The organism is Parasphingorhabdus sp. (assembly GCF_039977335.1).
Classification (GTDB): Bacteria; Pseudomonadota; Alphaproteobacteria; order Sphingomonadales; family Sphingomonadaceae; genus Parasphingorhabdus.
In genome coordinates, this window is the sequence record NZ_JBDWDI010000002.1 from 114,171 (window position 1) to 169,831 (window position 55,661).

61 protein-coding genes and 1 pseudogene (2 of these 62 cut by a window edge) are annotated in these 55,661 nt (G+C 54.8%); 37 read left to right on the top strand and 25 right to left on the bottom strand.

What is annotated here, in order from left to right:
- Nucleotides 1–736, bottom strand: partial view of a M23 family metallopeptidase gene (locus tag ABJM21_RS05400; protein ID WP_348300248.1) — the 5' portion only. It extends 461 nt beyond the left edge of the window; only the first 736 of its 1,197 coding nucleotides appear in the window; the start codon lies at nt 734–736; its stop codon lies beyond the left edge, outside the window.
- A 254-nt stretch (nt 737–990) separates the two neighbouring features.
- Here ABJM21_RS05400 and ABJM21_RS05405 point away from each other — a divergent pair, with 254 nt between their 5' ends.
- From ABJM21_RS05405 to ABJM21_RS05430, 6 genes are all read left to right on the top strand, one after another.
- On the top strand, nt 991–2,244 hold the full coding sequence (locus ABJM21_RS05405; protein ID WP_348300247.1) for a glutamate-5-semialdehyde dehydrogenase: 1,254 nt from the start codon (nt 991–993) through the stop codon (nt 2,242–2,244).
- Nucleotides 2,208–2,687: a hypothetical protein gene (locus ABJM21_RS05410; protein ID WP_348419618.1), complete on the top strand. Its 480-nt coding sequence runs from the start codon at nt 2,208–2,210 to the stop codon at nt 2,685–2,687. Before ABJM21_RS05405 ends, ABJM21_RS05410 begins: the two co-directional genes overlap by 37 nt.
- Nucleotides 2,684–3,325 (top strand): nicotinate-nucleotide adenylyltransferase, encoded by a 642-nt coding sequence (locus tag ABJM21_RS05415; protein WP_348300245.1) that lies wholly within the window; start codon nt 2,684–2,686, stop codon nt 3,323–3,325. Before ABJM21_RS05410 ends, ABJM21_RS05415 begins: the two co-directional genes overlap by 4 nt.
- A 95-nt stretch (nt 3,326–3,420) precedes the next feature.
- Entirely contained in the window at nt 3,421–3,747 is a 327-nt protein-coding gene (rsfS, locus tag ABJM21_RS05420; protein ID WP_348300365.1) for a ribosome silencing factor, read from the top strand.
- Nucleotides 3,748–3,766: 19 nt separating this feature from the next.
- Complete coding sequence (locus tag ABJM21_RS05425) at nt 3,767–4,189, top strand: 23S rRNA (pseudouridine(1915)-N(3))-methyltransferase RlmH (RefSeq protein ID WP_348300244.1); 423 nt, start codon at nt 3,767–3,769, stop codon at nt 4,187–4,189.
- Between the two features lie 3 nt (nt 4,190–4,192).
- Complete coding sequence (locus ABJM21_RS05430) at nt 4,193–5,389, top strand: peptidoglycan DD-metalloendopeptidase family protein (protein ID WP_348300243.1); 1,197 nt, start codon at nt 4,193–4,195, stop codon at nt 5,387–5,389.
- A gap of 75 nt (nt 5,390–5,464) precedes the next feature.
- Here the strand turns inward: ABJM21_RS05430 and ABJM21_RS05435 are convergent, their stop codons facing one another.
- Entirely contained in the window at nt 5,465–6,973 is a 1,509-nt protein-coding gene (locus ABJM21_RS05435) for a YifB family Mg chelatase-like AAA ATPase (protein ID WP_348300242.1), read from the bottom strand.
- A 194-nt stretch (nt 6,974–7,167) separates the two neighbouring features.
- Between ABJM21_RS05435 and ABJM21_RS05440 the strand changes: the two genes are divergently transcribed.
- The 9 genes from ABJM21_RS05440 (at nt 7,168) to dapE (ending at nt 13,942) form a co-directional block, all read left to right on the top strand.
- On the top strand, nt 7,168–7,932 hold the full coding sequence (locus ABJM21_RS05440) for an alpha/beta hydrolase (RefSeq protein ID WP_348300241.1): 765 nt from the start codon (nt 7,168–7,170) through the stop codon (nt 7,930–7,932).
- Between the two features lie 166 nt (nt 7,933–8,098).
- Nucleotides 8,099–8,425 carry a hypothetical protein gene (locus tag ABJM21_RS05445; protein WP_348300240.1) on the top strand — a complete coding sequence of 109 codons (327 nt, stop codon included), beginning with the start codon at nt 8,099–8,101 and terminating at the stop codon, nt 8,423–8,425.
- Nucleotides 8,426–8,579: 154 nt separating this feature from the next.
- Nucleotides 8,580–8,714, top strand: coding sequence for a 50S ribosomal protein L34 (gene rpmH / locus ABJM21_RS05450; RefSeq protein WP_348018606.1), 135 nt, complete (start codon nt 8,580–8,582; stop codon nt 8,712–8,714).
- 32 nt (nt 8,715–8,746) lie between these two features.
- Nucleotides 8,747–9,154, top strand: a complete 408-nt coding sequence (gene rnpA, locus ABJM21_RS05455; protein ID WP_348300239.1) for a ribonuclease P protein component — start codon at nt 8,747–8,749, stop codon at nt 9,152–9,154.
- 5 nt (nt 9,155–9,159) lie between these two features.
- Complete coding sequence (yidD, locus tag ABJM21_RS05460; RefSeq protein ID WP_348300238.1) at nt 9,160–9,372, top strand: membrane protein insertion efficiency factor YidD; 213 nt, start codon at nt 9,160–9,162, stop codon at nt 9,370–9,372.
- A 77-nt stretch (nt 9,373–9,449) separates the two neighbouring features.
- Nucleotides 9,450–11,285 carry a membrane protein insertase YidC gene (gene yidC, locus ABJM21_RS05465; protein WP_348300237.1) on the top strand — a complete coding sequence of 612 codons (1,836 nt, stop codon included), beginning with the start codon at nt 9,450–9,452 and terminating at the stop codon, nt 11,283–11,285.
- 111 nt (nt 11,286–11,396) lie between these two features.
- Complete coding sequence (gene yihA, locus ABJM21_RS05470; protein ID WP_348300236.1) at nt 11,397–12,029, top strand: ribosome biogenesis GTP-binding protein YihA/YsxC; 633 nt, start codon at nt 11,397–11,399, stop codon at nt 12,027–12,029.
- Nucleotides 12,030–12,119: 90 nt separating this feature from the next.
- Nucleotides 12,120–12,791 (top strand): glutathione S-transferase family protein, encoded by a 672-nt coding sequence (locus ABJM21_RS05475; protein ID WP_348300235.1) that lies wholly within the window; start codon nt 12,120–12,122, stop codon nt 12,789–12,791.
- A gap of 8 nt (nt 12,792–12,799) precedes the next feature.
- Entirely contained in the window at nt 12,800–13,942 is a 1,143-nt protein-coding gene (dapE, locus tag ABJM21_RS05480) for a succinyl-diaminopimelate desuccinylase (RefSeq protein WP_348300234.1), read from the top strand.
- Nucleotides 13,943–13,963: 21 nt separating this feature from the next.
- Here the strand turns inward: dapE and ABJM21_RS05485 are convergent, their stop codons facing one another.
- Genes ABJM21_RS05485 through ABJM21_RS05495 form a run of 3 tightly spaced genes read right to left on the bottom strand, consistent with a single transcriptional unit; the run spans nt 13,964 to nt 16,552 of the window.
- Nucleotides 13,964–14,524 carry a Smr/MutS family protein gene (locus tag ABJM21_RS05485; RefSeq protein WP_348300233.1) on the bottom strand — a complete coding sequence of 187 codons (561 nt, stop codon included), beginning with the start codon at nt 14,522–14,524 and terminating at the stop codon, nt 13,964–13,966.
- 5 nt (nt 14,525–14,529) lie between these two features.
- Entirely contained in the window at nt 14,530–15,834 is a 1,305-nt protein-coding gene (locus tag ABJM21_RS05490) for a murein transglycosylase A (protein WP_348300232.1), read from the bottom strand.
- A 28-nt stretch (nt 15,835–15,862) separates the two neighbouring features.
- Nucleotides 15,863–16,552 (bottom strand): Tim44/TimA family putative adaptor protein, encoded by a 690-nt coding sequence (locus ABJM21_RS05495; RefSeq protein WP_348300231.1) that lies wholly within the window; start codon nt 16,550–16,552, stop codon nt 15,863–15,865.
- Between the two features lie 325 nt (nt 16,553–16,877).
- On the opposite strand from ABJM21_RS05495, the gene secB reads away from it, so the two are divergent.
- The 3 genes from secB to trpS are packed head-to-tail and all read left to right on the top strand — an operon-like array spanning nt 16,878 to nt 20,033.
- Nucleotides 16,878–17,390 carry a protein-export chaperone SecB gene (gene secB / locus ABJM21_RS05500; RefSeq protein ID WP_348300230.1) on the top strand — a complete coding sequence of 171 codons (513 nt, stop codon included), beginning with the start codon at nt 16,878–16,880 and terminating at the stop codon, nt 17,388–17,390.
- Between the two features lie 54 nt (nt 17,391–17,444).
- A complete protein-coding gene (murJ, locus tag ABJM21_RS05505) occupies nt 17,445–19,034 on the top strand; it encodes a murein biosynthesis integral membrane protein MurJ (protein WP_348300229.1) in 1,590 nt (529 codons plus the stop codon).
- A 3-nt stretch (nt 19,035–19,037) separates the two neighbouring features.
- Nucleotides 19,038–20,033 carry a tryptophan--tRNA ligase gene (gene trpS / locus ABJM21_RS05510; RefSeq protein ID WP_348300228.1) on the top strand — a complete coding sequence of 332 codons (996 nt, stop codon included), beginning with the start codon at nt 19,038–19,040 and terminating at the stop codon, nt 20,031–20,033.
- A gap of 35 nt (nt 20,034–20,068) precedes the next feature.
- Here the strand turns inward: trpS and ABJM21_RS05515 are convergent, their stop codons facing one another.
- Nucleotides 20,069–20,548, bottom strand: a complete 480-nt coding sequence (locus tag ABJM21_RS05515) for an Lrp/AsnC family transcriptional regulator (RefSeq protein ID WP_348300227.1) — start codon at nt 20,546–20,548, stop codon at nt 20,069–20,071.
- A gap of 149 nt (nt 20,549–20,697) precedes the next feature.
- On the opposite strand from ABJM21_RS05515, the gene ABJM21_RS05520 reads away from it, so the two are divergent.
- Nucleotides 20,698–22,812 (top strand): prolyl oligopeptidase family serine peptidase, encoded by a 2,115-nt coding sequence (locus tag ABJM21_RS05520; RefSeq protein ID WP_348300226.1) that lies wholly within the window; start codon nt 20,698–20,700, stop codon nt 22,810–22,812.
- Here ABJM21_RS05520 and ABJM21_RS05525 read toward each other — a convergent pair.
- Both ABJM21_RS05525 and ABJM21_RS05530 read right to left on the bottom strand, forming a co-directional pair.
- A complete protein-coding gene (locus ABJM21_RS05525; RefSeq protein ID WP_348300225.1) occupies nt 22,798–24,402 on the bottom strand; it encodes an AbgT family transporter in 1,605 nt (534 codons plus the stop codon). The genes ABJM21_RS05520 and ABJM21_RS05525 overlap by 15 nt on opposite strands.
- A gap of 115 nt (nt 24,403–24,517) precedes the next feature.
- Complete coding sequence (locus ABJM21_RS05530; protein ID WP_348300224.1) at nt 24,518–25,132, bottom strand: GNAT family N-acetyltransferase; 615 nt, start codon at nt 25,130–25,132, stop codon at nt 24,518–24,520.
- A 175-nt stretch (nt 25,133–25,307) separates the two neighbouring features.
- Between ABJM21_RS05530 and ABJM21_RS05535 the strand changes: the two genes are divergently transcribed.
- From ABJM21_RS05535 to ABJM21_RS05560, 6 genes are all read left to right on the top strand, one after another.
- A complete protein-coding gene (locus ABJM21_RS05535) occupies nt 25,308–26,150 on the top strand; it encodes a class II aldolase/adducin family protein (RefSeq protein WP_348300223.1) in 843 nt (280 codons plus the stop codon).
- Nucleotides 26,151–26,230: 80 nt separating this feature from the next.
- Nucleotides 26,231–27,514 (top strand): UDP-N-acetylglucosamine 1-carboxyvinyltransferase, encoded by a 1,284-nt coding sequence (murA, locus tag ABJM21_RS05540; protein WP_348300222.1) that lies wholly within the window; start codon nt 26,231–26,233, stop codon nt 27,512–27,514.
- 86 nt (nt 27,515–27,600) lie between these two features.
- Nucleotides 27,601–28,011 carry a nuclear transport factor 2 family protein gene (locus ABJM21_RS05545; protein ID WP_348300221.1) on the top strand — a complete coding sequence of 137 codons (411 nt, stop codon included), beginning with the start codon at nt 27,601–27,603 and terminating at the stop codon, nt 28,009–28,011.
- Between the two features lie 14 nt (nt 28,012–28,025).
- Nucleotides 28,026–28,367 (top strand): antibiotic biosynthesis monooxygenase, encoded by a 342-nt coding sequence (locus ABJM21_RS05550; protein WP_348300220.1) that lies wholly within the window; start codon nt 28,026–28,028, stop codon nt 28,365–28,367.
- Between the two features lie 21 nt (nt 28,368–28,388).
- Entirely contained in the window at nt 28,389–29,636 is a 1,248-nt protein-coding gene (locus ABJM21_RS05555) for a cytochrome P450 (RefSeq protein ID WP_348300219.1), read from the top strand.
- Nucleotides 29,637–29,658: 22 nt separating this feature from the next.
- Nucleotides 29,659–30,429: an SDR family oxidoreductase gene (locus ABJM21_RS05560; protein ID WP_348300218.1), complete on the top strand. Its 771-nt coding sequence runs from the start codon at nt 29,659–29,661 to the stop codon at nt 30,427–30,429.
- 94 nt (nt 30,430–30,523) lie between these two features.
- On the opposite strand, the gene ABJM21_RS05565 is transcribed toward ABJM21_RS05560, so the two are convergent.
- The 3 genes from ABJM21_RS05565 to ABJM21_RS05575 all read right to left on the bottom strand — a co-directional run bounded on the left by ABJM21_RS05565 (nt 30,524) and on the right by ABJM21_RS05575 (nt 32,402).
- Complete coding sequence (locus tag ABJM21_RS05565) at nt 30,524–31,273, bottom strand: hypothetical protein (protein WP_348300217.1); 750 nt, start codon at nt 31,271–31,273, stop codon at nt 30,524–30,526.
- A gap of 114 nt (nt 31,274–31,387) precedes the next feature.
- Entirely contained in the window at nt 31,388–31,825 is a 438-nt protein-coding gene (locus tag ABJM21_RS05570; protein WP_348300216.1) for a DUF1330 domain-containing protein, read from the bottom strand.
- Nucleotides 31,826–31,850: 25 nt separating this feature from the next.
- Nucleotides 31,851–32,402 (bottom strand): GNAT family N-acetyltransferase, encoded by a 552-nt coding sequence (locus tag ABJM21_RS05575; RefSeq protein WP_348300215.1) that lies wholly within the window; start codon nt 32,400–32,402, stop codon nt 31,851–31,853.
- An 89-nt stretch (nt 32,403–32,491) separates the two neighbouring features.
- Between ABJM21_RS05575 and ABJM21_RS05580 the strand changes: the two genes are divergently transcribed.
- Nucleotides 32,492–32,713 carry a hypothetical protein gene (locus ABJM21_RS05580; protein WP_348300214.1) on the top strand — a complete coding sequence of 74 codons (222 nt, stop codon included), beginning with the start codon at nt 32,492–32,494 and terminating at the stop codon, nt 32,711–32,713.
- Between the two features lie 229 nt (nt 32,714–32,942).
- Nucleotides 32,943–33,860: an EamA family transporter RarD gene (rarD, locus tag ABJM21_RS05585; protein ID WP_348300213.1), complete on the top strand. Its 918-nt coding sequence runs from the start codon at nt 32,943–32,945 to the stop codon at nt 33,858–33,860.
- 6 nt (nt 33,861–33,866) lie between these two features.
- Here the strand turns inward: rarD and pyrC are convergent, their stop codons facing one another.
- Nucleotides 33,867–34,913 (bottom strand): dihydroorotase, encoded by a 1,047-nt coding sequence (gene pyrC, locus ABJM21_RS05590; protein ID WP_348300212.1) that lies wholly within the window; start codon nt 34,911–34,913, stop codon nt 33,867–33,869.
- A gap of 44 nt (nt 34,914–34,957) precedes the next feature.
- On the opposite strand from pyrC, the gene ABJM21_RS05595 reads away from it, so the two are divergent.
- A complete protein-coding gene (locus tag ABJM21_RS05595) occupies nt 34,958–35,707 on the top strand; it encodes a folate-binding protein (protein WP_348300211.1) in 750 nt (249 codons plus the stop codon).
- Between the two features lies 1 nt (nt 35,708).
- Here ABJM21_RS05595 and ABJM21_RS05600 read toward each other — a convergent pair whose 3' ends face one another.
- From ABJM21_RS05600 to hisS, 4 genes are all read right to left on the bottom strand, one after another.
- The gene (locus tag ABJM21_RS05600) at nt 35,709–36,416 is read right to left on the bottom strand and encodes a DUF4167 domain-containing protein (protein WP_348300210.1); all 708 of its coding nucleotides are present in this window, start codon (nt 36,414–36,416) and stop codon (nt 35,709–35,711) included.
- Between the two features lie 236 nt (nt 36,417–36,652).
- Nucleotides 36,653–37,492: a peptide chain release factor N(5)-glutamine methyltransferase gene (gene prmC / locus ABJM21_RS05605; RefSeq protein ID WP_348300364.1), complete on the bottom strand. Its 840-nt coding sequence runs from the start codon at nt 37,490–37,492 to the stop codon at nt 36,653–36,655.
- Between the two features lies 1 nt (nt 37,493).
- The gene (gene prfA, locus ABJM21_RS05610; protein ID WP_229954830.1) at nt 37,494–38,570 is read right to left on the bottom strand and encodes a peptide chain release factor 1; all 1,077 of its coding nucleotides are present in this window, start codon (nt 38,568–38,570) and stop codon (nt 37,494–37,496) included.
- A complete protein-coding gene (gene hisS / locus ABJM21_RS05615) occupies nt 38,567–39,898 on the bottom strand; it encodes a histidine--tRNA ligase (protein ID WP_348300209.1) in 1,332 nt (443 codons plus the stop codon). The genes prfA and hisS overlap by 4 nt, the downstream gene beginning before the upstream one ends.
- 175 nt (nt 39,899–40,073) lie before the next feature.
- On the opposite strand from hisS, the gene ABJM21_RS05620 reads away from it, so the two are divergent.
- Genes ABJM21_RS05620 through ABJM21_RS05630 form a run of 3 tightly spaced genes read left to right on the top strand, consistent with a single transcriptional unit; the run spans nt 40,074 to nt 42,915 of the window.
- Nucleotides 40,074–42,056, top strand: a complete 1,983-nt coding sequence (locus ABJM21_RS05620) for a peptidase M61 (protein ID WP_348300208.1) — start codon at nt 40,074–40,076, stop codon at nt 42,054–42,056.
- Between the two features lie 14 nt (nt 42,057–42,070).
- On the top strand, nt 42,071–42,604 hold the full coding sequence (ppa, locus tag ABJM21_RS05625) for an inorganic diphosphatase (protein WP_348300207.1): 534 nt from the start codon (nt 42,071–42,073) through the stop codon (nt 42,602–42,604).
- A complete protein-coding gene (locus ABJM21_RS05630; protein ID WP_348300206.1) occupies nt 42,601–42,915 on the top strand; it encodes a hypothetical protein in 315 nt (104 codons plus the stop codon). Before ppa ends, ABJM21_RS05630 begins: the two co-directional genes overlap by 4 nt.
- A 15-nt stretch (nt 42,916–42,930) precedes the next feature.
- Here the strand turns inward: ABJM21_RS05630 and ABJM21_RS05635 are convergent, their stop codons facing one another.
- On the bottom strand, nt 42,931–44,055 hold the full coding sequence (locus ABJM21_RS05635; RefSeq protein WP_348300205.1) for a serine hydrolase domain-containing protein: 1,125 nt from the start codon (nt 44,053–44,055) through the stop codon (nt 42,931–42,933).
- A 174-nt stretch (nt 44,056–44,229) separates the two neighbouring features.
- Between ABJM21_RS05635 and sucC the strand changes: the two genes are divergently transcribed.
- From sucC to ABJM21_RS05665, 6 genes and pseudogenes are all read left to right on the top strand, one after another.
- A complete protein-coding gene (gene sucC / locus ABJM21_RS05640) occupies nt 44,230–45,429 on the top strand; it encodes an ADP-forming succinate--CoA ligase subunit beta (protein WP_348300204.1) in 1,200 nt (399 codons plus the stop codon).
- 132 nt (nt 45,430–45,561) lie between these two features.
- Complete coding sequence (locus ABJM21_RS05645; protein WP_348300203.1) at nt 45,562–46,308, top strand: electron transfer flavoprotein subunit beta/FixA family protein; 747 nt, start codon at nt 45,562–45,564, stop codon at nt 46,306–46,308.
- Nucleotides 46,308–47,237 (top strand): electron transfer flavoprotein subunit alpha/FixB family protein, encoded by a 930-nt coding sequence (locus ABJM21_RS05650; protein WP_348300202.1) that lies wholly within the window; start codon nt 46,308–46,310, stop codon nt 47,235–47,237. The genes ABJM21_RS05645 and ABJM21_RS05650 overlap by 1 nt, the downstream gene beginning before the upstream one ends.
- A gap of 88 nt (nt 47,238–47,325) precedes the next feature.
- A complete protein-coding gene (locus ABJM21_RS05655; protein WP_348300201.1) occupies nt 47,326–48,150 on the top strand; it encodes an energy transducer TonB in 825 nt (274 codons plus the stop codon).
- Nucleotides 48,151–48,370: 220 nt separating this feature from the next.
- Nucleotides 48,371–49,231 (top strand): annotated as a pseudogene (locus ABJM21_RS05660) (cupin-like domain-containing protein).
- Between the two features lie 813 nt (nt 49,232–50,044).
- On the top strand, nt 50,045–51,199 hold the full coding sequence (locus ABJM21_RS05665; RefSeq protein WP_348382212.1) for a slipin family protein: 1,155 nt from the start codon (nt 50,045–50,047) through the stop codon (nt 51,197–51,199).
- A 47-nt stretch (nt 51,200–51,246) separates the two neighbouring features.
- Here ABJM21_RS05665 and ABJM21_RS05670 read toward each other — a convergent pair whose 3' ends face one another.
- The 8 genes in view from ABJM21_RS05670 to sufC are tightly spaced (at most 9 nt apart) and all read right to left on the bottom strand, a layout consistent with a single transcriptional unit that may run on beyond the window.
- Nucleotides 51,247–51,609, bottom strand: a complete 363-nt coding sequence (locus ABJM21_RS05670; RefSeq protein WP_207986518.1) for an iron-sulfur cluster assembly accessory protein — start codon at nt 51,607–51,609, stop codon at nt 51,247–51,249.
- Nucleotides 51,606–52,124 carry a GNAT family N-acetyltransferase gene (locus tag ABJM21_RS05675; RefSeq protein WP_348300200.1) on the bottom strand — a complete coding sequence of 173 codons (519 nt, stop codon included), beginning with the start codon at nt 52,122–52,124 and terminating at the stop codon, nt 51,606–51,608. Before ABJM21_RS05675 ends, ABJM21_RS05670 begins: the two co-directional genes overlap by 4 nt.
- Complete coding sequence (locus tag ABJM21_RS05680) at nt 52,121–52,642, bottom strand: SUF system Fe-S cluster assembly protein (protein ID WP_348300199.1); 522 nt, start codon at nt 52,640–52,642, stop codon at nt 52,121–52,123. Before ABJM21_RS05680 ends, ABJM21_RS05675 begins: the two co-directional genes overlap by 4 nt.
- Nucleotides 52,643–52,651: 9 nt before the next feature.
- Nucleotides 52,652–53,875 carry a SufS family cysteine desulfurase gene (locus tag ABJM21_RS05685; protein ID WP_348382213.1) on the bottom strand — a complete coding sequence of 408 codons (1,224 nt, stop codon included), beginning with the start codon at nt 53,873–53,875 and terminating at the stop codon, nt 52,652–52,654.
- The gene (locus tag ABJM21_RS05690) at nt 53,866–54,345 is read right to left on the bottom strand and encodes a hypothetical protein (protein WP_348300197.1); all 480 of its coding nucleotides are present in this window, start codon (nt 54,343–54,345) and stop codon (nt 53,866–53,868) included. The genes ABJM21_RS05685 and ABJM21_RS05690 overlap by 10 nt, the downstream gene beginning before the upstream one ends.
- The gene (locus ABJM21_RS05695; RefSeq protein WP_348300196.1) at nt 54,342–55,100 is read right to left on the bottom strand and encodes a SufD family Fe-S cluster assembly protein; all 759 of its coding nucleotides are present in this window, start codon (nt 55,098–55,100) and stop codon (nt 54,342–54,344) included. The genes ABJM21_RS05690 and ABJM21_RS05695 overlap by 4 nt, the downstream gene beginning before the upstream one ends.
- Complete coding sequence (locus ABJM21_RS05700; RefSeq protein WP_348300195.1) at nt 55,097–55,408, bottom strand: hypothetical protein; 312 nt, start codon at nt 55,406–55,408, stop codon at nt 55,097–55,099. Before ABJM21_RS05700 ends, ABJM21_RS05695 begins: the two co-directional genes overlap by 4 nt.
- On the bottom strand, nt 55,405–55,661 hold the 3' portion of the coding sequence (sufC, locus tag ABJM21_RS05705; RefSeq protein WP_348300194.1) for a Fe-S cluster assembly ATPase SufC. The gene runs 487 nt beyond the window's last position; the window shows 257 of its 744 coding nt (coding positions 488–744); the start codon falls outside the window, past its right edge; its stop codon occupies nt 55,405–55,407. Before sufC ends, ABJM21_RS05700 begins: the two co-directional genes overlap by 4 nt.

Sequence of the window (55,661 nt, forward strand, 5' to 3'; positions counted from 1 at the left end):
CTGGCATGGCCGAAGGAATGGTGAGCAATGTGCGCTCTAGCTGGTCCATCCGCAGCAAGGCATTGTTCAAACGCTCCAGCGTGGGATGAAGCTCTTTCTCGCCATCGGCAAAAAACGGGATATAAGGACCACCGACAGCTTCATTCGATAATGCTGCAAGTTTTTCAGGGTTGAGCCCGAATCCGCGGATCGCGGCCTCGGCGCGTGCAGTACGTTTCATTGCCGCACTCGTCAGCCGGTGCGCAAAAGCAATCTGACGCGCTTCGAGCCGGGCAAGTTCCGCCGCCTCCGGAAAGGCAGCGCTGATTTTTTTGGTATTTTCCGAAAGCTTATTCTCTGATTCGATCAGGCTCTCTGCTTCCGCGCCCGTTTCTTCGCCAATAAATTGCTGTGTTATCTGCTCTATCGCTTCCTGACGCTGGATCAGGTCTTTTGCGACACCGTCAATTGAATTCTTATATTCAGCAACCCGGCTTTCACTGCTGTTTACTGCGGCTTCTTTCTCCGCCAGCGCCATCCGCTCGCTAGTTACCGTCAGTTGATTCACGGTCATGGCCAATGTGATCATCAGCCAAAGGCCAATAATCGCGCTGACACCGATCGCGACTCGTTTTTGTAATTTTCCAGAAATGGTAAGGAACCGGACCTGTCCGTTAGCGCGCATGAAAAATTCGCGATCTGTGAACATATGATCCAAACGGGCGAACAGCCCTTCCTTGGTTTTGTGATTTTGCATGACCCGATTACTCTTACTAATCCCCGAAGCCGAGCTAGCAGAGGGTCGTTAACGGGGCGAATCCTGTTGACGCGAGTCGTGACGAGTCGAAACAGGTCTGCGGTGAGTTGCAAAATTAATGTAAAATTAACCGACAGTAATGGTTTTTTTCGATTCGTTTGTGCGGTTTGTCACTTTCTCGGCAGTTTATTTTGACGTCAGATCGACTCCGATTTTCGCTTATATGAAAGCAGCAGTCATGCTAGCAGATGCGGATGAGTGATCATCAGCAACTTATGACCGATATGGGCGAGCGCGCACGCGCAGCTTTTGCCATCATGTCCGGAACGACAAATGCGCAGAAAGCCGAGGCTTTGATGGCAGCGGCGGCGCAGCTGCGCGCCAACCAGACCGCGATTCTGGCGGCGAATATTCAGGATATGGACAAAGGCCGGGAGCACGGCCTCAGTGACGCCATGCTCGACCGGTTGATGATCGATGAAGAACGACTTGACGCCATTGCGTCGGCGGTTGAGCAGGTGGCAACCCTACCTGATCCGGTTGGAGCGGTAATCGACCGGAATGAGCGGCCCAATGGCCTGATCATGGAGCGCGTGCGAGTCCCACTTGGCGTCATCGGCATCATCTATGAAAGCCGCCCCAATGTGACGGCAGATGCAGCGGCCTTGGGCCTTCGATCTGGCAATACCGTCATCCTGCGCGGCGGGTCAGAGGCTATTGAGAGCAATCGGGCGATTCACAAGGCGATGGTCGCCGGTGTGATTGAAGCGGGCTTGCCGGAAGATGCCATACAGCTGGTCCAGACCACAGATCGCGGGGCCGTCGGAGCGATGCTGAAAGCCTCTGGCCTGATCGACATCATCATTCCGCGGGGCGGCAAATCCCTGGTCGCACGTGTGCAGGAAGAAGCCCGCGTGCCGGTCCTCGCGCATCTTGATGGCATTTGTCATACTTATATCGGAAGAGCGGCAGACCAGGACAAAGCCATTGCCATTGCGGTCAACGCCAAGATGCGGCGCACAGGCGTTTGCGGAGCGATGGAAACTTTGCTGATCGATCAGGACTATCCCGCCCCCGGACCGTTGCTTCGCGCTCTGCTCGACGAAGGATGTGAAGTACGCGGCGACGATGCGATTATGGAACTCGATCCCCGGACGGTATCCGCTGAAACAGAGGATTGGGACACCGAATATCTCGCTCCTATCGTGTCTGTGCGCATGGTCGGAGGTGTGGACGAAGCACTGGCCCATATTGCCCAACATGGCTCCCATCATACGGATGCGGTGGTGACGGAAGACGAAGCGATGGCGAACAAGTTCATTCAGCGCGCCGATAGCGCGATCGTGATGTGGAATGCGTCCAGCCAATTTGCCGATGGTGGCGAATTTGGGCTCGGCGCGGAAATTGGAATTTCCACTGGCCGCTTGCACGCCCGCGGCCCTGTCGCACTGGAAGGACTGACGACCTATAAATGGGTCGTACGCGGAACCGGGCAGATACGGCCTTGATGTTTGCAACGTTGGATTTCGGACAAAAGCTACTTGTTGTCGGCGGGATATTAAGTCTGATTGCCAGTCTTCTTCATATTGGCGTGATTATTGGTGGCCCGGATTGGTATCGGTTTTTTGGAGCGGGCGAAGACATGGCTCGAATGGCCGAAAAAGGGTCGCTTTATCCAACCCTCATAACCATCGGCATTGCATCGATTCTCGCGATTTGGGGCTGGTTTGCATTTGCAGGGGCCGGGCTCATTTGGCAGCCACCTCTATTGCGAACCGGTTTGGTCGTCATAAGTGCGGTCTACCTAGCACGCGGGTTAGTATTATTGCCGATGGCTCTATTCGTCCCGGAGAAGATCAATAGTTTCGCTATTTGGAGTTCGGTAATTGTCCTAATCTACGGACTTTTCTATGCGGTGGGCACCTGGAAAAGCTGGTCATCCCTATCATGAAAACCACAGGTCTTCTTGGCGGCTCCTTTAACCCTGCCCATGGTGCGCATCGCTCGATCAGCCTTTTCGCGATGGAGGAATTGGCGCTCGACGAACTATGGTGGCTGGTGTCGCCCGGCAACCCTTTGAAAGAGGGTTCCAAGGATATGGCACCGCTTGGCGCGCGTTTGGCATCAGCGCAAAAAATGGCGCGGCGCAGTGCCATAAGACCGACCGCCATCGAGCAAACACTGGGAACGCGGTACACTTATGACACCCTGCGCGCGCTGGTCCGGCGCTATCCGAAACGGCAATTTGTCTGGATCATGGGGGCGGACAATCTGGCGCAATTTCACCGCTGGAAAGACTGGCGAAAAATCGCTCGATTATTGCCGATTGCAGTTATTGCCCGGCCCGGCTATGATGATGATGCTCTTGCGGCTCCCGCAATGGCATGGCTCCGGCGCTCCGTCCGGCCCGCGAGCCAGCGGATGAACTGGACTAACTGGAGTACGCCAGCGCTGACATTTTTGCGCTATCGTCCCGACCCACGCTCGGCCACCGCGATCCGGATGGCCCGGCCCCATTGGCACAAACAATATGCTGATCGCTGCGTTCGCGACGCCGTGACACGTAAGTTGGTTTGCCAGACAGATTGATAGGATTTGAATTGACGAAATCGAAAAGCAAAGCACTGACATCCGCCGATTCCAAGGAAGGAAAGGCCGAATCAGATGCCCTTTATGCTCTCGTAATGAAATCGCTCGACGATGATCAGGCGCAGGATATTGTCACGATCGGACTGGAGGGCAAAAGCAATATAGCCGACCATATGGTGATCGCCGAAGGGCGTTCGACTCGCCAAGTCGCGTCCATGGCCCAAAAACTGGCCGAGCGCGTCAAACAAGCAGGCGGTGAGGCACGGATTGAAGGTCTGGCCAATGCCGACTGGGTTTTGATCGACGCAGGCGATGTGATCATCCATCTCTTCCGCCCCGAAGTCCGCAGCTTCTATAATCTGGAACGCATGTGGGCCGTCGGTGAAGAAGATACATCCGAAACTGAGGCCGCTGAAGCCTAAGTCCGGCGGCTCTTCACTCATGAGGCTTCATATCGTCGCTCGCGGGAAGATTGGCCGCAGTCCTGAGCAGGAACTGGTCGAGCGCTATGTCAAGCGGATCAAATGGGATGTGAAGCTCAGCGAATTACCGGAACAGGGCGGAAAAAACCCCAAAGTCAGCGATCAGACGAAGATCATCGCGCTGGACGAAACCGGAGAAAACTGGACGTCCAAAGCCTTTGCGAAAGTCCTGAGCGGCTGGCGCGACAATGGCGTGCGGGAGGCGCGTTTCCTGATTGGTGCGGCGGATGGTCTCACCAAGGAAGAGCGCAGCAGCGCAGATCATTTCTTCTCATTCGGCAAAGCCACCTGGCCGCATCTTATGGCGCGCGCCATGTTGGCCGAGCAACTATTCCGCGCGACCGCCATCATCGCCAATCACCCCTACCATAGAGAGGGTTAAGGGATGCTGCGCTGGCTTTTCATTCTATCGGGCCTGGCTTTTATCGGTGCCTTTTTTGCGGCAGCTCTGCCGGCGCAAACTCGCGGACCATCGCTGGAAGACGAACAGCGCGCTCTGGTATCGGCGCGAGAACAGTCCGACAAAGCCCGGCAGCGCGGCGATGCCCTGCGCCGCCAGGCGGAAGCCGCCAATAATGAAGCCGACCGGATCAGCAGCGAAGCCGCCGCTCTGGCCGCACGCATACAAGCAGCGGAAGCGGACATCCGGGCAGCACGATCGCGGATCGCAATTGTCGAGCGGCTGCAGGAGCGCCAGCGTGCCCGTCTAGCTGAAAAGCAGGGGCCGGTTGTCCGGCTCACCGCGGCGCTGCAGATGATGACTCGCAAGCCGACAGCCCTCGCTTTGGTAGAACCTCACTCGCTGAACGAACTTATCTATATCCGTTCGATCATGTCGGCTGTGGTGCCTGAAATTGAGCAACGCACGGCCAATCTGCGCCGCGAGGTAGAACAGGGCGAAAAACTGCGGACCCAGTCTTCGCGCGCCATTGCATCCCTGAATGAAAGTCAGCAGCGCTTGGCGCAGCGGCGCACACAGCTCGCTAGCCTCGAAGCCAATGAGCGCGTTGAGGCCCAGCAATTTTCCGATGATGCTGGTCTGGAACAAGACCGCGCACTGGCCTTGGGCGAAGAGGCCCGTGATATTTTGGATCTGATGGATCAGATTCGGGAAAGCGGCACCGTGCGCGAATCCCTGTCTCAGCTCGATGGTCCGCTCTTGCGACCCAATCAAGAAGGCGATGGCCCGATCGCCAATCCAGGACGCCAGGTCAATGTCGCCAGCGCTTATCGGCTGCCCGTTGTCGGCGATATCGTCACGGGATTGGGAGAGATATCGGATAGCGGCTATCGCTCTCGTGGATTGACCATCGCCGTCGAACCCGGTGCCCAGATTGTCGCCCCCGCAGCGGGCCGAGTTGCCTTCTCCGGGCGCTATCGGGGCTATGGCAATATAATGATTATCGAACATGACAAGAGCTGGACCAGCTTGATCACCAATATGGCAAGCACTAGCGCAGAAGTGGGTGACACAATCGTGCAAGGCGCACCCGTTGGTCGGTCAGGGCAGGATGAGCCCAATGTAACGGTGGAGTTGCGCCGCAATGGCCGCCCGATTGATATCGCTGCGTTGGTGGGTTGAACTACACCTTATAAGAAGCGCAGACTCTATCGCGCAAAGATACCAAGATGCTTGCTTCAAAATTTACAGGCCACACTAATTGCGCGGTGCCTGGCGTCGGTAGCTCAATGCTTCCGCCACATGCACGCGCCCGATCTGCTCCACCCCGGCCAGATCAGCAATCGTCCGGGATACGCGCAATGTACGGGTATAGCCGCGCGCAGATAGCCGCATCGCCTCAGCAGCTTGCGCCAATAACTGCCGCCCCGCTTCATCCGGCGTCGCATATTTTTCAAGTCCCTCGCCATCAATCTCACTATTGGTTCGCGCCGCAAGATCTGAATATCGCTCGCTCTGCAAAGCGCGCGCTTTGGACACACGCGCAGCGACTGCGTCAGACCCTTCGGCGGGCTTCGGCATAGTGAGGTCGGCGGCGGATAGCGCCTCTACCTCAATATGCAGATCAATCCGGTCGAGCAGCGGCCCGGATACTTTCGCCTGATAGTCGGCCGCGCATTTGGGTGCCCGCGAACAGGCGAGCGCCGCATCGCCGAGATGGCCGCAACGACACGGATTCATCGCCGCCACCATCTGGACACGCGCCGGAAAGGTCACATGGGCATTGGCGCGGGCGACACTGACTTCGCCCGTTTCCAGCGGCTGGCGCAAAGAATCCAGTACCGCGCGCTGAAATTCCGGCAGTTCGTCGAGAAACAGGACCCCGAGATGAGCGAGGCTGACTTCGCCGGGCCGTACCTTTAATCCACCTCCCACCAACGCGGCCATTGAGGCGCTGTGATGCGGATGCCGATAGGGACGAGTCCGACTCATCTGCCCGCCCTCTAATGTGCCCGCCACACTGGCGACCATCGAAACCTCCAATGCTTCCGCCGGTGACAGGGGTGGCAAAATGCCTGGCAGACAAGAGGCCAATAATGATTTGCCTGAGCCCGGAGGGCCATTCATCAAGAGATTATGGCCACCTGCTGCTGCTATTTCCAAGGCACGTTTGGCGGTTTCCTGTCCTTTCACGTCCTTCAAATCCGGCCCATGGTTAGGCTCCGGTGCGGAGCCGGGGTCTGGAGAATTTAACACAGATTGGCCTTTGAAATGATTGAGCAAGGCAAGCAGATCATGCGGCGCCAATATTTCCACATCGCCTGCCCAAGCGGCTTCCGGTCCCTGCAAGGCGGGGCATATCAGTCCGAGATTCTCGCCGGATGCATGTAGCGCCGCGAGCAAAACTCCTGGTGTGGCAGCCAACCGCCCATCGAGCGACAATTCCCCGACGACGACATAGCTTGCCAATGTCTCCGCATCGATAATGCCCATTGCCCCGAGCAGCGCCAGCGCTATCGGCAGATCATAATGCGACCCTTCTTTTGGTAGGTCTGCAGGAGACAGGTTGATCGTGATACGCTTGGGCGGCAGCGACAATCCCAGCGCAGCTATCGCCGCGCGGACGCGTTCCCGGCTCTCTGCGACAGCTTTATCGGGCAGGCCAACAACATTGAAAGCCGGTACGCCGGGCGCAACCTGACATTGCACTTCCACGCCGCGCGCTTCCAACCCCAAATAGGCCACGGTGGAAACCAGTGCTACCATCTCATGCCGCCTATTTGCCCTGTCATCCAGGGAAGTGTGACAAGGCGCACCAAAAGAGTCGAGCGCGAACAAGGACTTGGCCGGAACCGTCAAGATGGTGATGCACTGCCACTTATCTGGGCCATTTCTTGGTTAACACACTGCAAACCAACCGCTTCTACTATTTATCAAGCGCCGTCTGACAAAAGCGGCCAATGGAAACTGTTGCAAATCAAGCAGCTGGCGGAAACCAAGGCGCCAGTGAAGGTGGTAGCGATCATGGTTTGGGCGGAAATTTCGGCCTCGGCCTTTGGGTGACGCTATTCGCCTTTCTCACCCTCTTTCTGCTTCCAGCCGAGCAGGCGCAGGCTTCCGATTCCAGCTACACTGTCACCGAGACCATCGAGACGTTCGAATATGATATTATCGAACCCGAGCATGAGACCGATTGGTCCACCGCTCCGGCACAGGCGAGCTACGGGCCGTTTCGCGTAATCTCTGCGGATACCGTTGAGATGTCGGGTACCGTCGACAGCTATTCGCCAGCTCTGTTTCAAAAAATGCTGCAACAATATCCCGGTATCAAGCGGATTGAGATGATCGACTGTGATGGCTCTGTCGACGAAGAAGCAAATCTGAACCTTGCCCGGCAAATCCGGCGTGCAGGGATAAGTACCCATGTACCTTCGCGCGGTTCCGTGCGCTCTGGTGCGGTTGAGCTTTTCCTCGCTGGCTTGCGGCATACCGCAGACAAGGGCGCCGAATTTGTTGTGCATAGCTGGATGGATGAAGACGGGCGTGAAGCCAAAGACTATCCGGCCAATGATCCGGTCCATGCCGAATATCTCGACTATTATGCGGAAATGGGCATTCCTGCGGACAAGGCCCGGGCCTTTTACACATTGACAAACAGCGTGCCCTTTGCCGAGCAACTTAAACTGTCTCGCGGCGATCTCGCGCGCTTCCAGCTGCTGCACTAGCACCAATATCCACCACTATATTTGCAGGATCGGCGATCCTGCTCCGTCTCCCATTCATGCTATATGCATAAAATGGAATGATAATCGACGAGCAGCGTGATTTCTTCGACGGCGCGGCTTGCGGGCTATGCGGAGATGCATCACATTATAGCGTATGAAAGTGGATATGGACGAGAAACTCAGGAAAAAACGGTGGAAATATACATCAGGATCGCGATTCGCGCTTTCGGTGCTCGGTTTTGTGCTGATGATCCTGTCCCCCATTGTTGGCGCTATTCCGGGACCCGGCTTTATCATCATGTTCCCGATCGGATTAGCGCTGGTGCTACAAAATTCACGCTGGGCAAAGAAGCGCTATGCCGATTTTAAACGGCGTTTCCCGAAATATGGCCAATGGACTGACTGGGCGATGCGCCGCAAACGACACAAGAAGCTGCCCGACGATTTTGAACTGCCGATATTTGGCAAGGTGAAGACCAAGTCCGAAAGTTGAGTCATTTCTACCAGTTTTTTTGCCAAATTTTTTACAGGGTGCCGCTGGCTAGTGCTTGACTTTCCGCGGCTGCACACTTATCCGCAGCGACAACGAGGTGGCCGCAGCTTATAGCGGCCTTTTTTATCGAAATTTTAGACGTAGGATAAACGCGATGAAGCGCACATTTCAACCGAGCCGCCTGGTCCGCAAACGGCGCCATGGTTTTCGCGCCCGCAAAGCGACCGTCGGAGGCCGTAAAGTACTGGCTGCCCGCCGTAACCGTGGCCGCAAGAAGCTCTCTGCCTAAGGCATCTGCTCCGGCAGAAACCGGGTGATGCGGTGACCGATCCGCAGCCTCAATTTATCGACAATCAAAAAGCCGTTCGCGACATTCAGGTGATTCGCAAACGACCGGATTTTCTTGCGGCGAATCGCGGCAAGCGATTCGTGACGCCTGGCTTTGTCCTGCTCGCCCATAAACGCCGCGCAGAGCACCCTGTTTCCCCTGACACTATCCGCTATGGGATCACCGTGACCAAAAAAATCGGGAATGCAGTCGCCCGCAACCGGATGAAGCGCCGGTTTCGCGGGCTGCTTGCTGAATTGCTCCCTCAATATGGTATAGTCGGCGCAGATCATATCATGATTGGCCGCAAGGCAGGCGGCAAACAAGATGGGGAACGGGAATCTGCCGCTATGAAAGCAGACCTTGAAAAAGCGCTGAAACATCTCGCGAAAAAACTCTGAAAGTCATGCTCAAAGCCATTTTCATCTTCTTCGTACGGTGCTGGCAATGGGGTCCATCGCGTATTTTGCCGCCGACCTGCCGCTACAGTCCAACTTGTTCGGCCTATGCCATTGAAGCGATCGAAAAACATGGTGCAATTAAAGGTAGCTGGCTGGGCGCGAAACGGCTATTGCGCTGTCATCCATGGGGGGGCTCTGGTTATGACCCGGTTCCCTGAACCCGATATTGAATAGGACAGGCACCAGTCTTACTTGGTGTAAAACCGATCTTTAAGACCAGAGTTTAGGAAAAATAGTGGACGACAAGCGTAATATCATCATGGCGGTCTTGCTAACCGGCATCATCCTGTTTGGCTGGCCGGTCCTGATGGAAACATTTTTCCCAGACATGGTGAACAAAAATGAAGCGGTGGAGCAATCCGAACAGGCTGCCGCCGATTCACAAGACGTCGCGCAAGCTGATGGATCTGCTCCCGCTGTTTCAACCAAGCCCGGTTCCGCAACAATCGGCGCGGGTGCAGCCGTCGGCACGATCCGCGCGCTACCCGTCGTTTTGGCAGAGAGTCCGCGGGTTGCGATTGATACACCGCGCCTCAAAGGCTCAATTAACCTGCAAGGCGCCCGATTTGATGACTTGACGCTAACCGATCACACGACGGAGCTGGCTAAAGACAGCCCGCCTGTGCGCCTATTCTCGCCATCCGGAACCAAGGATGCCTATTTTAGCCGCTTTGGCTGGGCCGGAGATGGCGTGGCCGTGCCGGATGACAAAACCGTCTGGACCGCCGACAAAGCCAAGCTGACTCCCGAAACGCCGGTCACGTTAAGTTGGGCCAATGAAACCGGACAGACTTATGCAATCACGCTGTCCGTTGACGAAAATTACCTGATCACCGCCGAACAGAACGTCACCAATCGTGGCGAAAACGCGATTGCGCTGAACCCCTTTGGTATACTCAGCCGGGTGCGCGATCTTGACAATGTTGCGGCGGGCGAAGCCGATAGCTGGACCATCCATATTGGCCCGATGGGTGTGTTTGACGGTGCTGCCAATTTCGATACCGACTATGAAGATGTCGATGAAGCAGGCACCAATGGCATAGCAGCCAATGCGACCAAGGGCTGGGTTGGCTTCACTGACAAATATTGGCTCGGTGCCCTGATCCCCGTCAGCAAAGCGAAGGTCGAAGCAAAATTCCGCGCGGGTAGCGGCGAAATTTATCAAGCGCAAATTGCTCGCGAAAATGCACAGGTTATTGCGCCCGGCAAAGTGTTGAAGACAACCACACGCTTGTTCGCTGGCGCGAAGGAAACTGCGCTGCTCGACACCTATAAAGAGCAATATAACATCACCTTGCTCGACCGCGCCGTTGATTGGGGCTGGTTCTACTGGTTTGAAAAGCCACTTTTCTATCTGCTCGACTGGCTGTTTAAATTTTCCGGCAATTTTGGTGTCGCGATCATCCTGATGACCTTTGTCGTCCGCGGAATCATGTTCCCGATTGCGCAGAAGCAATTCGCCTCCATGGCTCAAATGCGTGCCGTGCAGCCGAAGATGAAGAAGATTCAGGAAAAATATAAGGAAGATAAGCAGAAGCAGCAGCAGGAAATTATGAAGCTGTATAAGGACGAGAAGGTCAATCCGCTTGCGGGTTGCCTGCCGATCTTCCTGCAGATCCCTATTTTCTTTGCGCTCTATAAAGTGCTGATGCTGTCGATCGAAATGCGCCATCAGCCGTTTGCACTGTGGATCAAGGATTTGTCTGCACCCGACCCATTAACGCCGGTCAACCTGTTCGGTCTGATCCCGTTTGATCCGCCCAGCTTCCTCGCGGTTGGTATCTTGCCGATCTTGATGGGCATCACCATGCACTATCAGTTCAAGCTGAACCCGCAGCAAATGGACCCGATGCAGCAGCAGATTTTCGGCATCATGCCGTGGATCCTGGTGTTCATCATGGCCCCGTTTGCCGCTGGCCTTCAACTCTATTGGACCGTGTCCAACGTCCTCACCATTGCGCAGCAGAAATGGCTCTATTCCCGCCATCCACAGCTGAAAGAGCAAATGGCCAAGGATGCTGAGGAAAAAGCGAAAAAGGCCGCGGAAGAAAAGGCGGCTGAAACAAACTAGGCGAGACAATCCCTCTGGGTTCGTCATCCTGCACTTGATGCAGGATCCAGAGTGGACGTCACGACCGACAAGCTAGATCCTGCATCAAGTGCAGGATGACGGATTGATATTATGAAACCACTACATCCCAAAATCTTTTCCGGGCCGATTTCTTTCCTGAAATCGGCGCCGCAGCTACAGTTTTTACCGGACCCAACGGCTCCGGAAATTGCCTTTGCGGGACGATCCAATGTTGGTAAATCATCGCTGATCAATGCACTGACTGGCCGCAATGGGCTTGCACGGACGTCCAACACGCCGGGCCGGACGCAGGAATTGAATTTCTTCGATATTGGTGAAACAGATAACGGGCCGCCGATCTTCCGGATTTGCGATATGCCAGGCTATGGCTTTGCCAAAGCGCCGCCAAAGGTCGTTCAAAAATGGCGCTACCTGATCAACGATTATCTGCGCGGGCGGCAAGTGCTTAAGCGCACATTTGTGCTGATCGATTCACGCCACGGCATCAAGAATACTGATGAAGATGTGCTGGAGATGTTGGACAAAGCGGCCGTCAGCTATCGGATCGTCATGACCAAGGCGGACAAGGTAAAATCCGCCGAACTGGAAGCAACGAAAGAAAAGGTCATGGCGGAGGCGAAAAAACATCCCGCTGCCCATCCTGATCTGATCGTCACATCGTCGGAGAAAAAGCAGGGCATTGACGAACTGCGCATGGCGGTACTCGAAGCCGTTCAGATATAGTATCACGTAACCTTCCACATCGGCATCGCGTATATCAGGATATAAGATTCCCGCTTTCGCTTGAATGATGAGTGAGTTAGGTATGTGTCTATGAAACTGATAATCGGAAACAAAGCCTATTCCAGCTGGTCCATGCGTGGATGGCTCGCCTGCAAACAATCCGGCCTTTCTTTCGAAGAGCTGACCGTGCCGCTTTATGGCGAAGATTGGGACGAGATGCGGGTCAGCGAGAATTTTGCCCCGTCGGGCGGCAAGGTGCCGATCCTGTGGGACGGCGAAAGCGTGATCTGGGACAGTCTGGCGATTATCGACTGGCTTGCCGACAAAACCCATCGCGACCGCTTTTGGCCCAAGGATGAAACCGCACGCGGCATGGCCCGTTCCATGGCGGCCGAGATGCACAGTGGCTTTATGGCGCTGCGCAAACAGTGCCCGATGAACACGCGCAAACGCTATGAAGGACTGCAATTCGCACCAGAGGTTGTTCAAGATGCCGCCCGGATCATGCAGCTATGGGCGCAGGCACGAGCTCGCTTTGGTGGTGGAGGGCCGTTTTTATTCGGCACTTTTGGTGCAGTTGATATCATGTACGCCCCGATTATTTCGCGGTTCCAGACCTATGGAATTCAGGTTCCGGGCTTTGCCGAATCTTACATGGAAACCATGCTAGGCCATGACTGGATGGTCCAGTGGATGGAGGCCGCCGAAGAAGAACCTTGGGTGATCGAACATTTTGATGCACCAGAAGCAGCACAGGGCTGAACTACAATATGAGCGACAATAGCGCCCTCGATCTGGCCAAACGCCTGATCGCTTGCCCGAGTATCACGCCTGCTACCGGTGTCGTGTTTGACGAAATGGAAGCGATGCTCAAACCGCTGGGTTTTGAGGTATCGCGCTTTATCGCTGGCGACCGGCCGGAAGACGAAGGTCTGGGTGGAGCGGTGGAAAATCTCTTCGCGATCCGCAAGGGATCGGAAGGATCACGGCATTTTTCTTTTGCCGGACATCTCGATGTTGTGCCTCCCGGTGAAGGCTGGGGCAGCGATCCTTTTGGTCCTGAAGTCAAAGGCAACCTGCTCCACGGACGCGGCGCGGTTGATATGAAGGGCAGTATCGCTTCCTTTGTCAGCGCCTTGCACAATCTGCCCAGCCAACTCGGTACGATCAGCCTGATTATCACGGGTGACGAAGAAGGCCCGGCACGCTTCGGCACGGTTGCCTTGATGGACTTGATGGCAGAGCGCGGCATTACACCTAACCTCTGTCTGGTCGGCGAACCAACGTCCGTTAACCGGCTGGGCGATATGATGAAAATCGGGCGGCGCGGGTCGGTCAATATGTGGATCACTGTCAACGGGATGCAGGGCCATGTTGCCTATCCGCATCTTGCCGACAATCCGATCACCAAGCTAGGTAAAATCCTCAGCGAGATTGACGCGGTTCGGCTGGATGAAGGCACGGACTGGTTTCAACCCAGCAATATCGAATTTACCGATATTCATGTCGGCAATCCGGCACACAATGTCATTCCCGCCAAGGCCGAAGGGCGCTTATCGATCCGGTTCAATGATCAGCATAGCGGCGATAGCCTGAGCGGCTTGGTTCGCGAAATTGTCGAGCGCAATGGTGGCGAGCTGAACCCGATTATCTCCGGTGAACCGTTTCTGACGCCGCCAGGAGAGTTGTCCGGGCTGATTGCCGATGCGATTACCGAAGTGACGGGCGTGGAGCCGGAATTGTCGACAACGGGCGGAACATCCGATGCGCGATTCCTATCGAAAATTGTCCCCGTTGTGGAATTTGGCCTGTGCAATGCAACGATGCACAAGCTGGATGAAGCGGTCGCGGTTGATGATCTGGAGCAGTTGGCGAAAATATACGCGTTGGTCGTGGAAAGGGCGCTGGCTTAGAGGATTTTGTGCTCCGTAAAACTACCGCCGTCGCCGCAAAATAATATACAGCGCTCCCGCCCCGCCATGGCGAGGATGCGCGCGCCGGACCGCCGCGATATGCGACGCGTGCCGCGATGCCGCCAGCCAATCGGAAATCGCTGCCCGTATCGCCCCGCGACCGCCTTCGCGCCGCCGCTGATCCTCGCTGCGCGCTTTGCCAGTGATCAGCAATATCGCCCGATGACCAGCTGCAATGCTCAATTCCAAGCCACTATCGAGCCGACCATGGGCCGACGACAAAGTATATCCGTGTAGATCAATGGTAACATCGGGCTGAACCACACCCTTGTTCAACCGGCGGTCCCAATGGCCGTCCAGTCCCGCTTTTTCCGGAACCGCGACCTGCTCTCTTAGCGGAATCGCCTTGGCTGGTGTGCCACCGAATGTCGCCGCCGTAATGGGTCCGCGCACCTCCGGCAGCTTCTTCGCCACTGGCATGGCTTTGACCCGGCTGACGCGCGCCTGGTCCAGTGGCTCTACAGTCTCGATGACTTTCTGCCACAGTGCCTTTTCACCGGCGGTAAGGGGCCGGTCAGACATCCGGCTTAATTGCCTTGCTGGCTTTGAAGCAGCTTGGCAACGCTGCCTTTGGGTAGAAAGATCAACGCCTGTCCGCGTGAAGACATGCCGCCGGCAATTTGCGCGGCTTCTTCACCCGCGCCCCAGAAGGTGTCAAACCGGTTCGATCCCTTGATCGCGCCGCCCGTATCCTGCGCAACCCACAGGCCATCGGCGATATTATGTTCCATATCGAGGAAAACCGGTGCGCCCAGCGGCACAAATTTACGATCTGTTGCCACCGAGGTGCGGCCAACAACCGGATGACCCATCGCGCCCAGAGGGCCGGGACCGGTCAGTTCGCGAAAGAAAATATAGCTCTTATTCTCCCGCATGATCTTGCGCCCCTCTTCGGGGTTGGCGCGCAACCATTCGACAATACCTTGCATATTGGTCTTGCCATCGGCGAGTAGTCCGCGTTCGCGCATCACCCGGCCGATGCCGGTATAGTCGCGGCCATTTTGCCCGTCATAACCGATCCGCATAACGGACCCATCCGGCATGGCGACGCGGCCAGAGCCCTGAATCTGCAGGAAGAAAAATTCGATATAATCGGATGCCCAAGCGATTTCGAGGCCCTTGCCCTGCAGCGCGCCATCGTCAATTTGGGCGCGCTCCTCAAACGGGATTAGCTTGGTGCCATTCACCTTGCCTCTGATACGCTTGTCCTTAAGCTCCTCAGAAAACTGACCTAGATCGACATCAAGCAGGTTGGAGGGGCGCTTGTAAATCGGCACCTGACTACCATTGCTGCGCACGCGTGACCCTTGAATCTGTGGTTCAAAATAACCGGTGGCAAAGGCCTTGCCATCGCCAACCTGTACCGCTTCGAAATAGCTTTCGAAGAAACGGCGGGCGTCATTGTCTTGCCAGTTTTTAGCGGCATCGCAGGATTGCCGCCAGTCTTCGCCCTGGGTCAGGCCGCTATTGTCAGTGCGGCGAACCAGCGAGCTGCAGCTGGTACGAAAAGACCGCAGTGCTGCGCTTGCTCTATCCGATTGCAGATTGAGTGATGCAATGTCTGGACCCCGCGCAATACCGGCTCCAGTTGCTCTAGTGTCGTCGCCAGAAATAGGCGTGACCCGATCAGAGGCGATGGCCTCGAAAGTTCCGGCCGTCTGTTTAACCGGTGCTTGCCGGACCGGATCACGCGTTGGCTGAGCCACTGGTGGTGGGCCCGCAACCCATTCCCCATCTTCGGCAGGCGCACCGCGCGCTGCTCCTTCAGGAATGATCGATAGCGAACATGCGCTCAATAGCGCCGCTGCGCCTAAAATCCCCCCGAATTTCATGATCTTGATGCTTTGGCCCACGCAGGACTTACGCTTCATCAGTCTCGTCGAGTATCCAATTTGGATCAGCGCTGGAAAGGTCGCGCATGAAGGTCCAGACATCATGCGTATCCACTGCATCGGTCAGCGAACCGCCAATCAACTTGCCATCCTTGTCTTTCACAACAGCCGCAATATCGGCATCAAAGCGTACGGTGATCCGGGCCATCCGGCGATCATAGTCGGCATCAACAATCCGTGCCTCTTCGAACCGCACGAGGCGATTTTCCAAAACTTCGCCATTTTTCTCGCGCGCATCAATCGCTGAGACAAAGCTTTCATAGACATCATCGTCGCAAAGCTCTTTGAGCTGTTCGCGGTCGCCGGTCCAAAATGCTTCCAAAATCATGCCATAGGCTGCTTTTGCGCCTTCGACAAAACGTCCGGCATCAAAATTACGGTCAGCATTGATAATCGCGCGCATGCCCGATTCGGCTGCGGTGTCATAAATCATCGTTGGCTCCGGCGGCGGAGCGGAGGATGCAGGAACGATATCAGGAATAGGACCATCCCGATTATCATCACGCACAGTCCGATCTTGCGGACGCTTATCCAAGCTATTCTCTACGTTTCGAGGGGTATGCTCCTGCTCATGGCCGGTGCGTTTTCCCAAAACGGAATAGAGGCGCAGGCCCAGAAAGGCAGCTACCATCGCTAAAAGAACAATCTCGATAGTCACGATATCTCCAATATCTTATTCCCCCCTTACATAGGCGGGAAGTGCGCCAGTTTCAAATGGCTTTCATGTCTTTGGCGCTTCTCGACGCGTCTTTAACCCGCCATTCACAGGTTGGCTAATCGAATATCGCATAGTTTAGCCGTAACTTTGTGAACCTGCACTTACGAAATTTTACTTATGTCAGCCAGTTATCGGTAGAGACAAGCCAGCGAACCCGGCGTGAGAGGCATTGCTCTGTCCCCGATCCCCTGCTAGGCGCGCTGCAAACGGGGCGTAATGATGCTCCCTGGCCTATCATATGTAATTTCCCGAAAGGATGAGCCACATGGCTGATGAAAATGACAATATCACAACAGCGGATCCAGCAGCCAATGGCGCAGATAACCAGCCGCAAATTGGCGTTATCTCACAATATGTGAAGGATCTGTCGGTCGAAAACCCCAATGCACCTGATGTGTACCAGTGGGAAACCCAGCCCCAGATTGACGTACAGTTTAACATTGGCTCCAAGCCGGTGTCTGACGAAGTGAATGAAGTAGAGCTGAAAATCGACGTTGTCGCCAAGGCCGATCAGGGCGTCGCGTTTCAAGTGGAATTGCTTTATTGTGGTCTTTTCGGCCTGCGCAATGTCACAGATGAACAGGCTCATCCGTTCCTGTTTGCCGAAGCACCGCGCCTACTCTTCCCGTTTGCTCGCGCAATTATTTCAGATGCTGTCCGCGATGCGGGTTTCCAGCCGCTGATGTTGGAGCCGATTGATTTCACCGCGCTCTACATGCAGCAGCGTGAACAGCAGGCCGCAATGGAATCCGGAGAACAACCGGTTGGTAACGCCTAAGCATAACGCCTTCGGGGGCATGACTAAGCTGCAGACCTGCCATAGGGCGCGTCTGTGAACCTGCTAAAATCCACTGGAACCATTGCGGGCCTGACTATGGTCAGCCGCATATTCGGATTTGTACGTGACATCATGCTCGCGCGGGTGCTCGGTGCCGGTGCCGCAGCTGACGCTTGGCAGCTGGCCTTCCAACTCCCCAACATCTTCCGGCGGCTTTTTGCCGAGGGCGCCTTTTCGGCGGCCTTTGTGCCGCTGTTCAATCGCAAGATGGAAGAGGACGAGCAGCGCTCCGCTGCGCAGAATTTTGCAATTGATGTATTGTCGGTGTTCGTCCCGATCCTACTGATTTTCTCGGCCGTCATGATGCTGGCCATGCCCGCGATCATCTGGTTCATCGATGATTTTGGCGAAGGCGGCCGGACGAGCGATTTTTCGATTAGTTTGGCCCGGATAACTTTTCCCTATCTTGGCCTTATCAGCCTCACTACGCTTTTCGCAGCGATCCTCAACAGCGTTAGCCGCTTTGCCGCCGCAGCTGCTGCGCCGATCATGCTCAATATCTGCAAGATCTCAGCATTGCTGATAGCGCTATTGTTAGACGGCGGATCCGATCCGCGCCAGACGGCTTATTTTCTTGCTTTCGCGGTGTCGATATCGGGCCTGCTACAAATGCTGTGGCTCTACTATTGGGCTCGCAAAGCGGGTTTTTCCTTCGCGATCCGAAAACCGAAATTCACGCCTGATGTCAAAGAACTGGGCGTCCTGATCCTTCCTGCCATATTCGGGGCCGGCATTTATCAGATCAGCCGTTTCATCGATCTGTTCTTCCTCGGGCGCCTGCCAGAAGGCAGCTTTGTCTATCTCGCTATGGGAGACCGGCTCAACCAATTGCCGCTTGGTATTATTGGCATTGCGCTGGGTACTGCGATACTGCCTGCCCTTTCCCGCTTCATTGCCAAAGACGATCAGGGCGGCGCACAGCGTATCCAGAGTAACGCGATCGAATTGGCGATGCTCCTGACCATACCAGCCGCCATAGCTCTTTTCTTTGCGGCTGGGCCGCTGGTCACATCCTTTTATGTCGGCGGCAATTTCGAGGCCAGTGATGGCGCGACCACCGCCAGCGTGGTGGCCGCCTTGGTCATCGGCTTGCCTGCTTATGTTTTGGTCAAAGTCCTGATACCCGGATTTTTCGCGCGCAAGGATACAAGAACGCCCGTTTATACTGCTGGTATATCGCTCACAATCAACATCACGCTCAACATCATCCTGATCCCGATCTACGGGATTTACGGGCTGGCGCTAGCAGGCGCGCTAGCGGCTTGGGCCAATTGCGCGATGCTCTACACCATGCTGCACAGGCGCGGCCATTACCGGATCGAATTATCTCTATTGCTGCGTATTCTGCGGATCACTGTTTCAGCAGCAGGCATGGCCGTGATGCTGATCTACGCCGTGCCGCTTGGCGAAGGCCTATATGACGGTAATATCTGGGAGCGCATTGGGTCCATTACAGCACTGGTCAGCGCAGGTGGTCTTGTCTATGCGGTGCTGGCATGGGTGACTGGAGCAGTGGATCGCGACAAAATTACCATGCTAACCAAGAAGAAAGCGGCCGAAGAGGCAGCACAAGAAGGGCAATAGATCATGCGTACGGTTTCGGGCATTCAGCCCACAGGTAATCTCCATCTCGGCAATTATCTGGGCGCGATCAAAAACTGGGTGAAGCTGCAGGAGGAATCCGAATGCCTGTTCTTCCTTGCTGATCTGCACGCGATCACAGTCCCCAATGATCCCGCTGAACTGTCCGCCAACTGCCGGAACATGGTGGCTGCTCTTGTTGCGGCCGGCGTCGATACGCAAAAGTCGATCCTGTTCAATCAAGCCCGGGTGCCGCAGCATGCCGAGCTCGCCTGGATGCTGATCTGCAACACGCCCATGGGCTGGCTCGACCGGATGACGCAGTTCAAGGAGAAATCCGGCAAACATAAACAGCGCTCATCCTTGGGCCTCTATGGCTATCCCGTTTTGCAGGCCGCCGATGTACTCATCTATCAGGCCACGCATGTGCCCGTGGGTGAGGATCAGAAACAGCATCTGGAACTGGCGCGCGATATTGCAACCAAGTTTAACAACGATACCGGACAAGAGGTTTTCACCCTGCCCGAACCCTATATCGGCGCGACAGCTGCGCGGATCATGTCTTTGCGCGATGGCGCGGCGAAAATGTCGAAATCCGATCCATCGGATTTGAGCCGGATCAACATGACCGATGATGATGACACCATCGCCAAGAAGGTCAAAAAAGCCCGCACCGATGCCGATCCTTTGCCCGGCAAACTGGAGGAATTGGAGGGCCGTGCGGAGGCAGCAAATCTAGTCGGCATTTATGCCGCGCTGGAAGACAGCACACCGCAAGCGGTGCTCGACCAACATGCCGGGAAGGGCTTTGGTGACTTTAAGCCTGTCCTCGCCGATCTTGCTGTGTCCAAACTTTCCCCGATCCGCGACCGGTATGAAGAGTTGCGTAAGGATGAAAGTGCGATCGACGCCATCCTGCGTGACGGTGCCGAACGGGCGCAGGCTTTGGCACAGCCGACAGTAGATAAAGCTTATTCCGCTCTAGGGTTGCTCAGAGATTAAAGAAGTTTGGGCCTTTTTAGGGCCAGCGGCCCATCTTATAGCGGTATCGCGGTCTCGAATTTCTTGCAGGACCAGACGACATGGCTGTCGTAGCGCCTTATCGCGGGATTGCTCATAAAGGCCTGTTTGCCCCAATCCTCATACCATTCCAGGCTAGGACCCTGCACCACAAGGCAATAGTCGACCGGTCCTGAAATATGATAGCCCTGCAGAATCTCAGGTGTGGTGCGGATCTGTTCGTCCAAAGCGTCAAAAGCCTCGATACTCTCATTCTGGAAGGATATCAGGACGATCAGGCGCACGCCCATATCACCAGCGCGCAACACCGCCACGTCTTTTTCGATCAAACCGGTATCGCGGAGAAGTTTCAACCGCCGCCTCACCGCCGAAGCTGACAGTCCCACCGCTTCGCCAATATAAGCATGGGTGCATTGATTGTTGCGTTGGACGATTTTTAGAATCCGCCGATCAAAATCATCCAGATCAGAAATTTTCGTAATTGCGTTATTCGCCATATTTGTCACTCCAAATGCTTATTTACGCTAAACCTGTAACGATAAAAAGCGGGAATAAGCGGAAAATCGTTGCTAGATCACTGTCACCTCATCTTCGACGTTCCTCAATCTCTTTTGGATCATCCCCCATCCTTCAGAAGGCCTTCAAAATGACTCGTTTCCTTTCCCTGTTCAGCACCGTCGTCATGTTCTGCACATCGACCTTGCCAGCCTATGCCGCTGACAAAACCGTTTCACCGTCCACGACCGAGAACCGCTGCAGCGATGGCGTGCTGGAATGTATTGTATCCATAGAAACCCCTGGAACGCCGATCATATCGCCAGACGGCGGGGCCGTTGCCTTCACCATCCGCACGGCGGACTGGGAGAAAAATCGCCATGATCGGGAAATCCATCTCACAGAAAACGGGAAAACAATCCAGCTGACCAACAATCCCAATGGATCGTCCGGTGACATCGCCTGGTCCCCCGATGGAAAGCGAATTTCCTATCAAGCCAATACCGATATCGGCACCCAGATTTTCATCATGGACCGGGATGGGAGCAATGTCCGCCAGATCACGGCTCTGGCAGGAGGAATCAATTCCTATATCTGGTCTCCCAATGGCCGTTTCATTGCGTTGAAACTGAGCGAGCGGCCGGCAAAATCCAAAGCACAGGTCGAAAAAGCCTATGGCAGTTTCGCATTTGCCGATGATTATTCCGGCCGCGACCATCTATGGTTGCTCGACCTGACAAAGGCCGCACGTGCCAAAGCACCGATTGCCGAGCGCGCTGAACATGCCGACACAGAGGCACCGTTACGACGGTTGACGGGCGGCACGGCATTCACAATTGGCAGCTTCTTTGGTGGAAGCTTTACGTTCACGCCCGATAGCAAGGAAATCCTGTTCGATCATGCCAAAAGCGGATCGCCCTATGATCTGGGGACGCAGGATATTTCCGCGGTCAATATCGCGACCGCCGAGCAGCGCCCCGTTGTCCGCCGTCCCGGTATGGATCTCGACCCCAAAGTCTCACCCGATGGCAAGACCGTGGCTTTTCATATGGGCGAACCGCCCTATTACTATACCCGACAATATTGGATGGGCCTGACGCCGATTGAGGGCGGAAAGATCGAACAGATCAGTGATACGACCGATAAATATAATGATGCAAATGTTATTGGCTGGCAAGGTAACTCGATATTTTTCATGTCGCACTATCGGGTTGAAAGCCATCTGTACCGCATGGATTTGGATACGCGTGTTGTCACCAATTTGACCGCTGGTCGCGGCCGGGTAGAGGGATATTCCTTTGCCGCTGACGGCAAAACTGTTGCTTTTGGCGCGGTGGATGGTGAGCGTGCGAAGGAGATTTACACTCGTAAAGTCACGGCGACCGGATATGCAGATGAGAAGCGTCTTACTCAGTTCAGCCAGGCGATTGCTGACTGGCCGAAAACTGAAGTACGCCTGGTTCAGTGGACCACGCCGGACGGACTGGATTTGGAAGGCGTCCTGACCCTGCCAGCGCCGGAAAACCGGCTGGATGGACCTATGCCGGTGCTGGTTATCTCCCATGGCGGTCCATCTGTCGCCGCACGCCCACGGCGCATGCCAGATGAAGTCTATCCGACCGAATATTGGCTGCGCAAAGGGGCCGCAATTTTTGAACCCAATTACCGGGGGTCGGGAAGCTATACCGACGAACTGATGGCAGCCAACGTTCGCTCCTTGGGCATCGGCTATACGATTGATATCGAATCCGGGATCGATCACCTGATTAAAATCGGGATTGCTGATCCCGAAAAACTTGGCGCCATGGGCTGGAGCGCCGGCGGATCAGTGACTGCGGGCCTCGCCGTGCGAACGACGCGCTTCAAGGCGTTTTCCGTGGGTGCAGGGATAACCAGCTACGCTACCTATTATGGGCTAAGTGATCAGCCCACCAGCCCGCTTGCCTATCTGAAAGCAACACCATCGGATGATCCGAAAATTTACAAGGCAACAGGAGCCATGGGTTCGATCAAAAATGCGGTCACACCGACCCTGATCCAACATGGCCGCGATGATAACCGTGTGCCCTTTGCCAATGGGATGGAATTTTTCCGCGGACTTAAGGACGTTGGCGTCGAAACCGAGCTGGTGATCTACGAAAATACCGGTCACGTCATTTCACGGCCGAAAGAGTGGATGGCAGCAATGGAACATAATATCCGCTGGTTTGACGTGCATCTCTTTGGTGATCGAAAAAATCCAGACCTTGACTTAGCTGACCGCTAAAGGCGGTGGTGCGAACACCGGCGAGGATGGCCCCAACGGTATTTCAAACGCGACCCACACCATGATGAGCGCCAATCCCGCGCCAAGCAGCCATAGAGCATAAGGCAACATCATCGCGGTCAGGTTGCCGATGCCAAAATCCTTGTTCCAGCGCTGGCAGAAGATCAGGATGAGCGGGAAATAGACCATCAAGGGCGTGATGATATTGGTTGCGCTATCACCCACACGATAGGCGGCCGTGGTGGTTTCTGCGCTCACCCCAATCAGCATGAGCATCGGCACCAATATCGGCGCCAGCAGCGCCCATTTGGCGCTGGCCGAACCCACAAACAGGTTCATCATCGCCACGAATATGACGACCAGTGCCAATAATATCGGCGCCGGCATGTCGAGGCTCTGCAAAAATTCTGCGCCATGGACGGCTGTGATCAAGCCTAGATTGGACCAACCGAACATCGCCACAAAATGGGCCACCATGAAGGCTAGGACGAGGAAATAGGCCATGTCCGCCATGCTATCGCTCATCATCTTGACAAGATCACGGTGGGTTTTGATATTGCCCACGCCTTTGCCATAGGCCCAGCCAGCGAGCAAGAAGAGCAGGAAAAATCCAGCAACTAGCGACTGGTAAAAGGGCGTGAATTGCGCTTCTGCCGAAGCCGTTTCGTCAATCAGCGCCGTGCCGGGGCCAAAAGTCATCAGCAACCAGAGCGCTATGACGCCCAATGTCGCGAGACCAGCAAAGCGCAAGCCGCGCTTCTCACCGGCGTTAAGTGGGCGATCTTGTGTATCATCCACCGACTCTAGACTGTCCGACACATTCGCACTTGGATTGATAGAACCACTATAGGTGCCCAGACGCGGTTCGATAATTTTGTCAGTCACATACCAGATTACCGGCAGGAAAACGAAAGTCATGACAAAGATAAAATACCAGTTGCCGGCAATATTTGCCTCCCAGCCGGTAAACACTGTCTCCGCCGCCGCCTGAGTAATTCCGAACAGTAACGCATCAAGCTGTCCCGGAAACAGATTGGCCGAAAACCCGCCCGAAACCCCGGCAAAAGCCGCCGCGATTCCAGCAACCGGATGCCGCCCACCAGCGGCAAAGATGATACCTGCCAACGGGATCAGCACCACATAAGCAGCATCTGCCGCCAGATTGCCAAGCATCGCCACCAGCGCCACAATCGGCGTCAACAGGAAAGTCGGTGCATTGCGTACACCGGCCCGCATAGCAGTTCCGAACAGGCCAGATCGTTCCGCCACACCGGCACCCAGCATTACCACCAGCACATAGCCGAGCGGGTGAAAATGAGTAAAAGTCTTGGGCATCTCAACCCATAGCCGCCGGATATTCTCCGCTGAAAACAGACTGGTCGCGGCAATCACTCTACGCTCACCCGTTTCAGGATCCATCTCGATCGGATGCACCGCCGCCCAGCCCAGAAGGTCCGCGACGACCGACAAGGCGACAACGAAAAGAATCAGGTAGAAGAACAGAAAAACCGGATCAGGAAGCTTATTGCCGGTACGTTCGATCCAACCAAAAAAACCTGTATTCAGGCTCTGAGTGCCACCATTTGTCATAGAGCCCGATCCCCAGCTTGTTGAAATATCAACCTATTCATAGCCATGCTCACCTATCAATCGTTAAAAATAATGGTGATTGATAGATACTATCTATTGATGAACCAAGTATGGCTTACCCTTCAAAAGCGGCAAATATGGTGCGAAGCCCCGTCGGCTTTTCCATTCCTCGCAGCGCATCCAGCGTCTTCTCCAAATCAAGACGATAATGGGCGACTACACCCTCGCTCTGCGTCATCTCTGCGCCCAGTGCGGCAATCAGACGTGCGGCCTTTCTGTTTTCACGCAAGACCGCTATATTCAGCTTGCACAGACCCTGCTCCAGGCAGTTGCTGAACAAGGCAGCAATGAGCGCCCGTGAAACGCCCTTGCTTTGATAGTCATCGAGAACCGCAATGGCGAACTCACCCATCGCCGGATCATCACTATCTCTGATCACATGGGCCGCGGCAATGGGCGGATGGTCATCCGCATCCAGATTCACCACACCCCAGGCAATATGATCAACGCCGTCTACGGCCGACAGCTTCTCTACCACCGATGGGGGCGCTATTTTAAAGCTGGAAAAGAAGCGCAAATAGCGCGAGCGGTCGGATAGCTCCATGATCCCACGCTCGATTCTGTTCTGATCAGATGGATGAATCGGACGCAGACAAACCTTCATCCCGGAACGCAGCTCTGTCACGATCGAACAGGGAAGTTCGGGGGCAGTATCGTTTTTCTGGGACATGGATGACCTTTTCCGGGGGAAGGAGAATACCGTGATGCTTATCAAATTTTGAACCCGATTAACAACTTTGCTGTTTGGCTGCGCTAACGCAGAAACAAAAAAAGCTGTCATATGCTCCCACGACTATGCCATTGTCATTTTAACAGATCGAAACGATTCTTTGAGGAGAAAAACCATGGCCACCGCATTACAGGATACCGGTAGCGCAATGAATGTTGATGCCGGATTTAACATTCCCGATCCGACCACCATTGACCGGCTCGAAGGCAAGGTCTCCGACGCAGAATGGAAATTGCGCTGCGATCTCGCGGCGACCTACCGGCTCTGTGCCATGCATGCTTGGACGGATCTAGTCTTCACCCATATTTCTGCGCGCTTGCCCGATGAAGATGGCGAAGAACGCTTTCTGATCAATCCCTATGGCGTGATGTTTGACGAGATGACCGCCAGCGCGCTGGTCAAGATCGACCTGGAAGGCAATATCAAGCAAGATACGCCCTATTTCATCAATCCAGCTGGCTTCACCATCCACAGTGCGGTGCACAGCGCCCGTGAAGATGCAGGCTGCGTGATCCATGTCCACACGCCTTACGGTATCGCCGTGTCGGTCCAGAAAGAGGGCCTGCGCCGCTACACGCAATTTTCCATGCAGGTGCATGAGGATCTCGCCTATCATGACTATGAAGGTATCGCGTTGGACCTTGAGGAACGCGACCGATTAATTGCCGATGTCGGCGAGAAAAATCTGCTGATCCTGCGCAATCACGGCACGCTCACCATTGGCAAAAATTGTGCGCTAGCCTTCCTGCGCATGTATTTCCTTGAAAATGCCTGCAAGACGCAAATTCTAGCACAAGCCGTCGGTGGTGCAGAGCATCTGCACGAGGAACCGGAAGATATGGGTCAGCGTGTGCATCAGCAAACCGCGCCAGCCTTCATGCCCGGTCTGGGCGACAATCTGGTTTGGCCAGGCCTGATGCGAAAATTGAGCCGGACCAATCCTGGGTTCGACCACTAGGCATCAGGCGCTTTTGTAACTTTACCACCATGATCGTCGCTCTCACTTGCGCGGCTGCTCATTTTCGCTAAACCGTCGCGATGGATATTATCTCAATTCGCGGCGGCAAGAAGCTGTCTGGCACCATTCCGATTTCTGGCGCAAAAAACAGTGCTTTGACGCTGTTGCCCTGTGCGTTGCTGACGGAAGAACCGGTCACGTTGCGCAACCTGCCGCGACTGGCAGATGTTGATAGTTTCGGCCATTTGCTCAACCAGCTGGGCGTGTCGACCACCATTGAAGGCGCGCGGCCCGAAGATTTTGGGCGGGTGATGACGCTTAAAGCCGGGAAGATTACCTCGACCGAAGCGCCTTATGACATTGTTCGCAAGATGCGCGCTTCCATCCTTGTGCTGGGACCTTTACTAGCGCGCGCCGGTGAATGCCGCGTGTCGCTGCCTGGTGGTTGTGCGATCGGAAACCGCCCGATTGACCTGCATTTGAAAGCGATTGAAGCCCTGGGCGCCGTGATCGAAACCACCAGCGGTTATGTGACTGCTCGCCAACCCGAAGGCGGCTTGCCCGGCGGTGAATTTACCTTCCCTGTTGTGTCCGTGGGTGCGACAGAAAATGCGTTGATGGCCGCAGTGCTGGCCAATGGCGAAAGCCGGCTCAAAAACGCAGCCCGCGAACCGGAAATTATCGACTTGTGTAATATGTTGGTCGCAATGGGTGCAGAGATTGAAGGCATTGGATCATCCGACCTGACGATCCACGGCGTGCCGCGCCTACATGGCTGCACCTACCGCGTCATGGCCGACCGGATCGAGGCGGGCAGCTATGCCTGCGCGGTTGGCATTGCCGGCGGAGAAGTCGATCTGGTCGGCGCCAAAGCCGAAGAAATGGAAGCGACTCTGGCCGCGCTTACGGAAGCGGGCCTACACATCGAGCCTTACAGCAAGGGCATCAGGGTCGCAGCCAATGGAAAGCTAAACCCGCTGACCTTGGAAACCGCGCCTTATCCGGGCTTGGCAACCGATATGCAGGCGCAGTTGATGGCGATGCTATGCATGGCCGATGGCGCCAGCGTGCTAACTGAAACCATCTTCGAAAACCGCTACATGCACGTGCCTGAACTGAACCGAATGGGTGCGGATATCGAAACCAAAGGCCGTACCGCCGTCGTACGTGGGGTCGCTAAAATGACTGGCGCTCCGGTCATGGCCACCGACCTGCGGGCATCGATGAGTCTTGTGATCGCCGCGCTTGCCGCCGAGGGCGAAACCCAATTGCAACGCATCTACCATCTCGATCGCGGCTATGAACGGCTGGAGGAAAAGCTGGCAGCGGTCGGCGCGGACATAGAACGCATTAGCGGCGACTAGGCCGCCATTACCTAGCACTTATGGCAGCTTGCATGTCGGGCGCTTTTACCGTGTAATCTCTCCCATAAAGAGGAGAGGATGAGTCCATGTTTTCAGGACCAATAGAAGACCGGCTGGCAATCCGGGAATTACACGATGCCTATTGCGATGCCGTATTGCGCACGAACCCCGATGATTGGGGCGCACTCTGGACAGAAGATGCCGTCTGGTCGCTCATGGGCACCGAAGTCGTCGGGCGTGAGAATATCGTCAACCTGTGGAATGGCGCGATGAGCCAATTTGATGCAGTCAGCTTCCTAGGCATACCGGGCAGTCTGGAGGTCACTGGTGACACCGCCACTGGCCGCTACCAAACTCATGAAATCCTGGTTGAAAAGGGCGAGCCGCGCATTGCCGGTGGCCGCTATGATGATGAGTTCGTCAAGATTGATGGCCAGTGGCTTTACAAAAAACGCATATTCAATGTCGTCGCTCAATTGGGCGGACAAAAGCTTTAGGGGGAATTTAAAACATGGCTAAAATACTGATCGCAGCACATATTGATGTCGATCCGGCGACACGCGAAGAATGTCTGAAAAAGGCGCAGCCATATATTGACGGCGCGCTGAGTCAGGAAGGTTGCCTATGCTATAGTTGGTGCGCCGATATGCATAATCCGGCCCGTATCGAAGTGTTTGAGGAATGGACCGACGAAGAAGCTCTCGCGCAACATTTCAAGGATGTCCATTATGCCAGCATGCTAGGCCATATCGGCAGTTTCGGCCTTACCAATGCGGTCAGCGCAAAATATCGCGTGGATGCAGAGGGCCCGGTTTACAACGCTGAAGGTGTGCCAACCCCCGCCTTTGATTAAGCCCCCAATAGGAATGAAAACATGAACGAAGCGGTCTCAAAATCCCTGTTCCAGCCCGATATATTAGTCGATCCATTCGACTTTTATGAAGAAAAACGCGCCAAAAGCCCGGTCTTTCTGGATGAAGCCAGCGGTGCATATATCGTGCTGGACTATGACCTGATATCCGAAGCAGTCGGCCGACTGGATGATTTTTCAAATAACTTTACAGCCCTGCTTTCGGGCGGAAAATCCGATGAAGAACTGGCAAATGATGAAGAAATCCAGGCGATTCAGGCGGAAGGATGGCCGCAAGTCAATACTTTGCTGACGGCGGACCAGCCGGTGCACACCCGCTTCCGCAAACTCGTCAATCTCGCTTTCTCGATGCCCAAGGTGAACAAGCTGGAAGATAGCATAAGGGAAATGTCCACCGAACTGATCGATGGTTTTATCGACAAGGGCGAATGCGAGTTCATGGAGGAATATGCCATTCCGATGCCGGTCAAGACGATTGCCGGTCAATTGGGGCTGGACCATGCCGATGCCAGCACGATTAAGCGCTGGACCAACGCCTTTGTTGATCGTTTATCCGGCATGATGACCCGCGAACGGCAACTGGAAACCGAACGTGAAGTGGTGGAATATCAACACGCGCTAAAGGCCAATATGGATGATCGCCGCAAAGAGGCGAAGAATGATATTCTTTCGGATTTGGTGAACGCTCAAGTGGACGGCGAACGCCCCCTGGATGATGCAGAATCGCTTTCCATCGTCCAGCAGCTGATGGTTGCGGGCAATGAAACCACAACCGCTGCTTTGGGTGAAGGGCTGCGTTTATTTGCGACCAACCCCGATCAGTATAAGAAGATTCAGGATGACCCATCGCTCATCCCCAATGCTGTCGAAGAAGTATTGCGCATGTCTAGCGGCTCTTCTGGTATCTGGCGCGTGATGCACCGCGATGCGGAACTCGGCGGGGTTATGCTCCCCAAAGGCGCGATGGTGATGATGCGCTATCATGCGGCCAATCGCGATCCGAAACAGTTTGAAAACCCCAACAGCTTTCAGGTCGATCGCAAAAATGCGCGGACCCATCTCGCGTTCGGCAAGGGCATTCACATGTGTGTAGGCAATATGCTGTCGCGCAAGGAGATGACGGTGTCCTTCCAGGAATTTGCCAAACGGATTGACAATATCCGGATACAGGAGGGCGCGGAGCTGACCTATCCGCCCAATATGATGCTGCGCGGATTGACCAACTTGCCGCTCACTTTTGACAAACGCTGATAACATATAAAGGGCCGAGATTATGGGGACAATGGACGGAAAAGTGGCACTGATTTCCGGCGGTGCCGAGGGCATTGGCGGAACTGCGGGGCAGCGCTTTGTCGAAGAAGGCGGATCGGTGATGCTCGGCGATATCCAGCTGGAAAAAGCGCAGGCCCACGCGGCCGCTTTGGGCGACCGCGCCGCAGCGGTTGAACTGGATGTCCGTAATCTGGATCAATGGGAAGCGGCGGTTGCTGCAACCAAAGCGAAATTTGGCAAAATCACGACTTTGTTCAATGTAGCGGGCATCTCCGAACCGGGATCTGTTGACGAAGTCGATCTCGATAGCTGGAACCGGACGATTGATATCAATCTGCATGGTACGTTCAACGGCTGCCGCGTGGGCTTACCGGCGATCATCGAGAGCGGCGAAGACGGAAGCATAGTCAATATCGGTTCGATGCTCGCCATGCGCCCCGGTGCGCAATTTGCGGCTTATTGCGCCAGTAAAGCAGCGGTCACGTCGCTTAGCAAATCGCTCGCGCTGCACTGTGCAGCGGAAAAATATCCGGTACGGGTCAATACAGTACATCCTGGAGCGATCGATACACCGATGTACCAACGGTATCTCGCCGCTTATCCCGGACCACATGATGAAGCGGTGGAAGTGTTTAATCGCAACCATCCGATCAACCGGGTTGGCCTGGCCACCGAAGTCGCCGATGCGATGTTATGGCTTGCAAGCGATGCGAGCAGTTTCACCACGGCCAATGATATTACCGTCGATGGCGGCGGCAGCTATCGCGAGTAGGCCTGTCCCAATGAAAAAGGGGCTGCCGAAGCTGCCCCTTCCTTCTGCCAGATCAGTGAAATGCGAAGTCTGGCATCGGTAATTGCTGTTATTCTTAGCGTCCGTTGCTCGCGACGATATCAACAACCGATCCGCCACCGGCGCGCTTGTTGAGCGTGATGACATAAGCGCCATCGTCATTGCCGCGGGTTCCGCCCAATACGTGCTCACTGCCACGCAACAGATATTCTGCGCTATAGCCGCCGCGTTTGGCTTGCGTGTAATAATAATCCACGACATTTTTGATCGGACTGGCGGTGGAGAAGCTGACCACACGAATATCGCATAGACCGCCTTCAACGCCTGCCGCTTCCTTGACATTGGCTTTCGGATAGACCGGAAATTCCGGTGGCATCCTATTGGCCCAGCCCATGTCATAGCTGAGTTTCTGATCACATGTGCCTTTGCCGCGCTGTGCCTGCGCCTTTGCGCCAAGGGTTATGCCCTCTGATCCATCGCAGCTGGTGCATTCATCATCCGATGTCATGTTGCGCGGCTTGGGTGCGCTGAGCATCTTGCCTTCCAATTGAGCGGTTGCATAGGCCTTGCCACCTTCTGGTGGCACCTTGCCATCAATTGCGCCATTAGCCCCACGGATCGCGTTGGCATTGGCCTGATCAGTCAGGTTGGGATCAACCAAAATCTGGTCTTCGAGCGCATCTTTCATCGCCGGATCAGCGGTCAGATTATCGTCCAGTTCGGCCAGCTCGGCTTCATTGCCTTCGTTGCTACCGCAAGCCGCCAAAGTCAGCGGCAAGGTAAATGCCGTCGCTGCCAGCAAGAGGGAACGGGATAGATGTGTCATGCAATATGCTCCTGAATATGCACGAACAATTGCACCAAAAAGCGTTAATTTTCTGTTAGGAAACGTAGTTAAACCGCCAATCTCTTGTTAACCACTTGTCCCATTTCGGGATTCTCAGCCGAACCCATCCGGCCCATCCATTTCGCCGAATCGGATCAATCGCGACGTCAAAACGGCCGCCTGCCGGTTGACCACCGCTTTCTGATATTCCGGATCGGTAACCATTTCCAAAAATGCACCGCTATTCGGGTAGCGCGCGATGAACGAACTGTCCCATTGCTTGTCATCCGGCCCAATCACCATCGCTTCCATCTTGCCGCGCCAGATAATCGTGCCACCAACCCGCTTGAAAATCGGTCCGCTGGTTTTGCCATATTCCTCATAGGCCCGCACCCCGCTCCAGCCGTGGGCTGCACTGGGATGATCCGCCGGATATTGGGCTGTTTCATGGAATCGCAACAGGTTGAGCATGTTGATCGGCACATCGCGCGGCAGCGCCTTGAACGCATCAAAATGCTCCCGTGTGGGATCCAGATATCGGTCTTCGGCCATCGCCATGCTCTCCTCTAGTCGCAGCTTATTGAAATTGCTTTCTATTCTCGAGCCACTGTTCGCGCGATTGGCCCCAATCGTCAACCCGTGCATCCTGATACGGCTCTGGCAGCCTGGTCGGTCCACGATTGGTCGACCCCACCCGCTCGGCCAATTTGATCGACGCAAGGTTTTCCGGATCGATCGTATGGCAAATATCGCTCCATCCCAGCGTATCGACAGCATAGTTCATGCTCGCCACAGCTGCTTCCAGTGCATAGCCCTTGCCTGCATATTCAGGAGCCACGCCCCAGCCCACTTCCGTGCCGGGCCAGCTGTCAGGATACCAGGGACCAATCCGGCCGATCCACTGGTTGCTGTCTTTCAGGATTAGCGAGAACATCGCATAGCCGCGCACATGCCAAGCACCGACCATAGCGCAGAGATCGCGCCAGCTTTCCGCCTGGCTTTTGACTCCGCCGATGAAGGTCATCGTTTCTGCATCTGATTGAAACGCAGCCCAAGCCGCAAAATCATCACCATTTGGCGGACGCAAGATCAAGCGCTCCGTTTCAATTTTGATATCCTTGATATCCATGGCTTTCCTCCCTTAAGCACCCCTGTTATCATAGGCTTATCGAGAGACAAGCCCTTGCAAAACCGGTGCACTATACCTATAATACAGTTATGGCTAATGTAATTTCTATCCTCATCGGCGGTATCGCCCTTATTCTTGCTTTTGTCGGACTGGTTCCTCTGCTCGGCTGGACCAACTGGCTTATCCTGCCCATTGCTGGCGTCGGCGCTCTATTCGGCCTGATTTCATCACGCAGCAGCGGCATGTATTTCTGCCTGATCGTCATGTGCATCTGTGCCTTTCGCTTGTGGATAGGTGGCGGGATTATCTGACCTCCATCTGCGAAATTCGACACATTATACGCAAAATGGGGGTGAAATTCTGTCGAACCGATTGCTTTGGGCGATAAGCCGAGCCCCTGCCCGGAGCAATCCAAAAAGATTCCTTCTGATCCATCGACCGAATGATAAACTAAAGGCTATCTTGTAGGACAGCATAATTATCAGCGCCCCAAACTAATTTATATTGCCACTCCATCAGCCCGGGCCTAGGCGCAATATTATGACAGGCCAAGCATCCACTAGCCGACTGGGGCTTTTGCAGGCATTTCTTGCGTGCAGCATCTGGGGTGTAATGCCGATTTATTTCAAGCTGTTAGAGAGTGTTGCCCCGCTCGAAGTGGTCGCCCACCGTATCATCTGGTCGGTGCCATTACTTTTGATCATCCTCTATTTCCGCAAAAATCTATCCGGTTTGCGTACCGCTTGGGCACAACCGAAAATACGGGGGCCATTGATGGGCACCGCGCTGCTCATTACCATCAACTGGCTCGTCTATGTCTGGGCCATTCAGGAAGACCATATTCTCGCCGCCAGCCTTGGCTATTTTATCAGCCCCTTGATCAGCGTTTTCCTCGCCAAAATCTTTCTCAAGGAAACGCTGAGCCGCAACCAGTGGATCGCCGTCGGCATCGCTGCCATTGGCGTATCGATTCTGGCGATGGAAGCATGGCAGACCCTGTGGATCAGTCTCGCGCTGGCGGGGTCATGGGGGCTTTATGGCCTGGTTCGCAAAATCGCTGATGTCGGTCCGATTGTCGGCCTGACCATGGAGACCAGCTATCTGTTTCTGCCGTTCCTGTTGTTTATCGGGTGGATTACCTTTGGCAACACCGCGCCAACAACGACCACCCATTTGGGCGACAAGCTGACCATCGATATGCTGCTACTCGGCGGTGCAATGGTCACGGCAACACCGCTGATGCTCTTTGCCGCAGCGGTCAAGAAAATGAAGCTCGGCACGATCGGATTGACCCAATATATCGCCCCAACGCTGCAATTTCTGATCGGAACTTTAGTTTATCGCGAGTCGCTAACGACGTCCCATATCATCTGCTTCATATTGATCTGGATCAGCCTTGCGATATTCTCCGCCGACGCAATTTTCGGCAATGCCCGCAAGAAAGCGGCGGCGACTTAAATCCCTTTAGCCGGCAATTTGCCAACGCAATTCTTGTCCAGCGTGAAAGGGCACGATCGTCGCCCCGCCTGCCTCGATACTGTCCGGCACCGTAATGGCCGAGCGCTGCAAGGTCACCGTGCCTTCATTCAGCGGCAGACCATAGAAATTGGGGCCATGGACCGATGCAAAGCCTTCGAGCATATCGAGCGCGCCCTCTTCCTCAAACACTGTCGCATAGCTTTCCAGCGCATAAGGCGCGTTGAAAATACCCGCGCAACCGCAGGCGGATTCCTTGGCGTGGATTTCATGCGGCGCGCTGTCGGTACCAAGAAAATATTTGGCAGAGCCCGATGTCGCCGCCTTGCGCAGGGCCAGCCGGTGCTGTTCGCGCTTGGCGACGGGCAGGCAATAGGCATGCGGACGGATGCCGCCCTGAAACATTGCATTGCGATTGATATGGAGATGTTGCGGCGTGATCGTCGCGCCGACATTGGGCCCCGATCCGTTCACAAAATCCACCGCATCGGCCGTGGTGATATGTTCAAACACGACTTTCAATTCCGGCAATTGATCGACAATTTTGGACAGGGTGCGTTCGATAAACACGGCTTCCCGGTCGAACACATCGACGTCCGCATCCGTGACTTCGCCGTGGATCAATAGCGGCATGCCGATATCCTGCATCCGCTCCAGCACCGGCATGATATTGGCGACATCCGTCACCCCATGGGCGCTATTGGTGGTCGCATTGGCGGGATAAAGTTTGGCGGCAGTGAACACGCCCTTTTCGAAACCCTGCGCCATATCCTGCGCATCGGAACTGTCCGTCAGATAGCAGGTCATAAGCGGCGTGAAGCCGGGATGGTCGGATGCAGCGGCCAAAATGCGATCCCGATAAGCCTCTGCGCTCGCCGTGTCTGTCACGGGCGGGGAGAGATTGGGCATGACGATGGCCCGCGCAAATTGCCGTGCCGTATAGCTGGCCACTGACCGCAGCATATCGCCATCGCGCAGATGGACATGCCAGTCATCCGGCTGTCTGATGGTGATCTGGTCAGGCGATTGATTCATGGTTCGGGCTTTCTTTTGGCGCTGAGCGTCCCTACCTAATCTGCATGACCGAAACCAGACTTAATGATCGCGCGGTGATCCGCATTTCCGCAACAGACCCAAGCGAAGACTGCCGGGAATTTCTGCAGGGGCTCGTGACGCAAGATATGCAGGCTGTTCAGCCGGGAGCGCCGCAATGGTCGGCCTTGCTGACAGCGCAAGGGAAGGTGTTGTTCGACTTTTTCCTGTGGGCGGATGGCGATGATATCTTGATCGATTGCGAAAAGAATCATGTCGACGCCCTAGCGAAGCGCTTCAAGCTCTATCGTCTGCGCCGGAAAATTGGCATTGAGATAGAAGAGAGTCTCACCGTGCACTGGGCTATTGATGCGGATCATAAGCCCACCGATCCCCGACTTTCTGGACTAGGTTATCGCTGGCTGGACAACAGACAAAAAGACGAAAGTGCTGATGCAGCCTATCAAGCACATCGCCTCTCGTTCGCCGTCACAGAGGGTCAGGCCGAATTGGGCAGCGACAAGACTTTATGGCTGGAATGCAATGCTACCGAGCTAAACGGCGTCAGTTTCACCAAGGGCTGCTATGTCGGGCAGGAAAATACGGCGCGGATGAATTACCGGCAAAAGGTCAATCGCCGCTTGGTTGTGGTTCCGACCGATCAAGCCGACGAAAAGCGTCAGCGGATCGCCTATCCCGATCTCGCGCTGTCGGTTGAACATCGCCGGGTCGACGATATCGTCGACCTTGATCTTCCCGATTGGCTAAAGGCTGCTCTCACCAAGCAGCCGGATTAGATTAGGCCGCGTCGCCTTCTTGCGGCGCTTCAACCTCAGCGGTTTTCGCTTTCACTGTGCGGCGCTTGCGAACTGGTTTCTTTTCCACTTCGACCTGATCACCATCGCTACTCACTCCAATAGACGGCGGCAAGGCACTGGCATCCAGCCCGTTTGATTCGCCATTGGCTTCTGCGGTTTCCGCTGCCGGTTTGCGTGGGCGGCGGGCACGGACAGGTTTTTTCTCGACCTTTACGTTCTCGGATGCTGCATCTGCGCTGTCGCCATCCTCTGCTGCTGCGACTTTCTCACGCTGATCATCCGCTCTGGGGCGACGATCGCGTTGCTGGCGTCCACGGCCGCGTTCTTGACGCTCGCCATCTTCCTGCTCGCTACCATCGCTCACATTATCATTGCGATCATTATTGTGGCCGCGCTGTTCTTCGCGGGCCAGTCGCTGCTCTTCACGGCGTGCCTGGGTATCCGCATTGACGCGGAAATAATGGTCGGCAAACTGATGATAATATTCGGCATTGACGCGGTCACCATTGACCTGGGCATCCTGTGCCATTTTCTTATATTTATCCAGCATCTGCGCTGCATTACCGCGCGCGCGGTTATCGATCCGGTTATCCCGGTCAACACCGCCGCCACCGCGGTTGCCCTGGTTACGATTATTATTATTGTTCCGGCCACGGCGACGGCCGCCGGCCTGGCGATTATTCATCAAAATCTGGGTGTCCTTATACCGTTAATATACTCGGTCTTTCCTGTTACTTAACCGCCCCAAGGACAGTGCTTGCGCTGCAGACAAAATCATCCACAGCAACCCAAGGAAGACAAAAATCACCGGACATCAGCAATATTATCTATTTGGGGGTAGGCCAGCGATTTTGGGGAAATTGCCAGAAATCATCTGGGCCTGAAACATCCTTAGCGCTTTCATAAACCAAAACCAAGCAAATTTTATGAAGAACCTGCCCGGCGCAGAACCAGCAACCGGTCATTACCGCTCAAATCCTGTTTGCATTCAACAGCATAGCGATTTTTTCCCGCCAGTTCAGCAACCATTGCGGCTTGATCAAAGCCGATCTCCAGCAGCGCTGTGCCATTGTCGGACAAAAGCCTGTCCAGCGCCGGGATGATGATCTCATAATCATCCATGCCTCGCGCGCCGGCAAACAGCGCTTGATGCGGTTCATAATCCGCCACTTCGCGCGCCAATGTCGCTTCGGTGGAGACATAGGGTGGATTGGCAAGAATCAGGTCAAATGGTCCATCCAAAGCGTTCGTCCATCCTGCCGCCGTCCAGTCCAACAGCAAAAACCCCGCGCGGTCGCTGAGCCCCAAATTGTCCGCATTATTATGGGCGATCGCTAATGCTCCGGCACTGGCGTCAATGCCAACACCCCGTGCCTTTGGAAATTCTGCTAAAGCGGCGAGCAATAGCGCACCGCTCCCGGTGCCGAGGTCCAAGATCTGCTTGGGCGCATGATCCGCACCGATTTCCACGGCTGTTTCGATCAAAATCTCGCTGTCGGGACGGGGAATCAGGACATCGGCGGACACCTGAAACGGCAGGCTCCAGAATTCCCGTTCACCGACAATATGCGCAACCGGTTCATGCGCTTTGCGACGCTCCAGCAAAGCGGAAAAACCGTCCGGCACATCCAGTTTTGGCAGGTCGAGAAGCAAATCCTGACGGCTGATGCCCAAAAGATGCGCCATCAGCAGTTCCGCATCCAGACGCGGTGTTTCGCTCACAGTTTCCAGTGCCTGCGCCGCTTGCCGCAATGCCGCGGCCATGTCAGCCATCCAGATTGGCAAGCCGGCTGGCTTCATCCTCGGCTATCAGGGCATCGACCATCTCACCCAGGCCGCCGCCTTCGACAATTTCGGGCAGCTTATGCAGCGTCAGGTTGATCCGATGATCGGTCACCCGGCCTTGCGGATAATTATAGGTGCGGATGCGTTCGGAGCGGTCGCCAGAGCCGACCATCGACTTGCGCGCTTCCGCTTCCTCGCTTTGCACCGCATCACGTTCCTGCTCATAGAGCCGCGCGGCCAGCACTTTCATCGCTTGCGCCTTGTTCTTATGCTGCGACTTGCCGTCCTGACACTGCACCACCAATCCGGTGGGTAAATGGGTGATGCGAATCGCGCTGTCGGTCTTGTTAACATGCTGCCCGCCCGCGCCACTGGCGCGATAAGTGTCGATGCGCAGGTCTTCGGTGCGGATATCGATATCGACTTCTTCCGGTTCCGGCAGGATAGCAACCGTCGCGGCTGATGTATGAATCCGCCCGCCGCTTTCTGTTTCGGGTACGCGCTGCACCCGATGCACACCGGATTCGAATTTCAGTTTCGCGAACACACCCTTGCCGTTGATATTCGCGACGACTTCCTTGAACCCACCGACTTCGGACGCATTGGCGGAGATCAGTTCAACCTTCCAGCCTTGTTCATCGGCAAAGCGGCTGTACATCCGATAGAGATCGCCAGCGAACAGCGCGGCTTCATCGCCGCCGGTGCCAGCACGAATTTCAAGCATGGCGGGCCGATCATCGGCGCTATCCCGCGGCAACAGTTTCAGCGCGAGCGCATGCTCCGCTTTTTCGAGTGCTTTCTTGACATCGTCGACTTCATCGGCGGCCATCGCCTTCATCTCGGCATCATCACCGGCGAGCATTTCTTGCAGCCCCGTCTGCTCGTCGCGCAGGCGCTGAACCTCGGCTGCAGCCTCGGCTACCGGTTCGATCTCGGCATATTCCTTGGAGACCTCGACAAATTTATCGCCGTCGAGATTGCCAGAAGCCATCATCGCCTGCAGCTCGGCAAAGCGCGCTTCGATCTGGGCGATGCGTTGGGGGGTAATCGTGGTCAATCAAGGTCTCCCAACGCTTCAACTGCCGACTCAAGTTTCTCACTGTTTGAATTTACGTCATCAAAAATACTCGCTAGTTGGATCTCCCTAGCCTCTTCAATGACTTCATCCATTGTCAATTCGGATTGTTCACCGGTAGCAAGATTTTTAAACTGCACCTTGCCGGATGCCAGTTCATCTTCACCAATGATGATAACAGCCATAGCTCCTGCCTGATTGCTTCGAGCCATCCGTTTCTTAAACTTACCGCTTCCAAAAATCTCACAGGAAAAATCAAAATTGCGAAGCTCATTTGCCACCGCCAAGGCTTTGGATGTTGCCTCCTCACCCATCGGTAGGACTGCAAGTTCCAGTGGATCAATCTCAACCTGATCCAACAACATGCCCAACCGCTCAATACCAGCTGCCCAACCGACAGCAGGGGTCGCTGGCCCACCCAAGGATTCAATCAAGCCATCATAACGCCCACCGGCCAGCACTGTACCCTGCGCACCCAGACGGTCGGTCACAAATTCAAACGCGGTATGACGATAATAGTCAAGGCCGCGCACCAGTCGGCTGTTGCGCGTCCATGCCACACCGCAGGCATCCAGCCCCTCGGTGACCTCGGCAAAAAACTCTTTAGCCTCATCCGACAGATAGGCATCAATCTCCGGCGCGCTGTCAGCGATCGGACGATCCTGTCGCTCTTTGCTGTCGAGGATACGCAGCGGATTGCGTTCCAACCGGTCCTGGCTATCCTTGGACAAGTCGGCCTTATGCGCCCGAAAATGTTCGACCAGAGCGTCGCGCCACGCATCACGGCTTTCCGCGTCGCCCAATGTATTGAGCTGTAAGGTCACGCCGTCTGATATGCCGAGCTCGTTCAAAAGCTGATCGGCAAAACAAAGCAATTCGACATCTGCCGCCGCCTCACCCGCGCCGATAATTTCGGCATCGAGCTGGTGGAACTGGCGATAACGCCCCTTTTGCGGGCGCTCATAACGAAATAGCGGGCCGTGGGCAGATAATTTCATCGGCGCATGTTGCTGCCAGCCATTGGTCAGAAAGGCGCGCGAAATTCCGGCGGTAAATTCGGGGCGTAAGGTCAGGCTGTCGCCGCCGCGGTCCTCAAAGCTATACATTTCCTTGGACACGACATCGGTGGTTTCGCCCAATGACCGGGCAAAAACAGCCGTCGGCTCAAACACCGGCATCTGTACGCCCTTAAACCCGTAGAGGCGGCGCACGCGCTCAAACGTTTCCACCACATGCTGGAAACGCTCTTGATCTTCGCCAAATATATCCTGCGTGCCGCGCACTGGCTGCGGCGTTTGTATTTTTGCCATCATGGTCCTTTTATCTGCAGGCGCTTTAGCCGGTGATGCGCAAAAGCGAAAGATGGCTTGTTTCTATTGCCAATATTGACGCTTTTCTTAACCGTCCACTGGACGCAGCCGCCAAAAAGCGTCATTCAGCACAGAAGAACAGTTACGAAGCCACGTTACAGGGGATAAAGTTAGTATGCGTCTGGTTGCACTTTTGGGCCTGTTTTCGGCCCTGTCTTTCGTTTCGCCTGTCACCGCCGCTTCAGCCGCCATGCCAGACAATCTCAGCAAGCCGACCTATATCGCTGCTGAAGACACGATTACCAAAGCACGGGATATTGCCTTCCCTGGCACAATGCAGTTGGAAGTCGATGCCCGCGACAATGTGCAGGGTATTTTCCGTATCACGCAGACAATACCGGTGGCTGAGGCCGGAAGGCTGACCCTGCTCTACCCGGAATGGTTGCCAGGCAATCATGCCCCGCGCGGCGAGATTGAGAAGCTAGCGGCACTGCAATTTACCGCAAACGGCCAAAAGCTCGACTGGGTCCGCGATGATATGGATGTCTTCGCTTTTCATCTCAACGTGCCGGAAGGCGTGTCGGAAATCATCGCCAAATTTCAATTTACCTCAGCCACTACCGGCAGTCAGGGCCGTATCGTCATGGCGCCGTCCATGCTCAATCTCCGCTGGCATCAGGTTTCCCTTTACCCCGCTGGCTATTATGTTCGGCGCATTCCAGTGGAAGCCACGGCTATTTATCCTGCTGGTTGGCGCGCCGCCAGCTCCATGCGCCCCAAAGCGCGGCAACCGAAAACCGATACTCTCAATCGCGTGGTCTATCGAAAAACCGACTATGACACGTTGGTCGACAGCCCGGTTTTTGCCGGTAAAAATTTCCAGACCCACCGTTTGAGCCGCAGGGTGCATCTGAATATCGTCGCCGATGATGCAAAATATCTCAAACCCAAAAAAACACATATCGCCAAGCACAGCAAATTGGTGCGCGAGTCAGAGGCACTGTTCGGCAGCCATCCTTATGACCGCTATGACTTCCTGCTCGCCCTGACCGAAGAAATGGGCAGCATCGGAATTGAGCATCACCGCTCTTCGGAAAATGGCGTGAACCGCGAATATTTCACCAAATGGAATGATGGACCCGGTCGCCGGAACCTGTTGCCGCACGAAATTGTCCACGCCTGGAACGGCAAATATCGCCGCCCCGCCGGCATGTGGACGCCCGATTTTCGTGAGCCGATGCGCGACAATTTGCTCTGGGTTTATGAAGGCCAGACACAGTTTTGGGGCTATGTCCTCGGCGCGCGTTCCGGCCTTTTTTCCAAACAGGACACGCTGGATGCCATTGCCGCCATTGCGGCGGGCATGGACCTGCGCGTGGGCCGTCAATGGCGCCCGCTTATCGACACGACTCATGATCCGATTATTGCCGCGCGCAAACCCAAACCGTGGAGCAGTTGGCAGCGGCAGGAAGATTATTATAACGAAGGCCTGCTCATCTGGCTGGAGGCCGATGGCATTATCCGCCGCGAATCGGGGGGCAAGAAATCACTCGAAAATTTTGCCCGCACCTTCTTCAAGGGCAAGAATGGGGATTATGGTGTGGTCACCTATGAACTGTCCGATGTCATCGAGGCGTTAAACGCCGTGCAGCCCTATGATTGGGCCGGATTCATCCAGGAACGGGTTTATCAGACAACAGATGAAGCACCCAAAAAAGGCCTGACCCTAGGCGGCTATAAACTGGTCTATAATGCCACGAAGAGCGATTTTATCAGCGCCAATGATAAACGCCGTAAACAGCTCGACCTCAGCCACTCAATCGGTATGGTCGTCAGCGACAAGGGAGCTGTCAAAGCGGTCATGTGGGACGGTCCGGCGTTCAAGGCCGGCCTGAAAAATGGCCTCACCATCACGGCCGTGAATGGCAAGGCCTATACAGCCGAGATGTTGACCCAAGCGATCGAAGAAAATCGCGGCAAATTGAATAAAATTGAGATTTTTGCGAAATATGACGACCAATATAGCAATTTTATGGTCGATTATTCAGGCGGGCTTCGCTATCCGCACCTTGAAAAAATAACGGCAGACGAAACTGCTGGAGAGGGTGGCCAAATTGAAGGGGGCATTGACCGGCTTTTAAAGCCAAAAACCAGATAATAGGACCATAACCTATGGACATCACCCAAATTCCCATCGGCGATAACCCGCCCGAAAGCCTCAACGTCATTATCGAAGTTCCCGTTGGCGGCGAGCCGGTAAAATATGAATTTGATAAGGCATCCGGTGCGCTTTTTGTTGACCGGATCCTCCATACGCCAATGCGCTATCCTGCTAATTACGGCTTTATTCCGCATACTCTGTCCCCTGATGGTGATCCTTTAGACGCGCTCGTCGTAGCGCGCTCGCCATTCATGCCGGGCTGTGTTGTGCGTTGCCGTCCGATTGCTGTGCTCAATCTGGAAGACGAACATGGCGGCGATGAAAAGCTGCTCTGTGTCCCGATTGATGCGACTTTCCCATATTATCGCGCCATCGGCGAAGGCGGCGACCTGCCCGAGATCGTCATGCAGCAGATCGAACATTTTTTCACCCATTACAAAGACCTTGAGCCTGAAAAATGGGTCCGTGTCGGTAAATGGGGCGATGCCGAAGAAGCCAAACGGGTTGTACTTGAAGCTATCGAATTGGCGAATTCGAAAAAATGAATGAATTGCATCTCACGGTCGGATTGGCGCTAATCGCCAGTCTGACCGCTTGCGCCACGCCTGAAACACGGGTGCGCAACGGCTTAATGAGTGCGGGCCTGTCCAAACCGATTGCCAGTTGTATGGCGGACCTTATGGTTGACCGCCTATCCTACGCCCAAATGGATAAGCTCAGCCGCCTCGACAAACTGCGCAAACGCGATCCCGGTGATATAAGCGTCAATGAATTTGTGAAACGGACCAAGGCGTTGCAAGATCCGGAGATACTTGGCGTGGTTACTTCATCCGGTCTGGTATGCGCGATAAAATAGGCCCGCTCTAAAGGTTTATGGCCCGACAAACCCTTTCAGAAATTTTGCTACAACTGGGCTCTTTTGAATTTCTGCTGCGGACAAGGCGTTACTCCACCAGAGACTTTCGTTGTTCGCCAGCAAGATGAGGGTGAGTTTCTGCTCAGGTATTTTGAGATAAATGGCTGAATAGCGGTCCGGTTCCCATCCTGAATGCCAAAAGAGACGTTTGCTCTGCCAGTCCTGCACAAACCAGCCCCAGCGATAATCTCCGCGAGGCGGTAATTTGTCATCGGAGAATATCTGCCCCATCCATTCGGGTGACAGCAGTTTCCCGGAATCGAGCGCGATATCAAACTGGGCAATATGTCTCGCGCTGGCTCTAATGCCGGCAGCCGCGCGAAAATCATCATCCGAGTGACTGGCTTTGATATCGCGGCCATCCTCCTGAACGGTAAATGGCGGTGCCAGCAGCCTGAGCGCTGAGCCCCCATCCGGATCATGCCAACCCAGAGCGACATTTTCCATGCCCGCCTTCTTCAGGACATTGTCCCGAACAATAGCGCGCAACGGCCGCCCGCCTGCCCCTGCAATTGCGCGATCAATGCGCGCATAGGTCATCGGATTATAGACGAAGGCTGATCCCGCCGCCCCATTGACCCGCATGTTAAGGCTGTCCGACAGCGACAATTTGCGCTCACAATCCACTGGTTCAATGGTCGTCCCATCACTGTCTTTACCGCCGCCGCCAAATGGAATGCCGGAGGTCGAAAACCATCCGCAAAAATCCGCCCAGCGCGAATCGTTTGCCAACAGCCAATCGAGATAGAGTCCGCCCTTGTCCGCTTCAGCCAATATCGCGGTGGCAGCAATGGGCTTTGTGACCGACGCAATCCCGAAAGTCGTGTCCATGGTCGCTGGCACATCGCCCTCATCATCCGATGTTCCCAAAGCCTGTTCCCAAACAATCTCGCCATCTTTGACGATCACCGCCGTCAACGCCCGAATGGATTGCTCTTTGCGAAAATCGGCGAGGAATGAACCAAATTCTTGATAGCTTTCCATGTCAACCTTCTCCGAAGCCGATACTGTGTTACCCAGAGGTAACATTACGGTGATCAGGGATATGAAAATACCTCTCAGCAGGCCCTTGCCAGTCATCGAATATCCTCTTTCGCCAATGGGGGAATGAAAATCGCAGTAAGCGCATAATTACATGGTTGCTCAGAGAAGCAACAAATATCATAAATCAGGGTGGAAATCGCCAGCTGACTGTGCTTTAGCCCTCCGCAAGACTCGCTAACTGAATATATAAGAAAGGCGCTGCACCGTCCCATGAACATCCATGAATATCAGGCCAAAGAAGAACTCGCCAAATATGGCATTGGCATTCCAGCAGGCTACGCGGCACTGACCGTTGAAGAAGCAGTCGCAGCAGCCGAAAAACTGCCTGGACCGCTCTATGTGGTGAAGGCGCAAATCCATGCTGGCGGACGCGGCAAAGGCAAGTTCAAAGAACTCAGCGCGGATGCCAGTGGCGGTGTGCGTCTATCCAAATCGGTCGACGCGGTGCGCGAAAATGCCACCGAAATGCTCGGCAACACACTCGTCACCATCCAAACCGGTGATGAAGGCAAGCAAGTCAACCGGCTCTATGTGACCGATGGCGTCGACATTGAGGAAGAATATTACCTCTCCATGCTGGTCGACCGGGCAACCGGCCGCATCGCGATGATCGTTTCCACCGAAGGCGGCATGGACATTGAAGATGTCGCGCATAACACGCCCGAGAAAATCAAGACGATCACGATTGATCCCGCCCAGGGCTTTATGCCGCATCATGGCCGATCGATGGCTTTTGCTCTTGGCCTTTCCGGTGATCTTAACAAGCAGGCACAGAAACTCGGCAAACAGCTTTATACCGCGTTCACCGACATGGACTGCGAGATGCTGGAAATTAACCCGCTCGTGGAAACCAAAGACGCGCAGTTGCTCGTGCTCGACACGAAAATGAGCTTTGATGGCAACGCGTTGATGCGCCACCCCAATCTGGTGGAACTGCGCGATGTGACCGAAGAAGATCCGGCTGAAGTCGAAGCGTCCAAATATGACCTCGCCTATATTAAATTGGACGGCAGCATCGGTTGCATGGTCAATGGTGCTGGTCTCGCGATGGCGACGATGGATATCATCAAGCTCAACGGCGCGTTCCCTGCCAACTTCCTCGATGTAGGCGGCGGCGCGACGACGGAAAAAGTCACCGCAGCCTTCAAAATCATCCTGGCTGATCCAGCGGTCGAAGGCATTTTGGTCAATATCTTCGGCGGCATCATGAAATGCGACATCATCGCTGAAGGTATCGTCACCGCAGCCAAAGAAGTCGATCTTTCGGTTCCACTCGTAGTCCGGCTCGAAGGTACCAATGTTGCCAAGGGCAAGGAAATATTGGCGAATAGCGGTCTGCCGATCGTATCTGCTGATGACCTCGGCGATGCTGCGAAGAAAATTGTTGCGCAAGTGAAAGACGCCGCCTGAACCGCTGCATAGGCACAAAGTACAGCTATGCAGAGCGTGTCTGATCACGCATGCTGCGCCGCAACATCGATATTTGACGTTTACGTGAACGTAAGCTAAGACGTTTGCAAATATATAAAGAAGGAAACAGCAATGAAAATCCTGGTGCCCGTCAAACGGGTCATAGATTATAACGTAAAACCGCGGGTTAAATCCGACGGCAGCGGCGTTGATCTCGCCAATGTCAAAATGTCGATGAACCCGTTCGACGAAATCTCTGTCGAAGAAGCGATTCGCCTCAAAGAAGCCGGCAAGGCAGAAGAAATCATCGCCGTTTCGGTTGGCCCGCAAAAGGCACAGGAAACTCTCCGCACCGCACTCGCCATGGGCGCAGACCGCGCGATCCTGGTGATGACCGACGATGAAGTCGAGCCATTGGGCGTCGCCAAAATCCTCGCCAAGATTGTCGAAGAAGAAGCACCGAAACTCGTCATCTGCGGCAAACAGGCCATTGATGACGATTCAAACCAAACCGGCCAAATGCTCGCAGCATTGCTCGGTTGGGGTCAGGGTACGTTTGCCAACACCGTCGACGTTGACGGCGATAGCATCGAAGTGAAGCGTGAAATTGATGGCGGCCTACAGACGGTCAAGCTCAGCTTACCTGCCGTGGTCACCACCGACCTGCGCCTCAATGAGCCGCGCTATGCGTCGTTGCCGAACATCATGAAGGCCAAGAAAAAGCCGATGGATGAGAAAACACCGGCTGATTATGGTGTCGATATTGCGCCACGCCTCACCACAACCAATGTAACCGAGCCGCCTGTCCGTCAGGCCGGTGAAAAGGTTGAAGATGTGGATGCGCTGGTCGCGAAACTTAAAGCTGTAGGAGCCATCTGATGAAGACTCTTGTACTCGTAGAACATGACAACACGAACATGAAAGACGCGACGCTGGCCGTTGTCACCGCCGCGTCGCAACTGGGCGAAGTCCACGCATTGGTCGTCGGCTCTGGCTGTGCCAGTGTTGGTGAGCAAGCTGCAAAAGTCGCTGGCGTTGCCACCGTGCATGTCGCCGATGATGCCGCACTAGCCAATCAGCTTGCTGAAAATGTCGCGCCATTGGTTGCTAGCTTGATGGAAAGCCATGACGCCTTCCTCGCGCCTGCCACCACCACCGGCAAGAATATAGCACCGCGCGTCGCTGCCTTGCTCGACGTGATGCAGATTAGCGACATTCTTTCGGTTGAAAGCGAAGACACGTTCACCCGGCCGATTTATGCCGGTAACGCGATTGCCACGGTTAAATCATCGGATGCCAAGAAAGTCATCACCGTGCGCGGTACGGCTTTTGACAAGGCCGCCACCGAAGGCGGTTCTGCTTCCATCGAAGGCGTGACCGGCGCAGGCGAATCCGGGCTTTCATCATTTGTGAGCGAAGAAATCGCCAAGTCCGAACGTCCCGAACTGACCTCCGCCAAGATCATCGTATCCGGCGGCCGTGCGTTGGGCTCTTCCGAGAAATTCGAAGAAGTCATCACGCCATTGGCCGATAAACTCGGTGCCGGCATCGGTGCTTCTCGTGCTGCAGTTGATGCGGGCTATGTCCCCAATGATTATCAGGTCGGCCAAACCGGCAAAATCGTTGCTCCAGAAGTCTATATCGCGATCGGCATTTCCGGCGCGATCCAGCATCTGGCGGGCATGAAAGACTCCAAGACGATCGTCGCGATCAACAAGGACGAAGACGCCCCGATTTTCCAGGTGGCCGATATCGGACTGGTCGCCGACCTGTTCAACGCCGTACCGGAGTTGACCGAGAAGGTTTAAGCCCTTCGATAAATGGGATATATTTATCCCATTTGACAGTTTCAGACCCCGGCGTGAAAGCGCCGGGGTTTTCTGTTAGGACCATATAATGTTTCGAATGCTATCCTTATTGCTCTTATTCGCTTCCACTGCAATGCCAGCCAATGTTCAAGCTGAAGTCTATCGCCCCCTGTCTCCGTGGAATATCCATTATGGTGAAGCGGCATGTGATCTGAAACGCATATTCAAAGGTGAAAAGGGCGAAATCCAGCTTCAGATTTCTCAATCTTTTAGTCTTCGCGGAGCAAGTTTTTATCTCGTCATGCCACCGATCAGCAAAAAGCGATACTGGGAAGAAGACGTTGATTTCTTGATCGAAGAGACAGGAGCAGAACTTCAGGAAAAGGGCTATTTCTTGAGAATTCGAGACGAGAATCTACTGATCTGGCAGGTTTATGGTTTCGATATCGATTTTCTCGAAAACCTTCCAGACAACGTGACGTTGAGATTGAAAAGCAAGCAATACCCGGAAGTGGCTCTCAAACTCACGGGCATGCAATCTATCGACGATGCTTTGGATCAGTGTCAACGAAATCTCTATGATATGTTCGACCTAGACTACAACCAAGTCGAGGCGCTTTCAAAGCTTCCTAGACCTAAAGGCAATCCCGGGCGATGGGCGATGGCCTCTGACTACCCCACAGAAGCACTTAGAAAAGATCAAGAAGGTTTGGTTCGATTCATGCTGGAGATTGATCCTGACGGGCAGCTTGAAAAGTGCGTGATATTGAAATCTAGTGGTCACCAATCTCTTGATGATCAAACGTGCAAAGTTCTGAAAAAACGCGCAGGCTTCGATCCCGCTCTTGACAAGGACGGCGAAAAGGCAGCCAGCACTTGGATATCAGCGGTGAATTGGCAAATTCCCAAGTGATCGCACAGATCGGCTAACCACTAGCTACCGTCTTTTTTCTGAAACTTGCCGCTTATATGATGCTTTCATGACGGCTCAGAAACCACCCAAAACCAAACCCGACAAACGCGAGGTGCTCGCGCAGGCATTGCTAGACGGGACACCTCTGACCGAACTGCCTGCACGTTTTATCGCCGCAGGCTATAGCGAAAAAGCCGCGGCCTATGAGGCCGGGCGGGCGATGAAGGATCCGCTTTTCAACGCGGGCAAGCGGGTGAGCAACCGATTGCAAAAAAGCCACTGGACGCTGGACAATTATCGCCGCTTGCATCGGGCTGACACTGGCGACGGAGCGGAAATTCCTGTCGTCCAGACGATCGAACCGGGTGCGTTTTTCCGTGACTATCATCATCGCAATCTGCCGGTGAAACTGACCGGACTGGTCGATCACTGGCCGGCAATGCAGCGCTGGACGCTCGATTATCTGGCCGACAAAATCGGTGACGCGGTGGTTGAGCTGCAGGGTTAGCGGCAATCGAGCGACGATTATGAAATGGCCAAAGACAACCACAAGCGCCACGTGCCGTTCAGCGAGTTTGTCGCCCTGCTCCGTCAGACCGACAGCAGCAATGATTTCTACATCACCGCCTATAATGACACGGTCAACAAACAGGCGATGGCGCCTCTATGGGACGATGTGGGCGACATTTCGCTGCTCCAATCGAGCGGCGGGAATGACGGCTTTTTTTGGATGGGGCCAAAGGGCACGATCACACCTTTCCACCACGACCTCACCAATAACCTGCTTTTGCAAATTTCCGGTCGCAAACGCGTCACCATGGTCGCCGCCTATGACACAGCCCATATGCGCAACCACCTGCACTGCTTTAGTGAATGGGCCTCACCGGATGACATCCGCGCACTGGGCGAGGCGGCGCCAAAGCTATGGCAATGCGATATCGGCCCGGGCGAGGCTGTGTTCCTGCCCGTCGGCTGGTGGCATTTTGTCGAGGCGCTCGACCACACGGTCGGCATGTCGTTCACAAACTTCCCCGTCGATAATGATTTTTATACGGACTATCCGAGCGAAACGGATTTTTGATCGAAGGCCAAAGACGATCATGACGACAATCTGATTCTCCTTGTGGTTTCAGAGGCTTCTCGCTCGGCAATTTGGTTTCATTTGATACGACTTGTCGCATCAAACCATCCGTTCATCGCTAAAAACGGCTCTGCGCCGAAAAAGCCATTGTCAAATCTCAGACCTCGTCCTAACGGCCCGCTCCCCGATCAATGGATGGGGCGGACGTCAACGGTTGGGTTTCATATGGCCCGCCCGCATGCAGTATCTCTGATACCGGCATGTACGGATGCTGCTTTGTCTCGATTGGTTGCATGAGTAGCTCAATTGGATAGAGCACTGGCTTCAAACACCAGGTAAGCGAGTTCGATTCTCGTCTCAACGCACCACTGGATAGCTCAATGGGTAGAGCACAAGATTGTTAATCTTGCTGTTGCGGGTTCGATTCCCGCTCCACTCTCGGTCTGTAATAGGACCCCAGCACTCATAATGCTGTTTTGAGAAATACCGGGTTCGGGGACCGGCATGTGAATGGCGCGGCGTCTGCGGTGAGAGGATATCTTCGGATTTCCAAACGCCAACGGCAAAGCACCTACCACCATGCCAAACGGTTCGGCTGATGCGTGATGATGGCGCTGTGCCGGGGTCGATGGGGGATGTTTTCGAACGCCTCCCAATCCGCCCCGCGCGCTGCAATATCCGCTCCGCCCCGGCCCACCGTGCGGCATGCCACCGGTCCCTGGATCTTATCCGATCGGGACCAAGTCTACGGCCAATTCCGGCCATAGCAAATGAAGAAGGAGATTGGCGTGAGCTGATATTTGAGTGAGTATGATGTTGTATTTGATTGACAAGCTGATGGGCCGCAAGCGGCTAACCATCAATGAAAATGAACGGGCAATCTGGCTCTACAAGGGCGAGCTACGCGGACTATTGGGAGCGGGCGAGCATGTTCTGCCGAACTGGCGCAAGCAATTGCGGGTTGAGCGCATGGCGCTCAGCAGCGCAGCTTTTGTTTCGGTCTATGAAAAGGCGCTTTTTGAAAAAGTGCCGGATCAGGCGGGCGCGCATCTAACCCAGTACCGGACCGGGACCAACGAGATTGCTGTCATAGAATGCGACGGACAGATTCATTCTGTCCTCTCTCCGGATAGCAAGCTCACCGTGTGGACCGATGCCGGTCCGTGGAAGGCGGAGCTCGTGCAGCTGGATACAAACCCAGTGATCGCACCGGCCTTGCTGCAGCGGCTGATAAAAGCCGGCGTGGCAAGCCTGCTCAATCAGGTTCGGATTGTCGAGGTGGACAAGGGCCAGGTTGGCCTGCTCACCGTCGATGGCCAGATGGTCGGCGAATTGACGCCGGGTGTCACGGGCTACTGGATGGTTGGTCAGAAGGTCGCCGTGAAGATCGTTGATCTGACACGGCAACCGCTTGATGTGACCGGTCAGGAGCTCTTGACCAAGGATCGCGTGACTTTGCGGATCAATATCTCGGCGCAATACCGGGTGGTTGATCCCGTTAAAGCCGTGACCGAGGTCAAGGACTTTTCCGATGCGCTGTACCGGGCGCTGCAATATGCGTTTCGGAAAACGCTGGGCGCGATGACGCTCGATCAGATCCTCGACAAGCAGGTGACGGTCGATGCCGAAGCTGCCCAAAAGGTCCGGAGCGATATGGCGGCCATTGGTCTGGAAGTATCCGAGATCATCCTGAAGGATGTGATCCTTCCGGGTGAAATGCGGGAGCTTTTGAACCAGGTGGTTTCTGCACAGAAAGCGGCCGAAGCCAACGTCATCAAGCGGCGGGAAGAAACGAACGCAACGCGGTCGCTTCTGAACACCGCAAAGGTGATGGCCGATAACCCGGTCATGCTGCGGCTCAAAGAGCTTGAGGCTCTGGAAAGCATTGCCGGTAAAGTGGACCGGTTGACGGTCAACAACGGCACCAGCGGTTTGATGAATGATATCGTCAAATTGACTGAGGACTAGTCAGCCAGACAAGGAAGGGCGCGGTAGCAATATCGCGCCCTTTCATTTTATACGGTGAAGGATTCTCCGCACCCACAATCACCTTTGCTATTGGGATTGTTGAACACGAAACCAGCGGTGAAGTCATCTTCCTGCCAGTCCATGGTTGAACCGATCAGATAGAGCACGCTGGGGCCATCGACATAGAATACGCCGCCGGGTGTCACAATTTTCTCGTCAAATTTCACTTCCTCGGTGACGTAATCGACCGAATAGGCGAGGCCCGAACAGCCTCTGCGCGGGGTGGATAGTTTCACCCCGATCACATCTTCTGGCGCTTTGGCCATCAGGTCGGCGATGCGCTGTTCTGCCGCTGGCGTCAGAATGATTGCTGCAGGAATTTCCCGCGTTTTGGTTTTTACTTCGGTCATGTCTCAAGCCTTTTTTGCCAGAACAGTGCTTTGCCCATTTTCGGGTCTAGTTGATAATCGCCATAGCCCAAGGACGCATATAGCCCACGTGCAGGTTCATTGCCCTCAAGCACTTCCAGGGTCACTTTGCAGGCCCCAATATCGCGCGCGATTGATTCAATCTCTGCGAATAGCTTGCGCCCGATACCCAATCCGCGATGCTCTTTCGACACCACGATATCATGGATATTGATCAGCGGTTTCGCGCCAAAAGATGAAAAACCAGTCATCAGATTGGCGAGCCCCGCCACTTTGCCATCGACATAAGCCAATAGCGAAGATGCCGCCGGTGTAGCGGCTAATCCGGGTACCAAATCAGCCTGCACTTGCGCCGACAAATCTTCACCGCCACCCATTGGGTCCATCGCATAGCTGCGCAGCATCGCGACAATGTCTGCCGCATGGTCTGCATTGGCATAATCCGCCCGCACTATAGTTGCAGCAGGGGTCGCTGATAAGGCAGCGGTTGCTGTCATAGCATCCCCAGTTCGAGCTTCGCTTCATCGCTCATTTTCTGCGGGTCCCATGGTGGGTCCCAGACGAGGTTCACTTCGCTATGGCCCACGCCGGGCACACTGCCGACCTGCATTTCAATTTCGCCGGGCATGGATTCTGCCACCGGACAATGCGGCGTAGTCAGAGTCATGGTAACAATCGCGTGATTATCCGGCGTAATCTCCACACCATAGATCAGGCCAAGGTCATAAATATTCACTGGAATCTCAGGGTCATAAATCGACTTCAAGGTATCAACGACGGCTTCATAAAGATCGCCGCCCGCTTCGCCAGCCGGTGTTTCGGTTGGTTGTTGTGCCAGAAAGCCTTCAAGATAATCGCGCTTGCGGTTTAACTTGCTAACATCGCTTTCAGCCTCATGTGGCGAAGGCGCCATGACCTGTGCTGGCTTTTCTTCAACCGCATCTTCGACTTTCGCCAAAGGGGGCTTCTCTACTCTGTCGACTTCTTCGACCACTATTTTGCGTTCTTCGTTCATCTCTTTTTCCTACCCGAAAATCTTTCTCACCCGTTCGATACCCTTGACCAGGGCCGCGACATCTTCTGCATCGCTATAAATTCCAAAGCTGGCCCGCGCCGTTGCTGGCACGCCCATATAGTCCATCAGCGGCTGCGCACAATGATGGCCGGCGCGGATCGCAACCCCGCCTTCATCCAATATAGTGGCGACATCATGCGGATGCACGTCGCCAACCGCAAAACTCAATATTCCCATGCTCTTATCCGGGCCGAATACCCGCACGCTGTTGATGCCGGACAGGGCTTCGCGCGCCATAGCCAGCGTGGCGTTTTCATGGGCCGAGATCACGTCCAGGCCAATAGCTTCGACATATTGGATCGCGGCGTCCAAACCCACGACACCGGCAATATGCGGGGTGCCTGCCTCAAAGCGTCCCGGAGGAGGCGCATAGGTCGTGCCCTCAAAACTCACGCGGTCAATCATCGACCCGCCGCCCTTCCATGGGGGCATGGCGTCAAGAATTTCATAAGGCGCCCACAGCGCTCCTATGCCGGTAGGACCGTAAATCTTATGACCCGAAAAGACATAGAAATCACAGCCCAGGTCCTGCACATCCACAGGCAAGCGCGGCGCAGCCTGGCAGCCATCAAGCAACAGTTTCGCGCCGACTTTATGAGCCATGGTTGCTGCGCGTTTGGCGTCGAGCAAAGACCCCAGCACATTAGAAACATGGGCCAAAGCGACCAGCTTATGTTGCTCGGTCAGGTTGGCTTCGATCCAGTCGAGATCAATTTGGCCATCGTCCATGAGCGGTGCGACGTCAATATGGGCACCAACCCGCTCGGCGAGCATTTGCCACGGCACGATATTGCTGTGATGCTCCAGCTGCGACAACATGATCCGATCATCTTTACCGACGTTGCTGTTTCCCCAACTTTCGGCGACCAGATTGATACTGTCGGTCGCGCCGCTGGTGAAGACGATTTCATTCTCACTCGCCGCATTCAGGAACCCTGCAACCCGTTTGCGCGCTGCTTCATAAGCCAGTGTCATATTGGCAGAGCGTTCATAGACGCCGCGATGGACGGTCGCATAATCGGGGCCATAGGCGCGGGCTATCGCGTCCAATACCGGTTTCGCTTTTTGCGCGGTCGCGGCAGTGTCAAGATAATGCCAATCATTGGCGATGCCAGGAAAGTCGTCCCGCTTAGACGCGTTTTCCATTGTCATTTCATCAACCATCAGGGACATGATCCAACCTTCCATGAGCCGGCATTTGCACCGCGAGAACAGCGTGATCGTATCGTCAGTCCATATTCTTGCCAGCCGCCTTCAACAGGCTTCAGAAGGATCAACCATTGCTGAGCATCGACCGAGTCATCCAGCACATTTTCGGCAGTAACAGTAACAAGCAACCTATTGTCACGATCGCTATCGGCCGCTGCGGTGACGGTCAGCGTCTGATTCCCTTCGAGAGATTCGGGAAAATTCTTCAGATGTACGCTAGCGGCATCCAACGGTGTCAAAAATACCCTGTGCGGTATGATGATAGCATGCCCTTTCGAATTGGCGGTCTCGGACACAACCGGCTGGGCACTAGCTTGACGAGCAGAAAAGGTAGAAAAGACGAGAGCGATCGCAAATATCGATATGACTGCGTTGCCAGCCACATTTTTCGGATCGATAAGATGCCGCCAATAAAAGTTTTTCATAAACGTCATGAAAGCTTCTCCAGCACTGCCAGCGCTTTCTCCTCAATTATCGCGCGCTGTTCATCATCATCCATGCTGACAAAAGCATCAGCGATAAACGCCTGAAGCATCAATTTCTGCGCCAATTCCGGCGGCAGCCCGCGAGCGGCCATATAAAATAGTGCCTGCTTGTCGAGTTCACCGACGGTGGCGCCATGAGCACATTTCACATCGTCAGCGAAAATCTCCAGCTCCGGCTTTGCATTGGCTGTTGCGGTGCGGTCGAGCAGCATCGCCTTGACCGACTGCGCTGCATCCGTCTTTTGCGCATCGCGCACAACATTGATCCTGCCCAGAAAGCTGCCGGTGGCTTTGCCGGCAAGTACCGAGCGCACAACCTGATTGGATGTTGCATTCGGCTGCGCGTGAATAGTTTCAGTGACAATTTCAAGCGTCTGCGTCCCGCTGCCCAATATCGCTCCACCCAGTTCAAAATGCGCGCCCTTGCCGAGCGTTGCTTTGACCTGAATACGACCATAATCGGCCGCGCTCGCGAGCACATGAATGGCGAAAGTCGCATTGTCGCCAATGGTGATATCAAGATCAACTATGCCCACGCCATCAATCATCGGTAGCACGGTAATCTGGCGGGAAGCCGATTCACCGTCAGCAACCGTTACTTTTTCCGGCCCGTCAAGCTTGGGCCAGATGGGTTCTAGCGCTTTCAAATCGGCATAGCGCCATGCTTCATCGCGCTTTGTCGGTAGGGGAAGTGTTACAGTCATTCTCGGGAACCCTTTAGTTCGCGCCGCAATTTGGCCAGCAATTTGGGCTTCTCCGCATCCACACAGGTTTTGATGGCGCTGTCACCGATTGCGCCATCTCGGATGCACCGCACCGTTGTTTTGCATAGACGCTTGTCGAGATTGATGTTGCCGGATGACTTGTCGAGCGAGCAGGTGAAACGGCCTTTTTGGTCTTTGCCAACCATGGCCGATATGCTGTTCAATCGCCGCCCGATGACGACAATCTCGTTCTCAATGGGAGAGACAGCAGGTTGCAATGCTGCCAGCAAGAAGACAGCTGCTATCATGCGGCCACCGCCTCATAACCTTCTTCTTCCAGCTGTAGCGCCAGTTCAGGGCCACCGGTTTTGACGATCCGGCCACCGGCAAGAACATGAACAAAATCGGGCTTCACCAGATCGAGCAGGCGTTGATAGTGAGTGATGAGCAGAACCGCTTTATCCGGTTTCCGCATGATCGCGTTAATCCCGGAACCGACCACGCGGAGCGCGTCGATGTCGAGGCCGCTATCCGTCTCATCAAGGATCGCGAGCTTCGGAT

Bases quoted from the DNA above. Each gene is read 5' to 3' on its own strand.
- ABJM21_RS05405 (WP_348300247.1), top strand. From the start codon at position 991: ATGAGTGATCATCAGCAACTTATGACCGATATGGGCGAGCGCGCACGC.
- ABJM21_RS05410 (WP_348419618.1), top strand. From the start codon at position 2,208: ATGGGTCGTACGCGGAACCGGGCAGATACGGCCTTGATGTTTGCAACG.
- ABJM21_RS05415 (WP_348300245.1), top strand. From the start codon at position 2,684: ATGAAAACCACAGGTCTTCTTGGCGGCTCCTTTAACCCTGCCCATGGT.
- rsfS (WP_348300365.1), top strand. From the start codon at position 3,421: ATGAAATCGCTCGACGATGATCAGGCGCAGGATATTGTCACGATCGGA.
- ABJM21_RS05425 (WP_348300244.1), top strand. From the start codon at position 3,767: ATGAGGCTTCATATCGTCGCTCGCGGGAAGATTGGCCGCAGTCCTGAG.
- ABJM21_RS05430 (WP_348300243.1), top strand. From the start codon at position 4,193: ATGCTGCGCTGGCTTTTCATTCTATCGGGCCTGGCTTTTATCGGTGCC.
- ABJM21_RS05435 (WP_348300242.1), bottom strand. From the start codon at position 6,973: ATGGTAGCACTGGTTTCCACCGTGGCCTATTTGGGGTTGGAAGCGCGC.
- ABJM21_RS05440 (WP_348300241.1), top strand. From the start codon at position 7,168: ATGGAAACTGTTGCAAATCAAGCAGCTGGCGGAAACCAAGGCGCCAGT.
- ABJM21_RS05445 (WP_348300240.1), top strand. From the start codon at position 8,099: ATGGACGAGAAACTCAGGAAAAAACGGTGGAAATATACATCAGGATCG.
- rpmH (WP_348018606.1), top strand. From the start codon at position 8,580: ATGAAGCGCACATTTCAACCGAGCCGCCTGGTCCGCAAACGGCGCCAT.
- yidD (WP_348300238.1), top strand. From the start codon at position 9,160: ATGCTCAAAGCCATTTTCATCTTCTTCGTACGGTGCTGGCAATGGGGT.
- yihA (WP_348300236.1), top strand. From the start codon at position 11,397: ATGAAACCACTACATCCCAAAATCTTTTCCGGGCCGATTTCTTTCCTG.
- ABJM21_RS05475 (WP_348300235.1), top strand. From the start codon at position 12,120: ATGAAACTGATAATCGGAAACAAAGCCTATTCCAGCTGGTCCATGCGT.
- dapE (WP_348300234.1), top strand. From the start codon at position 12,800: ATGAGCGACAATAGCGCCCTCGATCTGGCCAAACGCCTGATCGCTTGC.
- ABJM21_RS05485 (WP_348300233.1), bottom strand. From the start codon at position 14,524: ATGTCTGACCGGCCCCTTACCGCCGGTGAAAAGGCACTGTGGCAGAAA.
- ABJM21_RS05490 (WP_348300232.1), bottom strand. From the start codon at position 15,834: ATGAAATTCGGGGGGATTTTAGGCGCAGCGGCGCTATTGAGCGCATGT.
- secB (WP_348300230.1), top strand. From the start codon at position 16,878: ATGGCTGATGAAAATGACAATATCACAACAGCGGATCCAGCAGCCAAT.
- trpS (WP_348300228.1), top strand. From the start codon at position 19,038: ATGCGTACGGTTTCGGGCATTCAGCCCACAGGTAATCTCCATCTCGGC.
- ABJM21_RS05515 (WP_348300227.1), bottom strand. From the start codon at position 20,548: ATGGCGAATAACGCAATTACGAAAATTTCTGATCTGGATGATTTTGAT.
- ABJM21_RS05520 (WP_348300226.1), top strand. From the start codon at position 20,698: ATGACTCGTTTCCTTTCCCTGTTCAGCACCGTCGTCATGTTCTGCACA.
- ABJM21_RS05525 (WP_348300225.1), bottom strand. From the start codon at position 24,402: ATGACAAATGGTGGCACTCAGAGCCTGAATACAGGTTTTTTTGGTTGG.
- ABJM21_RS05530 (WP_348300224.1), bottom strand. From the start codon at position 25,132: ATGTCCCAGAAAAACGATACTGCCCCCGAACTTCCCTGTTCGATCGTG.
- ABJM21_RS05535 (WP_348300223.1), top strand. From the start codon at position 25,308: ATGGCCACCGCATTACAGGATACCGGTAGCGCAATGAATGTTGATGCC.
- murA (WP_348300222.1), top strand. From the start codon at position 26,231: ATGGATATTATCTCAATTCGCGGCGGCAAGAAGCTGTCTGGCACCATT.
- ABJM21_RS05545 (WP_348300221.1), top strand. From the start codon at position 27,601: ATGTTTTCAGGACCAATAGAAGACCGGCTGGCAATCCGGGAATTACAC.
- ABJM21_RS05550 (WP_348300220.1), top strand. From the start codon at position 28,026: ATGGCTAAAATACTGATCGCAGCACATATTGATGTCGATCCGGCGACA.
- ABJM21_RS05555 (WP_348300219.1), top strand. From the start codon at position 28,389: ATGAACGAAGCGGTCTCAAAATCCCTGTTCCAGCCCGATATATTAGTC.
- ABJM21_RS05560 (WP_348300218.1), top strand. From the start codon at position 29,659: ATGGGGACAATGGACGGAAAAGTGGCACTGATTTCCGGCGGTGCCGAG.
- ABJM21_RS05565 (WP_348300217.1), bottom strand. From the start codon at position 31,273: ATGACACATCTATCCCGTTCCCTCTTGCTGGCAGCGACGGCATTTACC.
- ABJM21_RS05570 (WP_348300216.1), bottom strand. From the start codon at position 31,825: ATGGCCGAAGACCGATATCTGGATCCCACACGGGAGCATTTTGATGCG.
- ABJM21_RS05575 (WP_348300215.1), bottom strand. From the start codon at position 32,402: ATGGATATCAAGGATATCAAAATTGAAACGGAGCGCTTGATCTTGCGT.
- ABJM21_RS05580 (WP_348300214.1), top strand. From the start codon at position 32,492: ATGGCTAATGTAATTTCTATCCTCATCGGCGGTATCGCCCTTATTCTT.
- rarD (WP_348300213.1), top strand. From the start codon at position 32,943: ATGACAGGCCAAGCATCCACTAGCCGACTGGGGCTTTTGCAGGCATTT.
- pyrC (WP_348300212.1), bottom strand. From the start codon at position 34,913: ATGAATCAATCGCCTGACCAGATCACCATCAGACAGCCGGATGACTGG.
- ABJM21_RS05595 (WP_348300211.1), top strand. From the start codon at position 34,958: ATGACCGAAACCAGACTTAATGATCGCGCGGTGATCCGCATTTCCGCA.
- prmC (WP_348300364.1), bottom strand. From the start codon at position 37,492: ATGGCCGCGGCATTGCGGCAAGCGGCGCAGGCACTGGAAACTGTGAGC.
- hisS (WP_348300209.1), bottom strand. From the start codon at position 39,898: ATGGCAAAAATACAAACGCCGCAGCCAGTGCGCGGCACGCAGGATATA.
- ABJM21_RS05620 (WP_348300208.1), top strand. From the start codon at position 40,074: ATGCGTCTGGTTGCACTTTTGGGCCTGTTTTCGGCCCTGTCTTTCGTT.
- ppa (WP_348300207.1), top strand. From the start codon at position 42,071: ATGGACATCACCCAAATTCCCATCGGCGATAACCCGCCCGAAAGCCTC.
- ABJM21_RS05630 (WP_348300206.1), top strand. From the start codon at position 42,601: ATGAATGAATTGCATCTCACGGTCGGATTGGCGCTAATCGCCAGTCTG.
- ABJM21_RS05635 (WP_348300205.1), bottom strand. From the start codon at position 44,055: ATGACTGGCAAGGGCCTGCTGAGAGGTATTTTCATATCCCTGATCACC.
- sucC (WP_348300204.1), top strand. From the start codon at position 44,230: ATGAACATCCATGAATATCAGGCCAAAGAAGAACTCGCCAAATATGGC.
- ABJM21_RS05645 (WP_348300203.1), top strand. From the start codon at position 45,562: ATGAAAATCCTGGTGCCCGTCAAACGGGTCATAGATTATAACGTAAAA.
- ABJM21_RS05650 (WP_348300202.1), top strand. From the start codon at position 46,308: ATGAAGACTCTTGTACTCGTAGAACATGACAACACGAACATGAAAGAC.
- ABJM21_RS05655 (WP_348300201.1), top strand. From the start codon at position 47,326: ATGTTTCGAATGCTATCCTTATTGCTCTTATTCGCTTCCACTGCAATG.
- ABJM21_RS05665 (WP_348382212.1), top strand. From the start codon at position 50,045: ATGTTGTATTTGATTGACAAGCTGATGGGCCGCAAGCGGCTAACCATC.
- ABJM21_RS05670 (WP_207986518.1), bottom strand. From the start codon at position 51,609: ATGACCGAAGTAAAAACCAAAACGCGGGAAATTCCTGCAGCAATCATT.
- ABJM21_RS05675 (WP_348300200.1), bottom strand. From the start codon at position 52,124: ATGACAGCAACCGCTGCCTTATCAGCGACCCCTGCTGCAACTATAGTG.
- ABJM21_RS05680 (WP_348300199.1), bottom strand. From the start codon at position 52,642: ATGAACGAAGAACGCAAAATAGTGGTCGAAGAAGTCGACAGAGTAGAG.
- ABJM21_RS05685 (WP_348382213.1), bottom strand. From the start codon at position 53,875: ATGTCCCTGATGGTTGATGAAATGACAATGGAAAACGCGTCTAAGCGG.
- ABJM21_RS05690 (WP_348300197.1), bottom strand. From the start codon at position 54,345: ATGACGTTTATGAAAAACTTTTATTGGCGGCATCTTATCGATCCGAAA.
- ABJM21_RS05695 (WP_348300196.1), bottom strand. From the start codon at position 55,100: ATGACTGTAACACTTCCCCTACCGACAAAGCGCGATGAAGCATGGCGC.
- ABJM21_RS05700 (WP_348300195.1), bottom strand. From the start codon at position 55,408: ATGATAGCAGCTGTCTTCTTGCTGGCAGCATTGCAACCTGCTGTCTCT.